Origin of the sequence: Chitinophaga barathri, assembly GCF_003807585.1 — a bacterium.
Taxonomy (GTDB): domain Bacteria; phylum Bacteroidota; class Bacteroidia; order Chitinophagales; family Chitinophagaceae; genus Chitinophaga; species Chitinophaga barathri.
Genome location: NZ_RMBX01000023.1, coordinates 1 through 44,414 on the forward strand (window position 1 = coordinate 1; position 44,414 = coordinate 44,414).

At 53.4% G+C, this 44,414-nt stretch carries 29 protein-coding genes; 12 read left to right on the forward strand and 17 right to left on the reverse strand.

What is annotated here, in order from left to right; all coding sequences use genetic code 11:
- Nucleotides 1–398 precede the first annotated feature (398 nt).
- Nucleotides 399–722, reverse strand: a complete 324-nt coding sequence (locus tag EG028_RS27375; protein WP_120519474.1) for an RNA recognition motif domain-containing protein — start codon at nucleotides 720–722, stop codon at nucleotides 399–401.
- Nucleotides 723–972: 250 nt separating this feature from the next.
- Here EG028_RS27375 and EG028_RS27380 point away from each other — a divergent pair, with 250 nt between their 5' ends.
- Nucleotides 973–1,692 carry a hypothetical protein gene (locus tag EG028_RS27380; protein ID WP_120519475.1) on the forward strand — a complete coding sequence of 240 codons (720 nt, stop codon included), beginning with the start codon at nucleotides 973–975 and terminating at the stop codon, nucleotides 1,690–1,692.
- A gap of 117 nt (nucleotides 1,693–1,809) precedes the next feature.
- Here the strand turns inward: EG028_RS27380 and EG028_RS27385 are convergent, their stop codons facing one another.
- From EG028_RS27385 to EG028_RS27420, 8 genes are all read right to left on the reverse strand, one after another.
- A complete protein-coding gene (locus EG028_RS27385) occupies nucleotides 1,810–2,424 on the reverse strand; it encodes a DUF4230 domain-containing protein (RefSeq protein ID WP_120519476.1) in 615 nt (204 codons plus the stop codon).
- Between the two features lie 10 nt (nucleotides 2,425–2,434).
- Nucleotides 2,435–2,905, reverse strand: a complete 471-nt coding sequence (locus tag EG028_RS27390; protein ID WP_120519477.1) for a GNAT family N-acetyltransferase — start codon at nucleotides 2,903–2,905, stop codon at nucleotides 2,435–2,437.
- A gap of 86 nt (nucleotides 2,906–2,991) precedes the next feature.
- Nucleotides 2,992–3,639, reverse strand: a complete 648-nt coding sequence (locus tag EG028_RS27395) for a DUF6597 domain-containing transcriptional factor (protein WP_120519478.1) — start codon at nucleotides 3,637–3,639, stop codon at nucleotides 2,992–2,994.
- 196 nt (nucleotides 3,640–3,835) lie between these two features.
- A complete protein-coding gene (locus tag EG028_RS27400; protein WP_241559231.1) occupies nucleotides 3,836–6,667 on the reverse strand; it encodes an alpha/beta hydrolase family protein in 2,832 nt (943 codons plus the stop codon).
- Nucleotides 6,668–6,751: 84 nt separating this feature from the next.
- Nucleotides 6,752–7,639 (reverse strand): DMT family transporter, encoded by an 888-nt coding sequence (locus EG028_RS27405; RefSeq protein WP_120519480.1) that lies wholly within the window; start codon nucleotides 7,637–7,639, stop codon nucleotides 6,752–6,754.
- A gap of 9 nt (nucleotides 7,640–7,648) precedes the next feature.
- Entirely contained in the window at nucleotides 7,649–8,365 is a 717-nt protein-coding gene (locus EG028_RS27410) for a polyprenol monophosphomannose synthase (RefSeq protein WP_120519481.1), read from the reverse strand.
- A gap of 72 nt (nucleotides 8,366–8,437) precedes the next feature.
- Entirely contained in the window at nucleotides 8,438–9,214 is a 777-nt protein-coding gene (locus tag EG028_RS27415; protein WP_120519482.1) for a 3'-5' exonuclease, read from the reverse strand.
- A gap of 5 nt (nucleotides 9,215–9,219) precedes the next feature.
- A complete protein-coding gene (locus EG028_RS27420) occupies nucleotides 9,220–10,590 on the reverse strand; it encodes a UDP-N-acetylmuramate--L-alanine ligase (protein WP_120519483.1) in 1,371 nt (456 codons plus the stop codon).
- A gap of 322 nt (nucleotides 10,591–10,912) precedes the next feature.
- Between EG028_RS27420 and ytxJ the strand changes: the two genes are divergently transcribed.
- The 8 genes from ytxJ (at nucleotide 10,913) to EG028_RS27460 (ending at nucleotide 13,906) form a co-directional block, all read left to right on the forward strand.
- Entirely contained in the window at nucleotides 10,913–11,236 is a 324-nt protein-coding gene (gene ytxJ, locus EG028_RS27425) for a bacillithiol system redox-active protein YtxJ (protein ID WP_241559232.1), read from the forward strand.
- Nucleotides 11,237–11,318: 82 nt separating this feature from the next.
- Nucleotides 11,319–11,879, forward strand: a complete 561-nt coding sequence (locus tag EG028_RS27430; RefSeq protein WP_120519485.1) for a UbiX family flavin prenyltransferase — start codon at nucleotides 11,319–11,321, stop codon at nucleotides 11,877–11,879.
- Between the two features lie 23 nt (nucleotides 11,880–11,902).
- The gene (gene aroQ / locus EG028_RS27435; protein WP_120519486.1) at nucleotides 11,903–12,322 is read left to right on the forward strand and encodes a type II 3-dehydroquinate dehydratase; all 420 of its coding nucleotides are present in this window, start codon (nucleotides 11,903–11,905) and stop codon (nucleotides 12,320–12,322) included.
- 55 nt (nucleotides 12,323–12,377) lie between these two features.
- Nucleotides 12,378–13,007 (forward strand): DUF6934 family protein, encoded by a 630-nt coding sequence (locus tag EG028_RS27440; RefSeq protein WP_120519487.1) that lies wholly within the window; start codon nucleotides 12,378–12,380, stop codon nucleotides 13,005–13,007.
- Entirely contained in the window at nucleotides 12,982–13,161 is a 180-nt protein-coding gene (locus EG028_RS27445) for a hypothetical protein (protein ID WP_120519488.1), read from the forward strand. The genes EG028_RS27440 and EG028_RS27445 overlap by 26 nt, the downstream gene beginning before the upstream one ends.
- Nucleotides 13,162–13,218: 57 nt before the next feature.
- A complete protein-coding gene (locus tag EG028_RS27450) occupies nucleotides 13,219–13,419 on the forward strand; it encodes a hypothetical protein (RefSeq protein ID WP_120519489.1) in 201 nt (66 codons plus the stop codon).
- 44 nt (nucleotides 13,420–13,463) lie between these two features.
- Nucleotides 13,464–13,661, forward strand: a complete 198-nt coding sequence (locus tag EG028_RS27455) for a hypothetical protein (RefSeq protein ID WP_120519490.1) — start codon at nucleotides 13,464–13,466, stop codon at nucleotides 13,659–13,661.
- Nucleotides 13,662–13,705: 44 nt separating this feature from the next.
- Nucleotides 13,706–13,906, forward strand: a complete 201-nt coding sequence (locus tag EG028_RS27460) for a hypothetical protein (RefSeq protein WP_120519491.1) — start codon at nucleotides 13,706–13,708, stop codon at nucleotides 13,904–13,906.
- A gap of 52 nt (nucleotides 13,907–13,958) precedes the next feature.
- Here EG028_RS27460 and bioB read toward each other — a convergent pair whose 3' ends face one another.
- From bioB to EG028_RS27500, 8 genes are all read right to left on the reverse strand, one after another.
- Nucleotides 13,959–14,933: a biotin synthase BioB gene (gene bioB / locus EG028_RS27465; RefSeq protein ID WP_120519492.1), complete on the reverse strand. Its 975-nt coding sequence runs from the start codon at nucleotides 14,931–14,933 to the stop codon at nucleotides 13,959–13,961.
- A gap of 96 nt (nucleotides 14,934–15,029) precedes the next feature.
- Nucleotides 15,030–16,130 (reverse strand): M42 family metallopeptidase, encoded by a 1,101-nt coding sequence (locus tag EG028_RS27470; RefSeq protein ID WP_120519493.1) that lies wholly within the window; start codon nucleotides 16,128–16,130, stop codon nucleotides 15,030–15,032.
- 59 nt (nucleotides 16,131–16,189) lie between these two features.
- The gene (locus EG028_RS27475) at nucleotides 16,190–16,978 is read right to left on the reverse strand and encodes a UbiA prenyltransferase family protein (RefSeq protein ID WP_123864816.1); all 789 of its coding nucleotides are present in this window, start codon (nucleotides 16,976–16,978) and stop codon (nucleotides 16,190–16,192) included.
- Nucleotides 16,979–17,064: 86 nt separating this feature from the next.
- Complete coding sequence (locus EG028_RS27480; RefSeq protein ID WP_120519495.1) at nucleotides 17,065–17,589, reverse strand: O-acetyl-ADP-ribose deacetylase; 525 nt, start codon at nucleotides 17,587–17,589, stop codon at nucleotides 17,065–17,067.
- A gap of 168 nt (nucleotides 17,590–17,757) precedes the next feature.
- Nucleotides 17,758–19,371, reverse strand: a complete 1,614-nt coding sequence (locus tag EG028_RS27485) for an arylsulfatase (protein WP_120519496.1) — start codon at nucleotides 19,369–19,371, stop codon at nucleotides 17,758–17,760.
- Nucleotides 19,372–19,380: 9 nt separating this feature from the next.
- Nucleotides 19,381–21,054 (reverse strand): arylsulfatase, encoded by a 1,674-nt coding sequence (locus tag EG028_RS27490; protein WP_120519497.1) that lies wholly within the window; start codon nucleotides 21,052–21,054, stop codon nucleotides 19,381–19,383.
- A gap of 25 nt (nucleotides 21,055–21,079) precedes the next feature.
- The gene (locus tag EG028_RS27495) at nucleotides 21,080–22,552 is read right to left on the reverse strand and encodes a RagB/SusD family nutrient uptake outer membrane protein (RefSeq protein WP_120519498.1); all 1,473 of its coding nucleotides are present in this window, start codon (nucleotides 22,550–22,552) and stop codon (nucleotides 21,080–21,082) included.
- A 17-nt stretch (nucleotides 22,553–22,569) separates the two neighbouring features.
- Nucleotides 22,570–25,653, reverse strand: a complete 3,084-nt coding sequence (locus EG028_RS27500; RefSeq protein WP_120519499.1) for a SusC/RagA family TonB-linked outer membrane protein — start codon at nucleotides 25,651–25,653, stop codon at nucleotides 22,570–22,572.
- Nucleotides 25,654–26,550: 897 nt separating this feature from the next.
- Here EG028_RS27500 and EG028_RS27505 point away from each other — a divergent pair.
- From EG028_RS27505 to EG028_RS27515, 3 genes are read left to right on the forward strand one after another with little or no spacing between them, the layout of a single operon-like run.
- On the forward strand, nucleotides 26,551–42,198 hold the full coding sequence (locus EG028_RS27505) for an Ig-like domain-containing protein (RefSeq protein ID WP_162946654.1): 15,648 nt from the start codon (nucleotides 26,551–26,553) through the stop codon (nucleotides 42,196–42,198).
- Nucleotides 42,199–42,201: 3 nt separating this feature from the next.
- A complete protein-coding gene (locus tag EG028_RS27510; RefSeq protein ID WP_120519501.1) occupies nucleotides 42,202–43,128 on the forward strand; it encodes a PorP/SprF family type IX secretion system membrane protein in 927 nt (308 codons plus the stop codon).
- 19 nt (nucleotides 43,129–43,147) lie between these two features.
- Nucleotides 43,148–44,236, forward strand: a complete 1,089-nt coding sequence (locus EG028_RS27515) for a TolB family protein (protein WP_120519502.1) — start codon at nucleotides 43,148–43,150, stop codon at nucleotides 44,234–44,236.
- Nucleotides 44,237–44,414: the final 178 nt, after the last annotated feature.

Sequence of the window (44,414 nt, forward strand, 5' to 3'; positions counted from 1 at the left end):
GTCTACACCGGGTCTACACCGGGTCTACACCGGGTCTACACCGGGTCTACACCGGGTCTACACCGGGTCTACACCGGGTCTACACCGGGTCTACACCGGGTCTACACCGGGTCTACACCGGGTCTACGCCGGGTCTACGCCGGGTCTACACCGCAAATCATTGTAAACCTATACCAGGACAAGACCGTTTTTCCCGGGAAGAAGCCGCTGCAAATATCTTCAGGCCGGAAGACAAGGGGTTACAAAAACCGTCTTTACAGGCACAAAAAACTTCCCCGGCGGAAATGGATATACGCAGGTGCCAACCGGGGCGTTCGGGGTCAGTAATCAGCCTGCAAGGCACAAAAAAAAGGCTTCCTGCAGGAAGCCTTTTATAGTGTCGAATAGATGTAAGCCAATTAATAACGACGATCGCGGCCACCGCCACCATATCCACCGCCACCGGGCCTGCCACCTCTGTTGCCGCCACCTGTGTTGGGTGCTTTCGGACGTGCTTCGTTGACCATCAGCTGTTTGCCTTCCACTTCACTACCGTTCAGACTCTCCATTGCCTTTGTACCTTCTTCTTGGTTAGGCATTTCAACGAATCCAAAACCACGTGAACGACCGGTTTCGTGATCTTTAATGATTTTTGCGGAGGTAACTTGCCCGAATTCGCTGAAGATTTGGTGAAGGTCCTCATCGTTCAACCTGTAATGCAGGTTGGCTACGTAGATGTTCATGATAAAAAAATTAAAAAATGAAAAATAATATTGAAGTTAAGGAATTAACTGAATAAAAAAAGAACTCCCCGCATTTTTCAAGGATTTGACGTATTTGATATATATGTTAAATAACCGTTAAATGCAATATCATAGCCGGTTTACACGGATTATATGCAGGGTAAAAAAATGTGAAAATCGGGGATGAAAGCGTTATGTATTAAAAAATTTCGTAAATTCAGTACAGGCCGGATTAAATGGCACGCCAACTATGAAAGCATTGAGTGACACATGGTTCGCGGAAGGGTTCATCGATTTTGAGCTGAAAAAATATACCCTGCTCGCGTACCTCCAGGAGATCAACCGTTATTTTAACGAGAACAAACTGTACCCGCAGCTCGGAGATGTCATCTTCCATTACAACAACCTGGCGGCTTTCAGGGACAATAAACAATTCCTTCAGCAACACTTTCCCAAACGCCTTACCGCCGTAAATATGGAGCGCCTCCAGCTCCTGTACGAACAGATGATTGCGGACGACGAACTGATGGACGAGCTGGAATCCATCCTCCAGTACGCGTTACAGAAGATGAACGGCACCATCAAAGAGGGCACGGAGATATACGAATTTGTACAGGAAAAACTGAATATCACACCGGTGGGCCTCATTCCGCTGGACAGCCAGGAAGGCTACATGCTACTGTCAGACGGGCGTTTCAGCGATACGCGCGTATACCGTTACCGCCTTACCATCTTCGAAAGGCATGATGAAAAATATCGCGGCATTCATACCGACTACATCAGCACCTACACGCGAAGCCTTACCCAGACCTACTCCGGCATTAAGCGCGACCTGATCCGCCATCGTAAAGACCTGCCTAACCCGGCAGTATATACGGTGGAAACAGACCTGGTGTTTCCGGTGGAAGAAACTTTACTGCCGGTGGCCAAACGCAGCCTGGTGAAGTATATCACGGTAGGCAACGCATAGATGCATCAGCATAAAAATGTAACCCCACCGCAAAAACAATTGCCCGCGCCCTATAAAAAAAGCTCGGCCGGTAAATTCCCCGCCAGGCTTAAATGTCTTTGAAACCTTTACCAGTAGCTATTTCAGTTGCAACCGTTTAGGCGCTTCGCTCCCGAATTTTATCTCTACATCATACTTCAGCGGCGCATAATAAGTGCCGATGATCTTCCTGATCTTTTCCTTGCTTTGCTCAATATACTGGCCGTTATTTTTCAATTGTTCCCGGGAAGTTTCATAAAGTTTTTTCTGTACATCCGTATAGGTTTCATCGTCAGAAAACATCAGCCAGCCTTTTTTATTGGCGGTCTCCATCTGGTTCAGCCGCAGCTCGTAACTTAGCAGGGCCGGGGCCGGGAGGCTTACCGTGATCAGTTTGTCCTTTTGCGAAACGGAGAAATTCTGGTCCGTTACATTCACGCCATACTTCGCGGTATAAGGCACCGTCACCCAGATAGTATTTTCGGCGAAAACGCGTTTCAGGTTGTCCGTCCATTCCCCGTTGTTCTCCACATTGCTGCGTTTGATGGAGGCGCTGCCCTGCACCTCAAGGCTCGCCAGTTCGGCGATCTCTTTTACGATCAGGCTGTTGGACAGCACCTGCTGGTTCACGTTCTTTGAGCCGGAACACCGGCCCAGCATGAAAATGCCGATTACAAAAAGAACAATGACCGCCCATTGGATGATCTTCTTCATACGAATATTTTTATGAGTGCGCCGCGTTCATTTCGGCGTACGTTTTACCAATCCTTTTACTCATGGACCTTTCCGGGAACTCCCATACGGCGAAACCAAACTGCTCGTACAGCCCCTGCGCATCCATGGTGATGAGCATCATGCGGCGTACATCCTGCAGGCCGGGGTGGGCGAGTATCACCTCCATCAGCCATTTGCTCAGTCCGCGTTTGCGCCAGGCATCCAGCACAAATACGTCCGCAAGATAAGCGAAGGTAGCCATGTCTGTGATCACGCGGGCAAAGCCGATCTGCTGCCCGTCTTCCGCATACAGCCCGAAACACAGGGAGCCTTCTATGCTCCTTTCCACGATTGCGCGGGGAATGCCTTCCGCCCAATAAGATTCTACGGAGAGGTAATGGTGGATCACATCGATCCGGAGCAGGGAGTTGTCTGTGGAAATGAGGAATCCTTCTTTCCGGGCTTCAATTATTCGTTGCATGGTCTCTTGATTAAGGCCCTAAAAATAATAAAAACGCCGGATGCATAGACCCGGCGCTCTTAATATTCCGTACGCTTGTTAAAAAGCTATGCGTATCGTTGCCTGCGCAGCAGACGAGTGTACAGCTGCGGGGTCAGCCCGGTTACTTCCATAAACTGGCGTTCCAGTGTATGGCGGCTGGTTTTGAAACGCAGGGCAAGCTCCAGCATGGCCACCTGCCCTTTTTGTTCAGTTAGGTAATCCACCATTTCATCCACCTGGCGGAGTGCCGGTTGCTGATGCGGTAATAGGCTTTCCAGGGCCGTGTCCAGGATATGATGAATTGAATGGATGTCTGAAGTCTGGTTCAGCTGGTCCGCCGTGTCTTTCCAGCGTGCGCTCACCTTGGTGAGGTCGCGGAAATAATTGGTCACGGATTCCATGCTGATGCCCATCAGCCGGTGGCTGGCGTATGCATTCAGCTGCACGATCACTGCGTTCAGCGGCCCGGTCACCCGTGCATCCACCGAACAGGTAAATGGTCCCGTTACAGATGCTTCAGGCAGTTCAAAAGCCGCATGATCCATGGGTTTGAATGCCAATCCGCCCTGTTGAATGAAAACCAGGTATTGTTTCCCCGCAGTAAAGAGTTTCTTTTTTGCAATCTCCGCAGCTGAAGTGATGTTCTGCAGAACGATATACTTTTGCACAAAAGGATGCAAAGTATTCTTAGGATAAAGGATATAGGTGTTCATAGGACTAATTGCGGTTTTATCTGTGAACCTTCCGCGCTAATTACTGATGTAAATATAGCTAAATTCCTATATGCAAGATCATTTTAATTAGAAAAATTTCTACGATACGTGGAAGTTGTTGAAAATCTTCCACTTAACGACAAAATAACAAAGCCCCGGGATCAACCGGGGCTTCGTACTATTAAAACGTTGAAAATCAATAATCCAATCCCCAATCCTTTCCTTTTTCGGTAGCCGGTACACCTTTGCTCAGCCATTTCGGGGCGGGGGCGCCTTTCAGAAAATGGTCGAAGAACTGCTGCTCCCGCACCTGGATGTCTTTCCGGTTCTGCCGCTGAACCAGGTTATGGGCCTCTCCATTATAATTAAGCATCCATACCGGTTTGCCCAGGCGGCGCATGGCGGTGAACATTTCAATGCCCTGGTACCAGGGTACGGCCCCGTCCGCATCATTGTGCATGATGGCCAGCGGCGTGGTCACTTTGGGAATATGGAAAAGCGGCGAGTTTTCGATGTACAGCTCGGGTTTGTCCCACAGCGTGGCGCCGATGCGGCTCTGGGAATGTTCGTACTGGAACTGCCTGTTCATCCCGCTTTCCCAGCGGATGCCACCGTAGGCGCTCGTCATGTTGGCCACCGGCGCGCCGGCCCATGCGGCTTTGAATAACGGCGTGGCGGTAATAAGGTAACATACCTGGTAACCGCCCCAGCTCTGGCCTTGGATACCCATGTTAGCTTTGTCTATCCAGGGATTTTTAGCCAGTGCTTCGGCGCCGCTTACGATGTAATCATAAGCGCTTTTGCCCGGGCGGCCCGTTTCATACCGGATGTCCGGCGCGAGCACCACATAACCGCGGCTTACGAAGAACGTAATGTTCAGCCTCGATGGGGTGGGCGCGGGCGCCTGGTAGGTGTACAGCCCGTCCGTCAGTTTTTCGTAGAAATAAATAAGGACGGGATATTTTTTATTCGGGTCAAAGTCTTCTGGTTTGTAAAGGATGCCTTCGGTGGTTTTGCCGTTGTAGGTATTCCAGCTGAAAAGCTCCGCGGTGCCCCAGTTGTATTGCTGCTGCTGCGGGTTCAGCGCGCTGATGCGTTCCGCTTTGGCTACGTCCGCACCCGCGAACACATCCGGCGATTCTGAAAAGTTGCTCCGCTGGAACAGGTACATGTCCGCGTTTTTCGCCTTGTCCACGGCGGAGTAGGACCAGGGGCCCATCACCAGTTGCTGCGGGCCTTTTTTATCCTGGAGTTTCAGGCTCCACAAGCCGCCGTATTTGCTGGAATCGTTTTGCGCAGCTAGCAGCAGCGATTGTTTGGGAAGATAAAAACGTTCGTCCCTGTCCAGCTTCAGGATGCGGAAAGAAGTACGCTGCCTGCGGCCTTCGCCTTTGGTGAGGTTCACCGGGGCTTCCCTGGCCAGCGGGTCCACCTGCCAGATATCGTAACGGTCGTTGATATACACATATTTATCATGCTCCTGCCAGCCGTTCACACCGTAGGGGCGCGGGTAATCGGGCATGTCCATCTCTTCGTCCGTGATACGCGCCGGAATGTTTGCGCTGATCACGCGGCTGGTACCGGTGGCGGTTTCGTAGGTATGCCACTGGCCTTCCGGCTGGTCGAACCAAAGGATAAAACGGGCTTCGGGAGAAATGAAGAAGGTGCCGTCCACCTCTGTTTTGATAGGTTTACGCTCACCCGTGCTGATGTTCACAGCGTAACCGGTTTTGAGCGTACTGCCGGTCCATTGCAAGGCCACGCGGCTGTTCGCATCCGTATAACCGAAACCGTACGCGGCGTTTCCTTCGTCGCCGGGCAAGAAGTTTTCCATGGAAAGATCACCAAGCTGTACCATCCGCTGCTGCGCGGGAAAGTACACAGCGGCGTAATTCCTTTTCAGTTCCCTGTCGAGGTTTTTCAGCTGCATGGTTTGCAGGTAATCGTCCTGGTAATGCCACACATCCACTTTCGCCACTTCAAAATCCACGATGGTGGTGTCTTTCGGTTTGGGGATAGGGGCGGTGCCAAAAAAGAGGCGTTCGCCGTTGCGGGAAAAAGTGAGTGTGCCGTCTTCGGAAACGCTCCATTTCGCCGGGATGCCTTGTGTGGATTTTGTGACAGCTATCCGCGCGCTGTCCTGCCCGGGTTTAAAATAATACAGGGCGTAAAATTTCTGCAATGCTTTTGCGCTGTCGCGGCTGCCGAGGTAGGCCAGCTGCTGACCATTGTCGTCAAAGGAAAACTGTGCAAAGGTGCCATGCCCGTTGCTGAGTATGTTTGATTTCCGGCTGGCCACGTCCCAGAGCATCACCGAGGGTTTGGCCAGGGAATCTTTTTTAGGAGGATTAGTGACCAGCACGAGGCGGTTGCCGGGTTTGCTGATGGTGTAGGAGGTCACGCTTTTTATGGTGTCCGCCTGCTGTTTGCCGAGGTACATGATCACGAGGTCGCCCGCGTCCGCGCCGCCGGGTTTGCCGGGAGCGTCATCGTCCGCATCCGCCGTGCCGTCCTTCAGGGGAGCGGGTTTCACGAGGGTGGCCCGGGCGGAGGTGTCTTTGGGTTTTTCCTTCAGGTAGGCCAGCAGCCCGCTGCCTTTTTCCGGTGTTTTGAATGATTTAACGGCCGGTATCCTGGTGATGCTGGTCTGCCCCAGCTCCAGTATGCCGAGGGAATCCTTGGGCATGTCCGCGGGGAGTTTCTTTTTGATACGCGCCTGCCGCGTGTCCTGGAAAAGCGGTTTGATGTAAAAAACCACGTAGCGGGAATCTTCCGTGATCACCGGTGCGGAACCACGCGGCACGCTTACCTGCTGGCCGTTGCGAAGGTTGCGGATCACCAGCGTGGCGTCCCCTTCCTGCGGGGTCACGGTGTAGGCGGCCCACTGGCCATTGTTGCTGATGGTTTTAACGCCAATGCTTTGCCAGCCATCGTATACGGTATGGTCCAGCGGTTTTTTGGATTGGGCAAATACACATGCCGGCATAAGAAAGGCCAGGGATAAGCCCCACCTTAGGGATCGTGTCATAGCAGAATGGTTTAGAACTTGGTTGAGACAAGCCCGAAATTAATAATTTTCCGGTGGACAGGATAGGTTTAAGAGGATGGACGGTCATGCCAGGGGCAGGCTGCGGCGGTGCTGGCGGAGCACGCGGAGCATCTGCAGCACGACGGACAGCAGGATGAGCCCCAGGCCGGCGTAAAACCCTCCCTGCAACAGTTTGTTTTCCTGGAAAATAATAAAGGCCAGGACGATGCTGTATAGCGGTTCGAGGTTAAAACACAGGTTCACCGTAAAAGCGGAGATCTTCGTCAGCGCGTGCATAGACAGGGAGTACATGAGCACGGTGCAGAACCAGGCGAGGATCAGCAGGTACACGGTATCCATCGCGGAGGGCAGGAAAGAGGCTACCGGGAAGGCGCTGAGGTAAAAGGGCATGAGCAGGCTGAGGCCGAGGAAACCGATGCTCAGTTCATAAAAGGTGATGCTGGCGGTATCGTATTTCACCACCAGTCTTTTGTTGAACACGGTGAACAGGGCGCAGAACATGGAGGAGATAATACCCAGGATGATGCCCGTGCGATATTGCGTGTCAAAATGAAAGATCAGCAGGATGCCCGCGAGGGTGAGCATACTGAGGAGCACTTCTATCCTGTCGAACCGGCGGCGGTTGATCAGCGGGTCGAAGATGGCGGTGAAGAGGCTGGTGAGGGAAAAACAGACCACGCCGATGGACACGTTCGCGTATTTGATGCTGCCGTAGAAAAAGATCCAGTGCAGCATCACGATACAGCCGGTGCCGCCGATGCGGAGGATGGCCTGCATGGGCAGTTTTTTCAGTTTACCCTGCCAGCGGAATAAAATGTACATGGTGACGGCGGTGATCAGCAGCCGGTACCATACGAGCATACCTTCATTCAGGGAGATCAGTTTACCGAGAATACCGGTAAAACCTGCGAGAAAAACAGAAAGATGGAGCTGTAAGAATGCTTTTTTCACGGTTAAGGATTAGCCAAATAAGCTTTGCCACTGTATCTTCAATACGCCTAAAATGCCTTCCTTCACAATGCCTTTGCTCATTTTGGAATAGCCTTCCTTTCGGTCTATAAAAGTGATGGGAACTTCTTTGATTGTAAAGCCCAGTTTCCAGGCGGTAAATTTCATTTCGATCTGGAATGCGTAGCCCACAAACTGGATCTTGTCAAGCTTGATTTTTTCAAGCACTTCGCGTTTATAACACACAAAACCCGCGGTTGCATCCTTTACCGGTATCCAGGTTACACAGCGTACGTAAATGGATGCGCCATAGCTCAGTACAGCGCGGTTCCAGGGCCAGTTTTCCGTTTTGCCGCCGCGTACATAGCGGGAGCCTACGGCCACATCGGCGCCTTCGTGTGCGCATGCCTGGTAGAGGCGTACGAGGTCTTTGGGGTTGTGGGAAAAGTCCGCATCCATCTCGAAGATGTATTGGTAACCCTTTGCCAGCGCCCATTTGAATCCATGGATATATGCAGTGCCCAGGCCTTGTTTCCCGCTTCTTTCTTCAATGAAAAGTTGACCGGGATGCTCCGCCTGCATTGATTTTACGATCGCGCCGGTGCCATCCGGAGAACCGTCGTCTACGATCAGGATATGAAAGTCCTGCTGCAATGAGATCACCGCCCCGATGATCTGGCGGATATTGTCCTTCTCATTGTACGTAGGTATGATAACTAATTTTTCCAATTAGCACGGTTTTTAATAAGGATGGCAAAAATAGATAAAGTCGCGCGCAAATTAGCACGTTTTAATAAAACATTATGATTTTTTTAGTACCATACTGGTGTAGATTTCCGTCAGTTTCTGTTTGGTGTTCAGGGGGAAATCGGCTTTCATCATCCAGTCATAATATTGGGGCTCCGATTTCAGTACGTCCCTCACAGCTTTTCCTTTGTATTTACCAAAGTTAAACATTTCCACGCCGTTCTGCATCACGATGCGGCGTGCAAAGTCCACATACTCATCTTCTTTTGTAAAAGCGGCGAGTGCGTCCACATCGGCTTTCAGCTGTGATTCATACCGTACGAGCTGCGCTTCCAGTATCTCGAAGGTGGCGAGTGCGTCCGCTTCGGCGCTGTGGGCGTTGATGAGGTCTTTGTCGCAGTAGAATTTATAGGCGGCGCTGAGCGTGCGTTTTTCCATCAGGTGGAATATTTTCTGCACGTCTACAAAACGGCGGTTCTCCACTTCAAAAGTTTGCCCGGCGCGGAGAAATTCTTCCACGAGCATGGGGATATCAAACCGGTTTGAGTTATAGCCGGCGATATCGCAATGTTCCAGGAACTGCCTGAATTCATTGGCTACCTGTTTGAAGAGGGGCGCGTCTTTCACGTCATCGTCGGAAATACCGTGTATGGCGGTGCTTGCGGCGGGGATGGGCATACCGGGGTTGATCCGCTTTACTTTGTTCTGCACGGACCGGTCCGGCATTACTTTTATTACGGCGATCTCAATGATCCGGTCTGTGGCTACATTGGTTCCTGTTGTTTCCAGGTCAATCACAGCAAGGGGGCGGGTAAGTTGTAAAGCAGACATTATTGTTATTGTGGTTTCTGTACCGTTAAATATTTTTTCAGTTCTGTAAGGTTCAGCCCTTCGTAATCGCCGGAGCTCATGAGCAGGAGGTTGGTATTGTCAAAATCCTGCTGGTCGAGGAATTGTTCCAGCGCCTGGCGGTCTGTGAGCACTTTGAGGTCTTTGCGGGCAAAGCCGTTGCGGATCACGTCGGGCTCCAGGTAAGGCATCCTTTTGATCTCGAGGGCATGGCCGCTGTAGAATACAGCCGCAACGTCCGCCGGGTCCAGGGCGCCATTATATTCGGTCATAAAGTCCGCGTTCAGGCTGCTGTAGGTGTGCAGTTCCAGCACGGCAACGAGTTTGCGGCTGGGGTACTGGTTCCGCAGGGCCTGTATGGTGGCTTTTACTTTGGAGGGTGCATGCGCGAAGTCGCGGTAAATGGCGGTTTGTTCGTCTTTTACCACCAGTTCCATCCTTTTGGCGGCTCCCTTAAAGGTGGCGATGGCCGCCAGGAAGTCGATATCCCCCACGCCCAGGGCGCGGCATACCAGCAGGGCGGCATGGATGTTCAGGAGGTTGTGCTCGCCAAACACCAGCAGGTCCGTGGAGGCGTTGCCGAAGCGTACGCGGGTATGGCCGTTGAGAATGGTATATTCCGGTACGCCGTAGGGGACACATTCCAGGTGGCCGGCTTCTTTTTCAACGAGTTTGCGCAGCGTTTCGTCCGTATGATTATAGATCAGTCTGCCGCCCGGCTCCATGGTGCGGATAAAGATGGCGAACTGCTCAAGATAATTGTCGAAAGTGGGGAATACGTTGATATGATCCCATGCGATGCCGCTCAAAACGGCGATCTGGGGGTGCAGGAAATGGAATTTCGGCCTTTTTTCCAGCACGGAAGCGGGGTATTCGTCCGCCTCGCACACAATCAGGGGGGCATCCGTGACGTTTACGGACTGGGCAAAACCTTCCAGGCGGGCGCCCACGAGGTAGTCGAACTGCACGCGGCATTGCTGCAATACGTGCATGATCATGGAGGTGATGGTGGTTTTGCCATGGCTTCCGCCAACGGCCACGCGGGTTTTGTCTTTACTTTCCTGGTAAATGTACTCCGGGAAGGAATAGATCTTCAGGTTCAGCTCGCCAGCGCGGATCAGCTCGGGGTTATCGGCCCGGGCGTGCATGCCGAGGATGACGGCGTCCAGGTCCGGGGTGATCCTGGACGGGTCCCAGCCTAAGGTGGCGGGGAGGATGCCGGCCTGGGCCAGGTTGCCACGGGAGGGCTCAAATATCTCGTCGTCGCTGCCGGTCACCTGGTAGCCTTTGTTCCGCAGGGCGATGGCCAATTGGTGCATGACGCTCCCGCCTATTGCAATAAAATGTACTTTTGCCATGCTTATCAGGTCCTTGTGCGCTATCTTCGGATTTAATAACGGGCCGTTAACAGCACATAGGATTGTTTTTTTTAATATAAAGTATATATTTGCAAAATAACGTTACAAAACACGAATCACAAAGTTCTACAATCCAAGCCTATGAAATTTCGTTTATTTACTAAAAAGCAGACTATGAAATCAGGACGCCGTATTTTCGGTATTGTATGTTTGATGGCAGTATGCGCTGCCATGTTTTCTTCCTGCGCCTCCCAGAAGTTGGGCTGCCCTATGAAGATCACCAAGGTACAACATGTAAAAGACAAAAACTGTTAGGATTATTATGTGGATCGCATTGGAAAGTGAAGAGCAATTGACGGCGATAAAATCCCGTTCTTTCGAACAACCGGTAGTTATATTCAAGCACAGCACCCGTTGTTCCACCAGCAGCATGGTAAAATCCCGGTTGGAGCGGAGCGAGGTGCCGAAGGGTTTTGATTTTTATTATCTGGACCTGATCAGGTACCGTTCTGTGAGCAACAGGATTGCGGAGATGTTCGGCGTAGAGCATGAGTCGCCGCAGGTGCTGGTGATACGCGACGGGAAATGTGTATATGACGAAAGCCATATGGCCATACGGATGGAGGAGCTTACGGAGATGAGCTGATAAAGACATTTAACTGAATAACAGGCCCTGTTGAAAAGTATTTTACTTCTCAACAGGGCTTTGTTTTTTGTAGCTTTGCTATATGAACAATCGTATAGTAGTTGCGGTTACCGGGGCCAGCGGTTCCATTTATGCCCGCCAGTTGCTCAGTAAACTGGCTGCGTTGAAGGGCCAGGTGGAGCAGGTAGCCATTGTGATGACGGAGAATGCCAAAACCGTGTGGGAAACCGAGCTGGAGGACAAAGGGTTTGAAAACCTTCCATTCCCGGTTTTTTCACAGCATGACTTTCACGCGCCATTTGCATCCGGCAGCGGGCGTTACAATATCATGATCATCTGCCCGTGTTCCATGGGTACGCTGGGGCGTATAGCCGGCGGGATATCGAACGACCTGATCACGCGGGCGGCGGACGTGGTGCTCAAAGAGCGCCGCAGGCTGATCTGTGTGCTGAGGGATACGCCTTACAACCTGGTGCATATCCGCAATATGCAGACCGTTACGGAAGCAGGTGGTATTATCTGCCCCGCCACACCGTCCTTTTACAGCAAACCCCGCACGATAGAAGAGGTGGCCGCAACGGTGACGGACCGGGTGATTGACCTGGCCGGCCTTCAGCAGGACACTTTCCGCTGGGGGGAATAAACATTACCACTACAAATCCGAATATGAAAATAGCGATCATCAACGGCCCTAACCTGAACCTCCTGGGCAAAAGAGAGCCGGAAGTATACGGCAGCCTTACATTCGAACAATACCTGGAAACGCTGAAGGCGCAATTTCCGGAGGTGGCGTTTTCCTATTATCAAAGCAATGTGGAAGGGGAGATCGTGAATCACCTGCATCATGTGGGCTTTGACCACGACGGCATCCTGATGAACGCGGGCGCCTATACGCATACTTCCGTGGCTATCCGCGATGCGATCGCCGGTATCAAAACGCCGGTGGTAGAAGTACATATCAGCAATATTTATGCGCGGGAAGAGTTCCGTCATACGTCGCTGACGGCGGCAAAGGCGGTGGGTGTGATCTGCGGGCTGGGGATGAAGGGATATGCGCTGGGCGTACGTTTTTTCCTCGAAAAATAATCTCCGGAAAGGTGAGAAATTTGATGCCGGGAGTGAGATATTCTCAGGGGTGAAAATGGGTGTGGATGAGGGGTTTGGGGTAAATTTGGGGATGAGTATAAGTAGTCATTATGCGGTAACAAGAGTTGAAAGTTTTGACGATAAGTTACGCTTTCAGTTTCAAAGTCTGGGCCGTGAAAAATTACCTAAAGCAATAGAGTTTGAGCCAATGCCGATGCGGTTAACTGGCAGACAGGTCTATAACCTTGGATTTGGTGACAACGTACAGGATGGTGACATAGAGATAGTTGATACGACAGTCAGCAATAATGGGGATGTTTATCGGGTATTTAATACGGTCCTAAATACGATACTTGTTTTCTTCCAGGATCACCCCGGAGCTGCTATTCATGTCAGAGGGAGCGATGGGTTGAAGGATTATTTTGACAGATGTATCCTTAATTGTAGAAAGGCATGTATTGTAAGCTGCAAGAAAGAAGGAAGAAGAATGGGAGTTTATCGTGGTTTTGTCAATAAGCACTATGATCAACTGATAGTTGATTACAATTTACTCGGAGGTACTGACTGTCATGATCCGCCACGCATTGATTGGGAGTATTATAGAATTGGCAAACCATATGATGTTATACTAGTTTTTAAAAAAGTTAAACCGCCAAAACATGAAAACAAAAAAGATCATTATTGAAATACCCGCTGATAAAACCCTTGAAGAGGTACAGGAAATATTGAGAGATGTGGCAAACATGATCGGGAAAAGCATACCAAGACATCGAATCGCAAAAGCAGAGGAGTATCTGAAAAATTCAGTTTGGCCTGAAGGTCTTGAAGCATTGTTGTAAAAGCTGTGCTGGCCGAATTATCTTTTGCATCTGTGGACCCCTCAAAATCGCCAAAACATGGAAAACGGAAAAATTACGATTGAAATACCTGTGGGTAAAACTCATGAAGAGATCAGAAGGATATTAGCAAGTATCGAAAGTGTTATCAGGAAAAACATGCCCCAGCGGAGAATCGCAGAGGCGGATGAGATTTTACAGAATTCAGTTTGGCCACAAGGCCTTGAAGAATTGTTAAAAAGGTCCGTACCTACAAAGTAAAATTGTTTCGAACTGTTTTTTCGAGAATCCCAAAACACCAAAACATGGAAACAAAAAAGATCATTATTGAGATACCCATAGGTATGCCTGTTGAAACAAGAGACAGGCTGGTCAAGCTGGCACTCAGCCTTATTGGGAAAACAGTCTTTCCTCAACGGCTTGCCAAAGCAGAAGAAATACTGAGGAATTCGGTATGGCCCTCCAATCTGGAGGAACTGTTAGCAGGGAAAGCATCGACCTGATATCAAATAGATTATGCCAGTCTTAAAAATAAAAACACCAAAACATGAAAACGGAAAGAATTACAATAGAGGTACCTGGCAACACAACCGTTAAAGAAGTCCAGGAAATATTAATGAATGTGGCAGATATGCTCGGGAAAAACAGCCCGGGGCAACAGATCACAGAGGTCTTCGACACGTTAAGGAACGCCGCCAGGCCAAAAGACACCGGCACATTTTTCACCGGCCCCACCGCCTCCGCCTGAAAACAAAAAAGGCTGCACTTCATAGCGCAGCCTTTTCTACTAAAATATCCTCTTAATGTGCATGCACATGTTCTTCTTTAAACGCTTCACGCGGTTTCAGCCCCAGCAGTTCAAACATCATATGATCTTCCTCAAATGAAGGGTTTTTGGTGGTCAGCAGTTTCTCACCGGTAAAGATGGAATTAGCGCCTCCCATAAAACACATCGCCTGCTCGGAAAGGCTCATTTCTGCACGGCCGGCGCTCAGGCGCACCATCGCTTTCGGCATCAGGATGCGCGTGGTCGCGATCATACGCACCATATCCCAGAACTCAACCTTGGGCAGATGCTCCAGCGGAGTGCCTTTTACGCGGGTAAGCGCATTAATGGGCACGGAATCCGGATGCTCGGGCATAGTGGAAAGGGTGAGGAGCATATTGATGCGGTCCTCGTGGCTTTCGCCCAGGCCGATGATACCACCGCAGCAAACGGTTACACCAGCTTTACGTACATTTTCGATCGTTTTGAGACGGTCGTCGTAAGTACGGGTGGTGATGATTTCACCGTAATATTCGTCTGAAGTGTCAAGGTTGTGGTTATAGGAATAAAGGCCCGCATCCGCCAGCTTTTGCGCCTGCGTATCGGTGAGCATGCCCAGGGTACAGCATACTTCCATGCCTATTTCGTTTACCCCTTTCACCATTTCGATCACACGGTCAAAGTCGCGGTTGTCGCGCACTTCTCTCCACGCGGCGCCCATACAAAAGCGGGTGGAACCGGCTTCTTTGGCTTTTTTGGCATACTCCAGCACTTCGTCCTTTTTCATCAGGGCCTGTACATCGATGCCGGTATTATAGCGGGCTGCCTGGGGGCAGTAAGCACAGTCTTCAGAACAACCGCCGGTTTTGATGGAAAGCAGGGTGCAAACCTGTACTTCCGCAGTATCCTGGTATTCACGGTGCAGCGTGGCTGCACGGTACATCAGCTCCAGTAATGGCGTGTTATAGATATCCTTTATTTCTTCGAGTGTCCAGTCGTGACGGATCATAAGCTTCGGATTTGACGGCAAACCTATAAAACTATTGCGAATTATCAATTACGAATAACGAATTATATTATTGTTTAATTGATAAAGCCCTAGGGGTTACAGGTAGTGAAAGTTAGTTTTAGGTGTGATATTCAGTAAAGTGTGGTAGATCAGCTGGATGGTCTGCTCAATATCGTCCTTTTTGACCATTTCCACCGTGGTATGCATATAACGCAGGGGAAGGCTGATGAGGGCGGACGGCGTACCGTCGTTTGAGTAGGCGAAAGCATCCGTGTCCGTACCCGTGCTGCGGCTTACGGCATGCAGCTGGTGGGGGATCTTCTCCTTTTTGGCGGTGGAGATGATCAGGTCGCGGAGGATGTTGTGAACCGCCGGGCCGTAGGTAATGCTGGGGCCGCCGCCGCATTTGATCTCCCCTTCGATGTTCTTATTGATCATCGGGGTGGTGGTATCGTGGGTCACATCCGTGATGATGGCTACATTCGGCTTGATGCGTTTGGCGATCATCTCGGCGCCGCGCAGGCCTACCTCCTCCTGTACCGCGTTCACGATATAAAGGCCGAAAGGCAGGCGCTGTTTGTTCTCGGTGAGCAAACGGGCCACTTCCGCGATCATAAAGCCGCCAATACGGTTGTCTATGGCACGGCAAATGTAATAGTCGTAATTCAGCTCTTCGAAACCGTCTTCAAAGGTCACTACGCAGCCTACGTGAATGCCCAGGTCTTCCACTTCTTTGCGGGAGCGGGCGCCGCAGTCCAGGAAGATGTTGTCCACCTTGGGCTGGGGTTCTTTGCCATCGCCGCTGCGAAGGCGTGTATGAATGGCGGGCCAGCCGAATACGGCTTTCACCATGCCTTTTTCGGTATGGATGTTCACCCTTTTGGAAGGAGCGATAGCCTGGTCAGAACCGCCGTTGCGGATCACGTAAATGAGCCCTTCGGGGGATACGTAGTTCACAAACCAGGAGATCTCATCCGCATGCGCCTCGATCACCACTTTAAAAGCGGCTTCGGGGTTGATGATGCCCACAGCGGAACCGTATGGGTCCACGATGGTGTCGTCGATATAAGGTTTGAGGTATTCCAGCCATAGTTTCTGCCCTTCTTTCTCAAAGCCGGTAGGGGCAGGGTTATTCAGGTAGTTTTTCAGGAAGGTCAGCGATTCCTTTGTAAATATTGATTTCTGTTTTTTAGACATCGTATGTTCAGGTTATTATTTATATCCGGCAAAAATACGGATTCCGCGCATTAGGCCCGTCAAATTCCGCCGGCGGCCAGCCAGGCAAAATGCAAAATGGCGGAAAACATCATCAGCCCGTCCAGGAAAAAGTAATACACATAATCGGAGGTATGCTTTTGCGCGTAGGCTTTTACAAGGGCCGTCACCGCCACGGGCGCCAGCAGGCTGAATACGACAAACAGCGGCACCGCGGGCGCCAGCGCCAGGGCAAAACCGGCCGCGATGACCAATGAAATATAATAAAGCCGGTCCAGCAGGCGGTCCGGCAAAGCGGTGATCAGGCTGCGGATGCCCTGCCCGCGGTCTTCTTCACGGTCCCGGTAGTCGAACAGGATGCAGATGGCGTAAATGAGGAAAAAACGGTAAACGGCGAGGAACACCAGGTCCCGGGTGTCCGCAAACATCATGTCCGCCATGAACGCCGGCAGGAGCGTGGTGACGTACATCCATACAAAAGACAGGAAGATGGTTTTGCCCACCGCGATCTTTGCCAGCCAGCGGAAGGCGGGATGCGGCAGTTTAGGCGCGGAATACAGGAAGGTGAGTACCACGGCCCCGGTGATGGGCAGCCAGTGCTGCCAGAGGTGGATAAAGAACCACAAAGAGCCCAGCAGCCCGATGACACAACCCGTCAGTTGCAATGCACGCTGCCGCTGCCCCCAGAGGATGCGTTCGGAATTCCGGATGGAGCCTGGCGTGAGGTACCAGTGGAAATTATAACTGCAGATGGTGGAGAAAAATACGAAGCCGGCGAAGTTCAGCCTGTCCAGCTTCAGCTGCAATATCTCTTCAGACTGCCATACCATGGCCAATGCACATATCGCGATATATATCGAGCTAAACAGCAGGAAATTAAAAAAGCCCCGGATCATTCGGCTAAAATAGGGAGAAATTACTTTTCCTTCAGCAGGGATTCGTAGAGGGCGTAATTTTCATCGTCAAAACATACGAAGGTGACGGACAGGGGCTCTTCATGCTGGTTCAGGAATGTTTTCACGGTATCGATAGCTATCTGCGCGGCGAGGTCTTTGGGGAAATGATAAATGCCCGTGCTGATATTCGGGAAGGAAATGGTATGGATACCGTTTTCTATGGCCAGTTTCAGGGCGTTCCGGTAGGCGTTGGCCAGCAGCTGCGGTTCGTTTTTATCGCCGCCGTTCCATACGGGCCCTACGGTGTGAATGACGTATTTTGTTTTCAGGTTGCCTCCGCCGGTGATTACTGCTTCGCCTGTTTTACAACCGCCCTGCCGGTTGCGTATCCTGATACATTCGTTGAGTATCTCAGGCCCTCCCGCGCGGTGAATGGCCCCATCCACCCCGCCTCCGCCCAGCAGGGAAGAGTTGGCGGCGTTCACGATCGCATCCGCGTTCTGTTTGGTGATATCTCCTTTGATGAGATAGATCTTGTTTGGCATAATTGGAGCATTTTGCGGTATCAACCGCTTAATAAAGGTATCGAATAATAAATACTTTGCAGCACAATCACCTTGTTCACGGGCGTTGGCATAAAGGCCGTCCGCTGGGTGCGAAACTAAAAAGCCATCCCGTAAAGGGATGGCCTGGCTCTCGAAATTCACGTTTACTTACTTACTGTCGAATATAGATTTGGGTTTGATGAGGTCATATTCTACCACGCCGGTCCTTTTGGCCCAGTCGAAATAAGAGGCGGACAGCTCATTCACAACCTGGCGGTTCTGCTGTGCCAGGTCGGTGGTTTCACCGCGGTCTTTTTCGATGTCATATAATTCCCAGCGGTATTGCGGGTAACTTGAAACAAGTTTCCATTTTCCTTTTCTTACAGCCCTGTTGCCCGCTCTTTCCCAGAAGATAGGCTCTTCGCGGTTCAGCTCCGTATTCGAAAAGAAAAGCGGCGCCAGGCTTTTGCCGGGCAGCTGGTTGGTGGTTACACCATGGTATTGCGCGGGATATTTTGCGCCCGCTATCTCGTAGAAAGTTGGCGCGAGATCTATCAGGTGGGCCGTGCCTTTGGCAATGCCTCCTTTTTTGATCTTAGCGGGGAACCATGCGATCAATGGCGAGCTGATGCCGCCTTCGTACATGGAGTTTTTGAACGCGCGGAAAGGAGCGTTGGATACAAATGACCAGTTTTTTCCCTGTGCTTCAAAAGACCCTGCCGTGCCTACGGAACCGGAGTTGCGGCCGGCTTTTTTGCCGCCGTGCGCCACGTCTTCAGCCGGCGCGCCATTGTCTGAAATAAATACGATGAGGGTGTTGTCATCTTTTTTCAGTGCCTTGAGTTTGTCCAGCAGCTTGCCCACACCCTGGTCCATCCGGTCCACCATCGCGGCGAATACTTCCATTTTGGCCGCCCAGAGTTGTTTTTCATCAAAAGTGAGGTTGTCCCAGTCCGGCACGGTTTCATCGCGGGTGGCTACTGTTTGCCCGGGCGCGAGCAAACCTAGTTTTGCCTGGCGCGCCAGGCGCTCGTTGCGCAGGGAATCCCAGCCGATATCGTAACGGCCCTTATATTTCGCAATGTCTTCCGGAAGCGCCTGTAAAGGCCAGTGCGGAGCGTTGTAAGCGAGGTACAGGAAAAACGGCTTCTCCGATTTATTTTGTTCTTCGATAAAAGCCACGGCGTTGTTCGTGATCTCGTCCGTGAAATAATAGCTGTTATCTGCGGGATGCTGGCGTTTGTTGTTTTTCAGCAGTACCACCGGATATTCCCCGCCCCTGATGGGCATGGGTTTGGCGTCAAAATAATTGGCGCCGCCGCCCACAATACCATACGATTGTTCAAACCCGCGCTGGTTGGGCCAGCTCAGGCTATCGTTGCCCACGTGCCATTTGCCGGAAAGCAGCGTACTGTAACCCGCGCCTTTCAGCACTTCGGCAAGCGTGAGGGATTCACGGTTCAGGAAACCCTGGTAAGCGGGCAATCCGAGGTTCACATCAAAGTAGCCGATGCCTGCTTTATGCTGGTACTGCCCGGTAAGCAGCGAGGCGCGGGTGGGCGCGCAGATGGAGTTGTTGTAGAACTCTTTCAGGCGGAGGCCTTCTGTGGCCAGCCTGTCCAGGTTCGGCGTGCGGATCTCGGAGCCGTATGCACCCAGGTCCGCGTATCCCATATCATCCACCATGATGAGGATGATGTTCGGTTTTTTCTGTGCCTGTACTTTGCCGGCCAGCAGCACGGCAGCCAATATAGTGGCGGAAGCGATGAATAGTCTTTTCATGTCGGTTGTTTAGGGGTTTCGTTGAGCACTGCGCTGCCTGCCGGATGTAGCGGTGGCATTGGTGTTGGTATTTGTGGTGTTGCTGTTAAAAGGCCCTGCAAACCCGGAAGGCCCGGCAGGTTTGATCTTGTCGTAGTCCACCACGTCGTTGTTCTTCGCCCAGCTGTCATAAGCGGCGGAAAGCTCGCTGACGATCTGCGGGTTTTGCGCGGCAAGGTCTTTGGTTTCCGCGCGGTCCGCTTCTATATCGTACAATTCCCATTGATTACGCGGGTAGGATGACACGAGTTTCCATTTGCCATTGCGCACCGCGCGGTTGCCCGCCCGCTCCCAGAACAGCGGTGTTTTACGGCTTATTTCCTGTTGTGTGAAAAAAAGCGGGGCAAGACTGACGCCCGGCAGGGGATGGGTGTTCACCTGGTTAAAAACGGTGGGGTAACCGGCTCCCGCAACTTCGTAAAAAGTAGGGGCCAGATCGATGAGATGGGCGGTGCCGCGGGCAAAGGTGCCGCCTTTGATCTTAGCGGGGTACCAGGCGATCAGCGGCGAACTGATGCCACCTTCATAAGCGGTGGCCTTGTAGGAGCGGTGGGGTGAGTTGGATACATACGCCCAGTTCTGCTCCTGGTAATCATAAGAGCCCGCCGTGCCGATAGGCCCCGAGCTGCGCTGGCGTTTCCTGCCGGTGGGTATGAACCCGCCCTGGGCACCATTGTCCGAGATAAATACGATCAGTGTGTTATCATCTTTTTTCAGCTCTTTCAGTTTGGCAAGAATGCGGCCGATGCCCTGGTCCATCCGGTCTATCATGGCGGCGTAGACTTCCATTTTTTTCTCCCAGAGTTTTTGTTCGTCGTACGTCAGGCTTTGCCAGGCGGGTACTTCAGCGTCCCGTGAAATGGTCGTGTTGGCATTGATCAATCCGAGTTTTTTCTGCTTGTCAATCCGCTGCGTGCGCAGGGAATCCCAGCCGATGGAATATTTTCCCTTGTATTTCGCGATGTCTTCCGGCCGTGCCTGCAAAGGCCAGTGCGGCGCGTTGTACGCTACGTAGAGAAAAAACGGTTTGCCGGTTTTGTCCTGCTCGTCCAGGAATTTTTCGGCATGGCCGGCTATTTCGTCTGTAAGGTATTGACCGGGCTGCAGCGTGACCTGCTGGTTGTTTTCCACGAGCTGCACGGGTGGCACCTTTTCTTTGTATGGACTGATGTCATAATAATTACTGGCGCCGCCAATGAACCCGAAGAATTTATCAAACCCGCGCTGGTTTGGCCAGCTGAGGCTATCGTCACCCACATGCCATTTGCCGGACATGAGCGTGCTGTAACCGGATTGTTTCAGCACTTCCGCCAGCGTCAGCGAAGATTTGTTCAGGTAACCCTGGTAGGCGGGCAGCCCGAGGTTCACGTTAAAATAACCGATCCCGGCTTTGTGGGCGAACTGGCCCGTCATCAACGAAGCGCGTGTGGGGGCGCAGATGGAGTTGTTGTAAAACTCGCGCAGGCGCAGGCCTTCGCGGGCCAGCCTGTCCAGGTTGGGCGTGCTGATCTCGGAGCCATACGGCCCGATGTCGGAGAATCCCATATCGTCCACCATAATGAGGATGATATTGGGTTTCTTTTGCTGTTGGGCCATGCTGTGTTGAAAGATACCGAGTAGGGCCAGCAATATGCATATTCTCATGTGAAAGGGTTTGTCTCGTTGATGGTTAGTTTACCCATAGCGGGTCTTGTTTGAGTTTTGGGTTCAGGTTCAGTTCCCGCTGCGGTGTGGGGAAATGGATGTGTTTGGGCGCTGCCAGCGTTTTTCCTGCCGCCTTCAGTGTTTTTACATAATAGTCGGGGCCGCGGCGCACGAGGTCAAACCAGCGCTGGTATTCAAACACCAGTTCTTTTCTCCGTTCCTGGAATACGCTGTCCCGGAAATCATTTACAGACAGGGAAGGTGCAATGTTCCGCAGCAGCGGGATACCCGCGCGTTGTCTTACTTCATCTATTGCATCATAAGCCCCGGAAGTGGGTGTCTGGTGTTGTTCATTGAGGGCTTCGGCATAAATGAGCAGCACTTCCGCATAACGGATAATGGGCAGGTTGCGGGAAGACTGGCCGGGGTTGCCCACCACGGCGGGGTCGTAGTATTTGTGAAGGTGCGGCTCAAAGGTATAAAGCCTTCCATCTGTCGGGCTCACCATTTGTGTAATGAAGGTAACGCTTCTGCGGGTATCCGTTTCGGCAAAACTTTCATACAATCCGCCCTGCTTGTGAATGGCATCCGCATAGTCGCCGTTGATGCCGGGCACTTCATTCGGCGCGGAGCGGCTGGCCAGGCTGTTCCCCTGGTATCCGGCGTTGCCCTGGAACTGTGCGGAGAAGATATGTTCCTTCCCGTTTTTCTTCGACACTTCAAATACATCCCCGAAATTCTCAAAGAGCCCGTACCAGTGTTTGTCGATCACTTCTTTGCTTTTGGCGGCGGCATTGGGCCAGTCCTGTTGGGTGAGGTATACTTTGGCCAGCAGGCTTTTGGCGGAGCCGGCGCTTGCCCGGCCGATGTCCGCGCTGCCGTATTCATTGGGCGCCGGCAGGTTTTCCGCATCCCGGAGGTCTTTGATGATCTGCTGATATACATCGGCTGCGGGGGATTTTGCTACATACAGGGCTTCGGGGGAAAAGGATGTCGTTTCGTGCAGCACGATGGGCACGTCGCCAAACCAGCGCACGAGGTTAAAATAATGCAGCGCCCGCAGGAACTTGGATTCATTGATCAGCCGCGCGCGGATGTTTTCGGAGATCTTACCGGCTGGTATCAGCGGGATGCGGTCTATGGCGATGTTCGAGGTGTTGATGGCGTCATAGCTTTGTTTCCACAGTTGCTCCATCCTGTCGTTGGACGCGTCGTGCGTGAGGCCGGAAATGGCGCGTACGTGCGCGTTCCTGGCTCTCGGGCCGGCTTCGTAATCGTCGGTGGCCATTTCCACGCCTATCTGGAACAGGCTGTTGTAAAGGGACTGTCCTGTTTCGTAGAGTTTACGGTAACTGGCGGTGACCGCCGCGGTGGCCTGCTGCTCGTTCTGGTAAAACTGCTCCGTGACCAGCTGCGATGCCGGCTCTTCATCAAGGCTGGAGCAGGCGCCGGATGAGAGGATGAGGATGAAAAAAAATATTTCGGATGTACGTTTCATCAAACATAAGTTTAAGATCAGAAAGAAATTTTAGCGCCGGCGCTTACCGTCCTGGATACGGGGTAAATGCCGGAATCCGTGCCGGGCGATACATTGCTGCCGGAAGTCACTTCCGGGTCGAAGCCGGTGTAGTTCGTCCAGGTCAGGAGATTTTGCGCGGATACATATACTTCAACCGAGGCGATATTGCGGAAGACGGAGCGGGGGAGGGAATAACCCAACGCGATGTTTTTCACACGCAGGAAAGAACCGTCTTCAATAAACCGGTCGGAGAATACGGGCGCGGGGTCCAGCTTGGCGCGCGGGATCTGCGTGTTCGTATGTTCAGGCGTCCAGCGGTCGAGGGCTGAAGCGGCCGCGTTTTGCTGGCCGGTGAACAGCTCCAGCTGCTGGCGGTTGGAATTAAGTATTTTGTTGCCGTATGATCCTTGCAGGAATACAGAAAGCGAAAGCCCTTTCCAGTCGAAAGTATTGTTCAGGCCAAAGATAAAATCAGGTTGCGCATTGCCGATAATGGTGCGGTCTGCCGCTGTGGTGAACAGTTTGTCGCCGCTGATATCCTTATACAGCCTGTCGCCTGGTTTAGGTGTGGCGCTGCCGGTGTATTGTCCTTTGCCGGCTTCTTCGCCCGGCTGCAGGATGCCGTCGGTAACAGTGCCGTAAAAGCTGCCCAACGGCTCGCCTACACGGATGATGTAATTGCCCGTGATGTAGGACCGGGCTCCATTGCCCAATGTGAGCACCTTATTGCGGTTGAGCGAAAAGCTGAGGTTCGTGTTCCATCCCAGCGCGCCGGTGAGGTTCCGGCTGTTTACGCCTATCTCAAATCCTTTGTTCTGTACGGAACCGAAGTTTTGCAGGGATGCATTCTGCCCGGTGGTCCAGGGGATCTCAACGCTCAGCAGCAGGTCCTGCGTCTTTTTGTAATATCCGTCCAGCGATACCTGGAGGCGGTTATTAAATAACCCCACATCAATGCCCGCATTGTACTGATAGGTGGTTTCCCAGCCCAGTTTGTCGTTCGGGATGCGTGAGGGCGCGAAGCCGGTAAATGTTTTGCCGCCGAAGAGATAAGTGAGGCTGTACAATGCCGCCAGCGACTGGTATTCCCCGATCTCCAGGTTTCCGGTGGTGCCAAAACTGGCCCTGATCTTCAGGTCGCTGATGGTTTTACTGAGCGCCCTGAAGAACGGTTCGTTGCTGACGCGCCATGACGCAGCCGCGGAAGGGAAGTAGCCCCATTTGTTGCCTTTGCCGAAGCGGGAAGATCCGTCCGTCCTGATGCTGGCGGTGAAATAATACCGGTTGGCGTAATTATAGTTCACACGCGCCAGCCACGAGTGCAGCACCCAGGCGGTGGCATCGGAATAGGGGCGTACGAGCGTGGCGCCGCTTTGCAGGTTGTTGTAGGTGAGGTCGTTTGTTACAAAGTTTTGTGCGCCGCTGCGGCTTACGTCGCTGGTGTATTCCTGCTGCGTAAAACCTGCGAGCGCGTCGAAGTTATGTTTCCCGAAAGACTTTGCGTATGAAACTGTATTCTCGTTCAGCCATGAATAGGAACTGTAAGTGCCCTGTCCGGCGGAGCCGTTTGTCTGCGCGCCTTCATAGATGGTAGAGGGAATGTAACTTTTTTCGTTGGTGGTATTCACGTCCGCGCCAAAAAGCACCTTTACCTGCAAACCTTCCAGTATTTTATATTCCGCGAAGGCGGTGCCGAAGAAGCGGTTGGTGATGGATTTGTTGATCTGTTCATTGATGGTGGCCACGGGGTTTGCGAATATATTTTCAAATGGGTTACGCAGGGTGTAACTGCCGTCAGGCTCATACACGGTAGCGGTGGGCGGCATGATCAGCAGGGAAGATACGATGCCGGCCGGCGCAACGTTCGCATCGCTTTTGCTGGCAGTGAGCGCGGCGCTTACTTTGAGCCTGTCGAAGGGATTGGCGTCCACATTGGCGCGTATGCTGAAGCGGGAAAAATCTGTGTTGCGGATGATGCCCTGCTGATTAAAATAGTTGCCGGAAAGAAGGTAACGCGTTTTGGCGCTGCCCCCGCTGATGGTCAGTTGGTGGCTTTGCTGCGGCGCGGAGCGGAAGGCTTCGTCCTGCCAGTCTGTTCCGCGTCCCAGCTGGTCTATCTGTGCCTGGGTGAGGTATTGATTTTTCCCTCGTGAAGGATTGGCGTCGTACAGTACTTCGTTGCGTAATACGGCAAAGTCCTTCGCGCCTAAAACCGCTATCTTTTTACGAAGTGACTGAACGCCATAAAGTACTTCATAAGAAAGAGCGCTTTTATCCGCCTTTCCCTTTTTGGTGGTAATGATCACCACGCCGTTCGCGCCACGTGAACCGTAAATGGCAGTGGCGGAGGCATCTTTCAATACGTCGATGCTTTCGATGTCCGAAGGGTTGATGTTTGCCAGGGGATTCACCGGCGTGCCGCTGAGGATGCCCGCGCTCACGGGATTGTTATAAACCGGGAAGCCGTCTATCACATACAAAGGTTCATTGCCGCCCTGTATGGAGCTTCCGCCACGTATGCGGATGCTGACGCCCCCGCCGGGCTGCCCGGACGTCTGCGTTACCTGTATGCCGGGCACGGAGCCTTTCAGCGCCTGGTCCAGTGAACTGACAGGCTGTTTCAGCAGGTTGCCTGACACGGATGAAATGGAACCTGTAAGGTCGCTTTTCTTTTGTGTGCCATAACCGACTACCACCACATCATTCAGCTGGTTCTGCACTGGCTCCAGCCGTATTTCCACCTGTCCTGTTTCGGCGATCACTTCCTGTTTTTTATACCCCAGGAAACTGACGATGAGGGTGTAGGGGAATTTCTGCCCGGTCACAAAACCGAACTTCCCCTGTTCGTCCGTGCTCACACCGTGCGTGGTGCCTTTGATCTGCACTATCGCTCCCGGCAGGGCTTCGCGGCTAACGGCGTCTACCACGCGGCCGGACAGGCGCGAGTTGATCAACGGCACAGTATGCTCCTGCGCGGCCAGTATCAATGGTTGTGAAATGAATAAAAACATCGTGACATACCGTAACCACAACCGCTTTTTGATGCGGTTACGGAGCAGCCTGTTGGTTGGAATTTGCATATAGGTTGTTGATTGATTGTGTAAGGCAATAAAGATCCTGTCCCGCGGAGGGCGGGAAAAAAAGACGTATGCATACGCCGGTCCGGCCGGGCAATACGATGCCTCAGCGCATGACAGCGCGGTGTTTTACCGTCTTTTAAAAACTAATGGAACAGGCGGCCACAGCTGGTCTGCGGCGCATGGACGTAAAGGGCTATCAGGCCCGACATCGGTGACATCTAATGTGGTTGGTAGGCATTTCCTTCAATTTAAAATAATTGAATGCCGGTATGCAATGTCTTCAGGATAGTTGTTGGTTGGTTATGGAACTATCGTCACTGTGTTCACCTGCGGGTGCAAATACCGGATTTGGACGGAACAAAGATAATATATAAAATCAATTATCCTACAAAATTTGTAGACTAATAGATTGTTACCATATTGGGAGGAAGAGAAAGATGTTTAAACAACATATTTGGCTGTTACGGTTGTTTCCCGGAGGCCGTTTTGCTACTGTTGTTTCCGTAAAAAATATCCGCGCGCTTTAAACATTCCACAAACAATTCTGTTAGAGAAAATACAGTAACCGGATATACTATTAAGTTATGATTTGCATTTCAGCCCGGCAAATCTTACCACCATGATACAACAAGAGAGAATACAGTAACCATATGCTATTAAGTTATGATTTGCATCTCCGCCAGGCAAATCATATCACCTTGATGCAACTTTCAGCCTAGAGGAACCAGTTTTTAGACCCGATACGCCTATATGACCACTATTTACCACTATGTTGCCCGGCATATTGATTCAATGTCGTATGCCTTTATTATTATTTGTATCGTCTTCTTATTCCCCCTGCGCTCGCATGCTGAAGGTAGCAAGGAACTTGCCGCCAGGGGAGGATACCGTGCTTTTATGAATAGCACCTCTGCCGTAGGGACCGTCAATATTTTCCCGACGCTCGGCACTATGAAGGTGTATGTGAACGTGGGGGAACGCGTCTATCTCGGTTCCAGCGCGCAGGGCATCGGCAACGGCACCATCAGGGTAAGGCTTCCGAATGGCACTACTTTCACCACCGGGAGCAGCACAATAGTCGGCAGGATCGTGAACCGCACACAGGAGATCAACGGCCCGAATGTGACCACTGGTGTGGGGTTGGGCTATAATGCTTTTATCCGTACTGTCGCGGCGGGTGAAGCAGGTGTATGGGAGGTGGATTTTGTGCCACCTAACGTGAACAGTGTCACGAGTCCCACCCCGGTACTGGCAAGCGCGGCATGGACACAGCCAAGCACCACCTTCGTGACGGCTTTTGATATTTCTGTGTACCGTACGAACAATACGTTCGCCACCGGACGGGTGTTCACCAATATTTTTACGGCGAACATGGGGAATTACCAATATGGTTTCAACGGTCTTTTTAATGTGCTCACCAAAGATGGTTATCAATATACGGTGGATAATAACGGTCAGACCGGCTTCGGTTTTTCTTTCTTCGCCAACAACAAAGGTGCCCGTACGGCCGCCGGTGATCCGCTTTACCAGAGTGTAAACGATCTTTCCAATATCGACGTGCAGGACCCCCGTGCTATTGATAACGGGACGGACGTTACACACAAACTCTTTTTTAATACTCCTTCTACAGACCTTCCCGCCAGCGCACCTTCCGTGAGAGGCACGGAATGGCTGCTGACCACATCGCCTGCGATCAATATCAGCAATATCGGTTTTGTAGGTGCAGAAGGCAGCACACGTGCCGGTACGAACCCGCTGGGCGGATATGTCACGTTTAATGCGGGCATTGCCGCCAACTTCGCAATAGACCTGGATCTTAACCAGAACGGCGTCTATACGGATGCGGTGGACCGCAGGCTGACCGGCTCCGCTGTGGCGGGGGCCAACCGTGTATACTGGGACGGGAAGTATGGAGACGGCACCAATTTACCGGCCAGTGCGGCCGGGCTTTCCGTCAATGTAAAAGGACAGCTCTTTGGCGGGGAGGTGCATTTCCCTTTTATAGACGTGGAAAACAACGTGAACGGTATTATCATCAACCGCATTGGCGGCGGGAACGACCTGGTGAACTGGGATGACACGCCCATCACTGTGACCGGCACGCCATCGAACCCACGTAAGGCCACCGATCAGTCCAGCACAACAAACGGCCACAAGTGGGGCTCTACTTCATACGGCTCCGCGGACTTTGGCGATGAAGTACTGCTGGACACATGGGCATACGTGATCAGTGCGCCTCAAACGCTTGGCACGACTGTTATTTTCAGGCAGGCAGACCTGGAAACCGTAAGCATTACACCGGGGCAGGCCGCTTATTGCATTGGCCAGCAGGCAAGCTTTGCCGTGAGAGTAAAAAACAACGGGCCTTCGGCAGTGGATTCGGTGAAGTTCCGTTTCGTATATCCGGCCGAGTTAACCGGCGTTTCGGTCTCAAGTGCTGCTACAACAGGTACCAGTACTGTATCCGGCGGCACCATTACCGGCAGCCAGTACGATGCCCGCCTGGCGATGGCCAATGGCGCGGAAGTGACGTTTACGATCACTGGCACTGTTTCGGCGGTACCTTCCTCCGGCACCCTGCCCGTTACCGCCAGCATGTTGCGTACTATTGACTTTACCGATCCTGACGCTACGAACCCTGACGGTAATCCGCCAGTAGATCCTTTGGCGGAATGTAACGCCGCGCCCTCCGGTGCGGGTTGTAATAATATCAAAACATTGGCGCCGGTAGTGAGCCCGTTGCCCACCACCGCGAACGCAGGCGCGCCGCAAACTCTTTGTGCCGCCACTACCGTAACCCTTGCAGGAAATACACCCGCCACGGGCGCCGGTGTATGGACGAAGGTCAGCGGCCCGGGCACGCAGGTGATCACCACTCCTTCAAGCCCCGGCACCACTGTTACAGGCCTGGCCACCGGCACTTATATTTTCCGCTGGACCATCAGCAACGGCAGTTGTACAGCCAGTACCAGCGATGTGACCATTACCGTGCTCGCCGCATTGGCGGGCAACACCATCACAGCACCCGCGGCGGCTACGTTCTGCGGCAGCGGCGATGCGGCTGTCATCACGGGTAGCACGCCAACCGGTGGCACTGGCACTTATACCTATCAATGGCAAAGCTCAACCGACAACACGACATTTACTAACATCACCGGAGCAACCTCGGCAGGCTCCGATCCGCCAGCCGCCACGGTTACCACATACTACAGGAGATTGGCCACATCCGGCGCCTGCGCCACCGCTTCCGTAAGTAATGTGGTCACTGTCACCATACAACCGGCTATTACCAACAATACCATCACCGCGCCTGCTACAACGGTATTCTGCGAGGTAAGCGACGCGGCGGTGATCGGTGGCGCCACGCCCGCGGGCGGTACCGGCACATTCACCTACCAGTGGCAGAGCAGCCTGGACAACTCCGCCTGGTCTGACCTGGCAGGGTCCACCGCAGCTACTTACGATCCCGTGCGGGTAGGCGCCACGGTGTACTACCGCAGGCTGGTCACCTCCGGCGCCTGCGCCACGGCTTCTGTCAGCAATGTAGTGACCATTACAGTGAACCCTGCTATTACCGCGGGCGTAGTGGCTTCCAGCCAGTCCTTCTGTGCCAGCGGCAATCCGGATGCCTTTACAGAAACCACGGCACCTACCGGCGGCACAGGAACATATACTTACCAATGGCAAAGCTCTGCTACCAGTACCAGCAGCGGCTTTACGGATATCGCAACGGCCACTGCCGCTACATATGACGCACCGTTATTAACGCAAACCACCTACTACCGCCGCATTACGCGCTCCGGCAACTGTACTGAAGCCATCGGTAATGTGCTGACGGTTACCGTCAACCCCCTGCTTACAGCGGGAACCATCGGCGCCGGGCAGACCTTCTGTGCCGGCGGGGACCCCGCGCCGTTCACACAGTTGACGCCCGCCACAGGTGGCAATGGTACTTACAGTTACCAGTGGCAAAGCTCCACAACTTCCGCCAGTGCCGGATTTGCGGATATGGCCAATGCTACCGGCGTAACCTTTGATGCGCCTGCTATTACACAATCCACCTGGTACAGGAGGATAGTCCGTTCCGACAACTGCCCGGAAGTGATCTCGAACGTGGTGAATGTGAACGTGGATCCCGGTCTTGCCGGCAATACTATCTCAGCGGATCAGTCCATCTGCTCCGGCTCTGCGCCGGCCGGGCTTGCCGGTACCGCTCCTTCGGGCGGTAATGGAACGTATATCTATTTGTGGGAAAGCAGTACTACGGGCACAGGCGGTTTTGCGCCCGCACCGGGAACGAACAATACCGCAAACTATACGCCCGCGGCTTTAACACAATCCACCATCTACCGCAGGACAGTCTCTTCGGACGGATGTGCCAGCCTGGGCAGCAACATCGTACAGGTATCCGTTACAGCCGCCGCGCCCGCTGCCAGTGCAGGCCCGGACCAGGGCCCGCTGAATACAAACGCTGTAACCCTTGCAGCGAATGTTTCCGGCTCGGGAGCAGGCGTATGGACTGAAACAAGTGCCCCTTCTTCCGGCAATATTGTGAACAGCACACAGCCCAATACCGCCGTTACCGGTCTTGTGGTACCCGGTACTTATATATACCGCTGGACCATCAGCAACACGCCCTGCCCGGCTACTTTCGATGAAGTGAATATCATCATCAATGCACCTCCGGTGGCAGGAAACGATAACGCCACCACAACGGAAGACAACCCGGTTACTATTACCGTACTGGCGAATGACACCGATGCGGACGGCACCATCACCGTTAGCGAACTGATCGGTCCGCTGGCCAATGGCACACTGGTGCTGAACCCCGACAATACGGTCACCTATACCCCGCGCCCTGATTTCTTCGGCACGGATATGTTCACCTATCTCATCAGGGACAACCTGAACACTGCTTCCAATACTGCCACTGTAACCGTTACTGTACAGCCTGTGAACGATGTGCCGGTAGCGGGCAATGACAACATCAACGTTGCGGAAGATGTAACGGTAAACCTGCCCCCACCCGGCATCCTGGACAACGATCGCGATGCGGACGGCGGCCAGCTGGCAGCCAGCATCATTTCCACTACCACAAACGGGACGCTGACGCTCAACTCGGACGGTTCACTGCAATACACCCCCCGGCCGGACTTCACCGGCACAGACCAGTTTACCTACCGCGTTTGCGACGCGACCGGTCTTTGCGACACTGCCACGGCAACCTTCAATGTAGGCAATGTGAACGATACGCCGGTGGGCAACAATGATACTTACACCATCACGGAAGACGGCGTGCTGAACATTGCCGGCCCTGGCGTGCTTACAAACGATACGGATGCGGACGGTGATGCGCTCACGGCAAACCTGGTGACCGGCCCCGCACACGGTATCCTCGTGCTGCAACCCAACGGTTCATTCCGGTATGTGCCTGAAGCGGATTACAACGGGCCGGACAGCTTTACATACAATGCCTGTGATGCGAGCGGAAGTTGTGAAATTGCAACCGTTACCATTAATGTAACGGGGGTGAATGATTTCCCGCTGGCTACGAACGATTTTTATAATGTCAATGAAGATCAGCCGCTGACAGTGACCGCGCCGGGCCTCCTGTTCAACGATACAGACCTGGACGGCAATACGCTTACCGCAACTGTGGTGACGCCCCCGGCCAATGGTACACTGACGCTGAACTCCGACGGGTCCTTCACGTATACGCCCAACGCCAACTTCAATGGCGTTGAACTGATTTCTTACCGCGTGTGCGACAACGGTACGCCTTCGCTTTGCGACACCGCTACCCTAAGCATCACTGTAAGCCCTGTGAACGACCGCCCTGTAGCCGGCGACGATACTTACACAACAACGGAAGATACTCCGCTGAGCGCCACCGCTCCCGGTGTGCTGGCAAACGATACGGACATAGACAGCGATGCCTTTACGGTCAGCCTCATCACGAGCCCGGCCAATGGCAACGTGACGCTGAATGCAAACGGCAGCTTCGTTTATACGCCCAATGCACAGTTTAACGGCGCGGATAGTTATACATACCGTATCTGCGATGCCAGCGGCGGATGCGACACTGCTACCGTAAATATTTCGGTAACGGCCGTCAACGACCGGCCGGTGTCGCTGGATGAAAGTTATACCACAGCAGAAGATGCGGTGCTGACGATTCCCGCGCCCGGCCTGCTTATCAACGACCGCGACGCGGATGGTGATCCGCTTACGGCATCGCTCGTAACCGGCCCGGCGAGCGGCACGCTCACACTGAATCCGAATGGAAGCTTTACCTATACGCCCGCCCCGGATTTTACCGGTACGGATATTTTCTCTTACAGCACCTGCGATAATGGAACGCCTTCGTTGTGCGATACCGCGTTTGTGACCATTTCCGTCACTCCTGCGAACGATGCGCCCGCCGCGGCAGATGATGCCTATACACTGGCGGAAGATACGCCGCTGAACGTACCCGCCCGCGGTGTGCTCACGAACGATACGGATATTGATAACGACGGCCTGAATGCCAGTGTGGTCACCGGCCCGCAGAACGGTACGGTGCAGCTGAATGCGGACGGCAGTTTTATCTATACCCCCAACAGGGATTTTAATGGCACAGATAGTTATACCTACCGTGTATGCGACATCAGCGGCGCCTGCGATACCGCGACCGTCACTCTCACCATCACAGCGGTGAATGATGCGCCGGTGGCTGGCCCCGCGAATTATTCCGGTGTTGAAGACAGCCCGCTTTCCGTGCCCGCGCCCGGCGTATTGTTCAACGATACGGACCCGGATGGCGATCCGCTCACCGCCAGCCTGGTGACGCCGCCAGCCAGCGGTACGCTGGTGCTGAATGCCGACGGTTCATTTGTATTCACACCCGCACCTGATTTCAACGGTACAACCAGCTTCACATACAGGGTCTGCGATCCTTCCGGCGCCTGTGATACTACTACGGCCGTGATCACTATTGATAACGTGAACGACGCACCGGTGGCCGGGAACGATGCCTACACACTGGCTGAAGACGGAACGCTGAATATAACACCACCCGGCCTGCTGGCCAACGATACGGATACAGACGGTAACCCGCTCACAGCTTCAGTTATCACGCAGCCGCTGCATGGCACGCTCACCGTTGGCCCGCAGGGGGACTTCATTTACACGCCGGTGGCAAATTACAACGGCCCGGATGCATTCACCTACCGTGTCTGCGACAACCAGGGTGGCTGTGATACCGGCACGGTAAATATTACGGTATCCGCAGTGAACGATAAACCGCTGGCCGTAAATGATGAATACAATACCACGGAAGACCAGCCGCTGACCGTCGCGGCGCCCGGCCCGCTGTTCAACGATTCGGACATAGACGGCAATCCGCTGGTGGCCGCCCTGGTGACAGCGCCGGTGCATGGAACAGTAGTGTTTAATGTGGATGGGAATTTCATTTACACGCCCAATGCAAATTTCAATGGCGTGGACAGCCTCATATACCAGGTATGCGATGGCAGCAATGTATGCGATACCGCGACTGTCGTTATCAATGTAGCAGCCGGATCCGACGCTCCCATAGCGGCAGATGACAACTTTACAACGGGTGAGGACCTGCCGCTGACTATTGCCTCTCCCGGCCTGCTCGGCAACGATACGGACGCGGATGGAGATCAGCTGTCTGCCACAATATACAGGCAACCGGAGCAGGGCACCCTCACACTGAATGCCAACGGCAGCTTTACTTATACGCCCAATCCGGATTACAACGGGCCGGATTATTTTATTTACCAGGTATGCGACAATTCCGTGCCGTCCCTCTGTGATACCGGCCGTGTAAATCTTACGGTGAGCGCGGTGAATGATGCGCCCAGACCGGTGGATGACAACTACACCGTAGAGGAAGATAAAGTACTCACCGTGCCTGCTACCGGTATATTGCTGAACGATGTAGAGCCGGATGGCCAGGCCATTACCGCCGCTTTGGTGACCGCTCCCGTTCACGGCGCCGTTACCCTCAATGCCAATGGCAGCTTTACCTATACGCCCGATCCAAATTTTAATGGGATAGACAGCCTTTCCTATTCCGCCTGCGACCCCGGAGGCAACTGTGCAAATGCGCTTGTAAGGATAGTCGTGACACCGGCCAATGACGTGCCTGCACCGGTTGCGGATGCGTATACGCTGAATGAGGATGAGCCATTGACCCTTACCGCGGCCCAGCTGCTGGTAAACGACCTGGATCCTGACGGTGACCAGCTGCAGGTATCTGTTTCCGCTCAGCCCGCCAATGGCAGGCTTACTGCCAACGGGGACGGTACATTCACCTATGTGCCGAACCTCAATTTCAATGGTACGGATCAGTTCATTTACTCCGCCTGCGATCCGCAGGGCAGCTGCGCCACCGCGGTGGTAACGCTCACCGTCACCGCGGTGAACGATACCCTGATGGCGAGAGACGATGAGTTTAAAACACCGGAAGATGTGCCCATTACGATCCAGTTCAGCCGTCTTACAGATAATGACACGGATGTGGAGAATGAACCTTTCACCGTATCGCTGCTCCCCGCAATGGGACCGCAAACAGGCACTATCAGCGCGATCACGGCGGATGGATTTAACTATACGCCGGGACAGGACGTGCTTACCCTGGATTCCTTCTACTACCGGATCTGCGAGCCGGGCGGGCTTTGTGATACCGCCAAAATATATATCCGCATCGATGCGCTGAATGATGCGCCGGTGGCTGTAAATGATACCTATTCGCTGGATGAGGACGGGCGCCTGGTGATTGCCGGGCCCGGCGTATTACAGAACGATACGGACGCGGATGACGCCATCCTGACTTCAAACCTCTTGACCGGCGCTGCCAATGGCGTGTTGACGCTGAATGCGGACGGTTCTTTTGAATACCAGCCAAACCTCAACTTTAACGGAACAGACCAGTTCACTTACAACGTGTGTGATGGTACAGGGGCCTGCGCACCAGCCACCGTTACCATTACCGTGAACCCGGTGAATGATAAACCGTCGGCCGTGAATGAAACATTTACTACGGGAGAGGAAGCGCCGCTGAATGGAAATGTGCTGACCAATGACAGTGACCTGGACGGTGATAATTTCACCGCCGTGATGGCGATGGAACCCGGTTTTGGTACGGTAGTGCTAAACCCGGACGGTACATTCACCTACACGCCGAATACGGACTTCAACGGCACGGATGTATTCACCTACCGGGTGTGTGACAACGGCACGCCGCAGCTCTGTGATACCGGGACTGTTATAATCACCGTAACGGAGGCAAACGATGCGCCGGAAGTAAACAACGAATCTTATACGCTCGAAGAAGATTCCATACTGAATGTGCCGGGCCAGGGCGTACTCGGAAACGACAGGGATGTGGATGGCCAGGTGGTAGCCTCCGTTGTGACGGCGCCCACAAGAGGCACATTGGAAATGAACCTGGATGGTTCTTTCCGCTACCGCCCGAATCAGCATTTCAACGGCGTTGACAGCTTTACCTACAACGTGTGCGATGCCTCAGGCCTCTGTGTGCCCGCCAAAACATATCTCACTATCACCGAAGTGAATGACCGGCCTGTGGCAGTGGATGACACCATCAACCTGAATGAGGAACAAACCGTTGTCCTCGATCCGAACAACCCGGCGTTTATCCTCGTAAACGATTCCGACCCGGACGGGGACCCGCTCACTGCCACACCGATCGGCACGCTGGCCCATGGCACCCTCACGCCGAATCCCGATGGCACGTATAACTATACGCCCGATCCGGATTACAGCGGCTCCGACTTTATTTATTACCAGGTGTGCGACAACCGTGGGCTTTGTGATACCGGCTTCGTCACCATCAACCTCGTGAATGTAAACGACTCGCCGGTGGCGCGCGCGGACAGCTTTGCGATAAATGAAGACAGCCCGCTGTCCGTACCCGCGGTTACCGGCGTGCTGGCAAATGATACGGACCCCGATGGCGAAGCCATTGTGTCTACCTTGCAAACACCCGCCAATGGAAGGCTCACGCTCCGCTCCAATGGTTCTTTCGAATATATTCCGAACCTGAACTTCAGCGGGGAAGACACCTTCACCTACCAGGCCTGCGACGCCGGCGGATTATGCTCCACGGCAGTGGTGAAGATCATCATCGCCCCGGTGAATGACCCGCCGGTAGGAGTGGACGATGAATTTACAAGGGCGGAAGATACCGTGATCACCTTCCCGCCGTCCGTTGCGCTGATAAATGATACAGACCCGGATGGGAATGTATTGACCGGCCGCCCCATTGGCAGCCTCACCAAAGGCAGCTTTACGGCTAATCCTGACGGTACATATACTTACCGGCCCGCACTGAACTTCAACGGCGTGGATAGTATTGAATACCAGGTATGCGACCCGTCAGGCCTTTGTGATACGGCCATCATCCGCCTCACCATTGTGCCCAGGAACGATGCGCCTGAAACGCACCCGGCTACGTACTCCACGCCGGAAGACCAGCCGCTGGTACTGCCGCCGCCGGGCATCCTGGCGAACGATGCCGATGCGGACGGAGATGATATTTCCGCCAGCATCCTGACGCCGGTAAAACACGGTACCGTGATCGTGCGGCCGGACGGCAGCCTTAGTTACACGCCCAATAAAGATTTTAATGGGCTGGACAGCCTGACGTACACCGCTTGCGACCTCTCCGGTACCTGCGATACGAACGTGATCTACATCAACGTTTCCGCGGTGAACGATCCGCCTGTGGCTGTGGGTCTTAACTTTGTGATGAATGAAGACGCCGTGCTGAACACTGCCGCCCCGGGTGCGTTGCTGAACGACACTGATCCCGATGGTGACGCGCTGGCGGCTACATTGGTGACACCGCCGGCAAATGGCACACTGACGCTGAATGCGGATGGCAGTTTCACTTATGAGCCTAATGATAACTTTAACGGCCAGGACCAGTTCACTTACCGCGCCTGCGACGGCCAATACTGCGATGAAGCAACCGTCTTCATTGATGTGCTGCCCGCTGCGGATGCGCCCCTGGCGGTGAATGACACCGTTGCACTGACGGAGGACAGCCTGTTCGTCTCCGCAGCCGGTGTGCTGGCAAATGACGTGAATACAGACGGCAGCCCGCTGAACATCACGGTGGTGACGCCGCCCATCAAAGGCCAGCTGGCGCTGAACGGCAGCGGTGGCATACAATACCGTCCGAACCTCAATGCCAATGGTGCTGACAGTGCGGTTTACCGCATCTGCGACGCAGCGAACAACTGCAGCGATGCAAAAATCTACTTCAATATCGCCGCGGTGAACGACCGGCCGGTGGGCGTGGATGATTACTTCACCCGTACGGAAGATACCGTGATCACTTTCTCGCCGGCAGTGGCGCTGATCAATGATGCTGATCCGGATGGGGATGTACTCACAGGAGAGCCGATCGGTTTCCTCACCAAAGGTACTTTTGTACGCAACCCGGATGGCACTTATACCTACAGGCCACTGAGGAATTTCCATGGCGTGGATAGTATTGCCTACCGCCTGTGCGACCCGTCCGGCCTCTGCGACACCGCCGTGATCCACGTAACGCTTTTGCCGGTGAACGATAAGCCGCTGGCAGTGGACGATGCGCATACCACAAACGAAGACCAGGCGCTCTCCGTACTGTCTCCCGGCATGCTGGTAAACGACAGCGACGTGGATGTGGACGATGTACTGAATGCTTCCGTGCTGAACGGCCCGTATCATGGCTCGCTGATCATTAACCGTGATAATTCCTTTACATACCAGCCGTCACCTGATTATTTCGGACTGGATTCGTTCACCTACATCATCGCTGATCCTGGCGGGCTGAGAGATACAGCAGTGGCCATGATTACAATCAACTCGATGAACGATGCGCCCGTAGCCCTGGACGATGCTTATTTCCTGAAAGAAGGAGAAACCGTAAATGGGAACCTGCTGGTGAATGACAACGATCCGGATAGTAACGCCATCAGCGCACTGGTAGTGCAGGCGCCGGCAAACGGTTCGCTTGGCCTGAACCCGGACGGCACATTTACCTATACGCCGAACGCGGGCTTTAGCGGCACGGATTCAGCCCTGTACAGCATCTGCGACAACGGAACGCCGTCGTTGTGCGATTCCGCGAGAGTTAGTTTTATTGTCGCGGAGAACATGAAACCGCTGGCTGTGGATGATGCTTATACGGTGGCGGAAGATGTTCCGCTGAATGTGGCCGCACCCGCCATGCTGGCGAATGATAGCGATCCTGAAGGTCGCCCGCTGACTGTGGCAGTTGAGCGTCAGCCCGCGCATGGTGTATTTACTTTACAAGCCGGCAATGCCTTCGGGTATGTGCCTGCTTCTGACTTCTTTGGTTTGGATACGGTGGTGTATGTGGTGACCGATGCGGGAGGCCTGAAGGATACTGCGCTTATCGTCATCAATGTATCGGCTGTGAACGATCCGCCGATGGCCGCAGCGGATACGGCGATGGCAAATGAAAATACGCCGGTGAGCGATAATGTGCTGACCAATGATACGGACATTGAAGGGGATAGGCTTACCGCCAGCCTTGTAACGGCTCCGGTGAACGGTACGGTGGTGCTCAATGCGGACGGTTCCTTCACCTATACACCGAATACGGGCTACGTTGGCCTGGATTCGCTGATCTACCAGGTGTGTGATAACGGAACGCCTTCGTTCTGCGATACGGCCACCCTGATCTTAACAACGCTGGCTGTAAACAGCAAACCGGTGGCAACGGACGATGCATATACGATCAGTGAAGACGGCGTGTTGAATATATCCGCTCCGGGCCTGGCCGGAAATGATTCCGATACGAATGGCGATACGCTGACGCTGGCGATCCTCACGCCCGCCAGGAATGGCGTGCTTACGCTGGGCCTGGATAGCAGCTTCAGTTATACGCCCGCGTCGGACTTCTTCGGGATGGACACGGCTTATTATACGATCACGGATGGGGGAGGCCTGATGGATACCGCGATGGTGGTATTTACCGTGACAGCCGTGAACGACTCACCAGTAGCGGCGGCTGATTCTGTTACAACAGATGAAGGCACCCCGGTGAGCGGTAATGTACTGACCAACGATACGGACATAGAAGGCAATGGTCTTACCGCCAGTCTCGTGACTGCACCGGTGAATGGCACCGTAGTCCTGAATGCGGACGGCTCCTTCACCTATACACCGAGCGCTGGTTACAACGGCCTGGATTCATTGATCTACCAGGTATGTGACAACGGCACGCCTTCACTCTGCGATACGGCTACCCTGTACATGACTACGGCAGCCGTGAATGAGAAACCAATTGCAGTGAACGATGCTTACACTATTCCCGAAGATGGTACATTGAATGTGCCCGCTCCCGGCTTGTTCGGCAATGATTCCGACCCTGACGGCGATACGCTGACAGCCAGGATACTCACTCCGGCAAGAAACGGCGTGCTTACACTGGGCCTGGATAGCAGCTTCAGTTATGTACCCGCACCGGGCTTCTTCGGTAATGACACGGCGTATTACATCATTACAGATGGCAGCGGCCTGATGGATACAGCGATGATAGTGTTCACGGTAACAGCTGTGAATGACTCACCGGTAGCGGTAGCGGATTCTGTCACAACAGATGAAGACACCCCGGTAAGCGGCAATGTGCAGGTCAATGACACAGATGTTGATAGTGACACACTTCGTGTAAGTCTTGTAACGGCGCCGGTGAATGGCACCGTGGTATTGAACGCAGACGGGTCATTTACGTATACGCCAGATGCAGGCTTCAATGGCCTGGATTCGCTGATCTACCAGCTATGCGACAATGCAACACCGTCGCTCTGCGACACCGCTACCCTGTACATGACCACAGCAGCCGTGAATGAGAAACCAATTGCGGTGAACGATGCCTACACTGTTCCAGAAGACGGCACACTGAATGTGCCCGCTCCCGGCTTGTTCGGCAATGATTCCGACCCTGACGGCGATACGCTGACAGCAAGAATCCTCACACCGGCAAGTAACGGCGTGCTTACCCTGGGTCTGGATAGTACATTCAGTTACGTACCCGCACCGGACTTCTTCGGTAATGACACGGCGTATTACATCATTACAGATGGCAGCGGCCTGTCGGATACTGCGATGATAGTGTTCACGGTAACAGCTGTGAATGATTCACCAGTGGCGGCGACTGATTCTGTCGCAACAGATGAAGGCACCCTGGTAAGCGGTAATGTACTGACCAATGATACGGACATAGAAGGCAACAGTCTTACCGCCAGTCTCGTGACTGCACCGGTGAATGGCACCGTAGTCCTGAATGCGGACGGCTCCTTCACCTATACACCGAGCGCTGGTTACAACGGCCTGGATTCATTGATCTACCAGGTATGTGACAACGGCACGCCTTCGCGCTGCGATACGGCTACCCTGTACATGACTACGGCAGCCGTGAATGAGAAACCAATTTCGGTGAACGATGTTTACACTGTTTCAGAAGATGGTACATTGAATGTGCCCGCTCCCGGCTTGTTTGGCAATGATTCCGACCCTGACGGCAATACGCTGACGGCAAGAATCCTTACACCGGCAAGAAACGGCGTGCTTACGCTGGGCCTGGATAGTACATTCAGTTACGTACCCGCACCGGGCTTCTTCGGCAACGATACGGCATATTATATCATCACAGATCCGGGCGGCCTGTCGGATACAGCGATGATAGTGTTCACCGTTACCAGCGTGAATGATGCTCCTGTGGCCACAGACGATGCATTTACCTCTACGGACAATGTACCGGCAACAGGCAACCTGCTTACCAACGACAGCGATCCCGATGGCGATACCTTCATCGCTTCCGTGGTAACAGTCCCGGCCAACGGTACCTTCATCCTGAACCCGGACGGCAGCTTTACTTACACGCCCGCCAATGGCTTCAGCGGCACGGATTCCGCCACTTACAGGATCTGCGACAGCGGCACACCATCCCGTTGTGATACAGCCAAAGTAAGGTTCACGGTTACAATAGGAAATATCAAACCGGTGGCGGTAGACGATACCGTTACGGTTACATCCGGTGCCACCGTCACGCACGAAGCGCTCCGCAACGACCGTGACGACAACGGCAACACGCTCACCGCCAGCATCATCCGGCAGCCGCAGCACGGCACGCTCGGGTTTACGCCGGCGGGCAAGGTAACCTATACTGCCGATGCGGACTACACCGGAGCTGATACTATCATTTACCGCCTGTGCGATGATGGTACACCGCCGCTTTGCGATACAGGGTATATTTATATCAGCATCACCGCCGCGCCTGAAAACCCGGCTGCGGGGCTGGCTAAGGCCGCTGACGCACCGGTATTGCAACCGGACGGCAGTTACCTGCAAACCTTCGTATTCACCCTGCGCAACACCGGCAATGCCGACATGAAGAATGTAATGACAGGAGATGATCTTCGCGGGGTATTCCCGTCGCCGGTTACTTACACCGTGGAAAACATCACCGCCAGCGGCACGCTGATCGCGAACACCGCTTACAATGGCACCGGCGACACCGCCCTGCTCCAAAATCTGAGCACGCTGGATGTTGGCCGCCAGGATTCTATCACACTCACGCTGAGGGTGAACGCAAACGGCAGTTTCGGGCCGTTCACGAACTCGGCTACCCTGCAGGCGCAGAGCATAAGGGACAACATTCCGGTGACGGATGCGTCCAATGAAGGCCGCGATCCGGCCACCGCGGGCAGCCGCGCCACCAGCTTCAGCTTTGCGGCGAACCCGCGGATAGGGCTGGCCAAGGCAGTAAGCGACACCAAACTGGAGATCAATGGCAGCTATACATTCACGTACACCTTCTTCCTGCGGAACATGGGTAACACCGCGCTTACGCAGATACGCCTTTCGGACAACCTGCAGGCGGTATTCCCAACCCCGCTGTCGTTCCGCGTGGTGGGAGACATCCTTGCTTCCGGCAACCTTACGCCAAACCCCGGCTTCAACGGTACTACAGACCAGCAACTGCTGATATCCGGCAGCAGCAGGCTTGATCCGGGCAGGCAGGATACCATCCGCATCGTGGTGAATGTATTGCCGAACAAAACATTCGGGACTTACAACAACATGGCGAATGTACTGGCAAGAATAGACGGCACAAACAACGACATCTCCGACGCCTCCATGAACGGCAACCTGACGGACCCTGACGGAAACGGCATACCGGATGAGCAGGCCGCTACGCCGGTGGTGCTGAACCCGACACAGCTGCGTATCCCGCAAGGCTTCTCGCCAAACGGCGATGGCGTCAACGACCGGTTTGTGATCGGCAATGTCGGGAACGACAAGATCAACCTGGAAGTGTACAACCGCTGGGGCAATGTGGTCTTCAAGTCATCCGAATACCGGAACGACTGGGACGGCACCTGCAACCTGGGCCTGCATATCGGGCAGAACCTGCCGGACGGCACTTATTATTACGTAGTCGTGAATATTACCACCGGTGAAAAGTATGTGAACTTCATCACCATAATGCGTTAAACCATGAAAAAGATCATCATCCTCATCCTGGTATTGTGTAAGGGGCAGCTGCTGCTGGCCCAGCAGGAAGCTATGTATACGCAATATATGTTCAACATGCTGGCGGTGAACCCGGCCTATGCCGGCAGCCGCGGCGTACTGAGCGCCACCGCCATGTACCGCAACCAGTGGGTGGGCGTGGAGGGCGCGCCCCGGACCGGCAGCGTTTCTTTCGATATGGCCACGCGCAATAAAAAAGTAGGGCTCGGTATACAGGCATTTAATGACCGGATCGGTATTGTAAAAACCACCGGCTTTTATGCCTCCTATGCTTACCGCATCAATTTCAACGAGCAGGGCTCTTCCCTGGCGATAGGCCTGCAGGGCGGGCTGAGCAATTACAAGGCTGACCTCACCAAGGTAGACCTGATAGATGGCGGGGATCCCGCATTTATGCAAAATATCAACGCCATCATGCCCAGCTTTGGCGCGGGTGTGTTTTATAACACGCCGAAATTTTATGCCGGTTTTTCCGTTCCGAACCTCGTGAAAAGTTACCTGCGCAAAGATCAATACCTGTACAGTACGGAGGTAACGGCCCAAAAGTACCTGCACCTTTTCCTGATGGCCGGTTATGTATTCGATCTGAATGAAAGTCTGAAGCTGAAACCTTCCTTCCTCGTAAAAGCTGTGCGGGGTGCGCCGATAGAGGCGGACGTGAATGTCAACTTCTGGATCAAGGAGATCGTGGGCATTGGTGCATCCTACAGGACCGGCGATGCCATTGCGGGCTTGCTGGAGCTGCAGCTGAGCAACCAGTTCAGGCTGGGATATGCATACGATCACAGCATTTCCAACCTGGTGAAATATAACCAGGGCACGCACGAGATCATGCTGCGGTTCGAGTTCGGATGGGACAAGGGGCAGGTAATATCCCCAAGGTTTTTTTAATCAATACAACCAGGCTTTCATGCGATTATCTGTTATCATATTTTACCTGTTCATCCCAGCAGCCGCCTCAGCGCAGGTCATCGTGCGTGGCTCTGCTGTGCAACCGGCAGCCGCAATAGAAGCAGCCGCTCCACAGGCTGTGGCACCGGATTCCGCACAATGGCAAACGGCTTACCTGAACATGAACTCAGGGTATGACGATTTCTGTCCCGCGGTATTCAACCGCGGCCTCCTGTTCGTAAGCAACCGCGGGCGCACGCGTGTGGCACAATACAGGGATAGTAAAGATCAGTCTCCTTTTTTCACGATCTATTATGTATACGATGTGGCCATGCTGAAGGGTACGCCCGATCCTCAATGGAAAACAGCCGCGCCGGTGCAACCGAAGGCAATTCCCGCCAGCAGCAACGACACGCGCAAGGTGGCCGCCACTAAACCCGCCGCACCGCTGCCGGAGAATGTGGTGATACTGAAAGGGGATCAGCATATCTCATTGTTCAACCAGCAGGTGAACGGCCGGTTCAACGACGGCCCGGTGTCATTTAACCAACGGCAGGATACCATGTACATCACCCGCAACGGCCGCAGCGGTAATAAAAAATCACCGGACAGGCTCCAGATCCATACGTTTATTTACCGTTACGGGGATTGGCTGCCTGCGGGCATTTTCCCTTTTAATTCAAATGAATACTCTACCGGCCACCCTGCCGTTCATCCCAATGGGCATTTGTTGTATTTCGTGTCGGACAGGCCGGGCGGCGTGGGCGGCACGGATATTTATTACACGCAGAAGATAGATTCAGGCTGGTCTGAGCCGCAAAATGCCGGGCAGGTGGTGAATACTCCAGGTAATGAGATGTTCCCTTATTTCGCCCCGGATGGCACTTTATATTTCTCTTCGGATGGGAGAGGAGGGGAAGGCGGGCTGGACCTGTTTTTCGTTCAGCTCTCAGGCAACACGCCTACCGGGGAAGCACGTAATCTTGGCGCGCCCGTTAATTCACCGCAGGACGATTTTGGCATCTGGCTCAATGCGGATGGCAGATCGGGTTATTTCAGCAGCAACCGGTATGGTACGGACGATGTGTTTGAGATGAAGCGTAAATGATCAAGAAGTAAGCGTGTTGAAATAAATGAGGCGGCGTCGTTGTGAAAAAGGTCGTCATCCTATGTTTGTAGTGGCTATAAAATAGGAAGAACTTAGTTTTATGTAAAAAAAACAGAAGAGGAAAAAGGAATCAGATTATTTGTCGTCATTGGTCAAAAGACCGTTCGCAATGCTAATC

Excerpts from the sequence above, each read along its gene's own strand:
- EG028_RS27415 (WP_120519482.1), bottom strand. The coding sequence starts at position 9,214 with ATGTCTGCTTTACAACTTACCCGCCCCCTTGCTGTGATTGACCTGGAA.
- EG028_RS27500 (WP_120519499.1), bottom strand. The coding sequence starts at position 25,653 with ATGCAAATTCCAACCAACAGGCTGCTCCGTAACCGCATCAAAAAGCGG.
- EG028_RS27400 (WP_241559231.1), bottom strand. The coding sequence starts at position 6,667 with ATGACACGATCCCTAAGGTGGGGCTTATCCCTGGCCTTTCTTATGCCG.
- EG028_RS27385 (WP_120519476.1), bottom strand. The coding sequence starts at position 2,424 with ATGAAGAAGATCATCCAATGGGCGGTCATTGTTCTTTTTGTAATCGGC.
- EG028_RS27460 (WP_120519491.1), top strand. The coding sequence starts at position 13,706 with ATGAAAACGGAAAGAATTACAATAGAGGTACCTGGCAACACAACCGTT.
- EG028_RS27470 (WP_120519493.1), bottom strand. The coding sequence starts at position 16,130 with ATGTCTAAAAAACAGAAATCAATATTTACAAAGGAATCGCTGACCTTC.
- EG028_RS27515 (WP_120519502.1), top strand. The coding sequence starts at position 43,148 with ATGCGATTATCTGTTATCATATTTTACCTGTTCATCCCAGCAGCCGCC.
- EG028_RS27440 (WP_120519487.1), top strand. The coding sequence starts at position 12,378 with ATGGGTGTGGATGAGGGGTTTGGGGTAAATTTGGGGATGAGTATAAGT.
- EG028_RS27480 (WP_120519495.1), bottom strand. The coding sequence starts at position 17,589 with ATGCCAAACAAGATCTATCTCATCAAAGGAGATATCACCAAACAGAAC.
- EG028_RS27505 (WP_162946654.1), top strand. The coding sequence starts at position 26,551 with ATGAATAGCACCTCTGCCGTAGGGACCGTCAATATTTTCCCGACGCTC.
- EG028_RS27430 (WP_120519485.1), top strand. The coding sequence starts at position 11,319 with ATGAACAATCGTATAGTAGTTGCGGTTACCGGGGCCAGCGGTTCCATT.
- EG028_RS27390 (WP_120519477.1), bottom strand. The coding sequence starts at position 2,905 with ATGCAACGAATAATTGAAGCCCGGAAAGAAGGATTCCTCATTTCCACA.
- EG028_RS27450 (WP_120519489.1), top strand. The coding sequence starts at position 13,219 with ATGGAAAACGGAAAAATTACGATTGAAATACCTGTGGGTAAAACTCAT.
- aroQ (WP_120519486.1), top strand. The coding sequence starts at position 11,903 with ATGAAAATAGCGATCATCAACGGCCCTAACCTGAACCTCCTGGGCAAA.
- EG028_RS27445 (WP_120519488.1), top strand. The coding sequence starts at position 12,982 with ATGAAAACAAAAAAGATCATTATTGAAATACCCGCTGATAAAACCCTT.
- bioB (WP_120519492.1), bottom strand. The coding sequence starts at position 14,933 with ATGATCCGTCACGACTGGACACTCGAAGAAATAAAGGATATCTATAAC.
- EG028_RS27395 (WP_120519478.1), bottom strand. The coding sequence starts at position 3,639 with ATGAACACCTATATCCTTTATCCTAAGAATACTTTGCATCCTTTTGTG.
- EG028_RS27475 (WP_123864816.1), bottom strand. The coding sequence starts at position 16,978 with ATGGTATGGCAGTCTGAAGAGATATTGCAGCTGAAGCTGGACAGGCTG.
- EG028_RS27490 (WP_120519497.1), bottom strand. The coding sequence starts at position 21,054 with ATGAGAATATGCATATTGCTGGCCCTACTCGGTATCTTTCAACACAGC.
- ytxJ (WP_241559232.1), top strand. The coding sequence starts at position 10,913 with ATGTGGATCGCATTGGAAAGTGAAGAGCAATTGACGGCGATAAAATCC.
- EG028_RS27380 (WP_120519475.1), top strand. The coding sequence starts at position 973 with ATGAAAGCATTGAGTGACACATGGTTCGCGGAAGGGTTCATCGATTTT.
- EG028_RS27495 (WP_120519498.1), bottom strand. The coding sequence starts at position 22,552 with ATGAAACGTACATCCGAAATATTTTTTTTCATCCTCATCCTCTCATCC.
- EG028_RS27485 (WP_120519496.1), bottom strand. The coding sequence starts at position 19,371 with ATGAAAAGACTATTCATCGCTTCCGCCACTATATTGGCTGCCGTGCTG.
- EG028_RS27455 (WP_120519490.1), top strand. The coding sequence starts at position 13,464 with ATGGAAACAAAAAAGATCATTATTGAGATACCCATAGGTATGCCTGTT.
- EG028_RS27420 (WP_120519483.1), bottom strand. The coding sequence starts at position 10,590 with ATGGCAAAAGTACATTTTATTGCAATAGGCGGGAGCGTCATGCACCAA.
- EG028_RS27375 (WP_120519474.1), bottom strand. The coding sequence starts at position 722 with ATGAACATCTACGTAGCCAACCTGCATTACAGGTTGAACGATGAGGAC.
- EG028_RS27510 (WP_120519501.1), top strand. The coding sequence starts at position 42,202 with ATGAAAAAGATCATCATCCTCATCCTGGTATTGTGTAAGGGGCAGCTG.